Source organism: Rhabdochromatium marinum, assembly GCF_016583795.1.
In the GTDB taxonomy this organism is placed as follows: Bacteria; Pseudomonadota; Gammaproteobacteria; order Chromatiales; family Chromatiaceae; genus Rhabdochromatium; species Rhabdochromatium marinum.
In genome coordinates this window covers 1-56,549 of the sequence record NZ_NRRS01000003.1, presented here as the reverse complement: position 1 = coordinate 56,549, position 56,549 = coordinate 1, and the positions used below count along the sequence as shown (strand labels likewise).

Annotated in this window: 53 protein-coding genes (1 of these 53 running past the window's edge); 29 read left to right on the top strand and 24 right to left on the bottom strand. The window is 60.7% G+C overall.

Going from position 1 to position 56,549, the window contains the following annotated elements; all coding sequences use genetic code 11:
• Positions 1-893 carry the 3' portion of a permease-like cell division protein FtsX gene (ftsX, locus tag CKO36_RS01770; RefSeq protein WP_200279700.1) on the top strand. It extends 79 nt beyond the left edge of the window, so the window shows 893 of its 972 coding nt (coding positions 80-972); its start codon lies off the left edge, out of view; its stop codon occupies positions 891-893.
• A gap of 1 nt (position 894) precedes the next feature.
• Here the strand turns inward: ftsX and CKO36_RS01765 are convergent, their stop codons facing one another.
• The 5 genes from CKO36_RS01765 to CKO36_RS01745 all read right to left on the bottom strand — a co-directional run bounded on the left by CKO36_RS01765 (position 895) and on the right by CKO36_RS01745 (position 6,738).
• The gene (locus CKO36_RS01765) at positions 895-1,248 is read right to left on the bottom strand and encodes an FmdB family zinc ribbon protein (protein WP_200279697.1); all 354 of its coding nucleotides are present in this window, start codon (positions 1,246-1,248) and stop codon (positions 895-897) included.
• Positions 1,249-1,383: 135 nt separating this feature from the next.
• Complete coding sequence (locus CKO36_RS01760; protein WP_200279694.1) at positions 1,384-2,016, bottom strand: SPOR domain-containing protein; 633 nt, start codon at positions 2,014-2,016, stop codon at positions 1,384-1,386.
• Positions 2,017-2,066: 50 nt separating this feature from the next.
• Positions 2,067-3,875, bottom strand: a complete 1,809-nt coding sequence (argS, locus tag CKO36_RS01755) for an arginine--tRNA ligase (RefSeq protein WP_200279691.1) — start codon at positions 3,873-3,875, stop codon at positions 2,067-2,069.
• A 117-nt stretch (positions 3,876-3,992) separates the two neighbouring features.
• Entirely contained in the window at positions 3,993-5,303 is a 1,311-nt protein-coding gene (gene argA / locus CKO36_RS01750) for an amino-acid N-acetyltransferase (protein WP_200279688.1), read from the bottom strand.
• An 82-nt stretch (positions 5,304-5,385) separates the two neighbouring features.
• Positions 5,386-6,738 (bottom strand): sigma-54-dependent transcriptional regulator, encoded by a 1,353-nt coding sequence (locus CKO36_RS01745; RefSeq protein WP_200279684.1) that lies wholly within the window; start codon positions 6,736-6,738, stop codon positions 5,386-5,388.
• An 81-nt stretch (positions 6,739-6,819) separates the two neighbouring features.
• On the opposite strand from CKO36_RS01745, the gene CKO36_RS01740 reads away from it, so the two are divergent.
• From CKO36_RS01740 to CKO36_RS01650, 19 genes are all read left to right on the top strand, one after another.
• Entirely contained in the window at positions 6,820-9,696 is a 2,877-nt protein-coding gene (locus tag CKO36_RS01740; RefSeq protein ID WP_200279681.1) for a UvrD-helicase domain-containing protein, read from the top strand.
• Positions 9,697-9,759: 63 nt separating this feature from the next.
• Positions 9,760-10,641 (top strand): carbon-nitrogen hydrolase, encoded by an 882-nt coding sequence (locus CKO36_RS01735; protein ID WP_200279852.1) that lies wholly within the window; start codon positions 9,760-9,762, stop codon positions 10,639-10,641.
• 124 nt (positions 10,642-10,765) lie between these two features.
• Positions 10,766-11,866, top strand: coding sequence for an anthranilate phosphoribosyltransferase (locus CKO36_RS01730; protein ID WP_200279678.1), 1,101 nt, complete (start codon positions 10,766-10,768; stop codon positions 11,864-11,866).
• A 19-nt stretch (positions 11,867-11,885) separates the two neighbouring features.
• Positions 11,886-12,230 (top strand): Rieske (2Fe-2S) protein, encoded by a 345-nt coding sequence (locus CKO36_RS01725; RefSeq protein WP_200279675.1) that lies wholly within the window; start codon positions 11,886-11,888, stop codon positions 12,228-12,230.
• The gene (ccmA, locus tag CKO36_RS01720; RefSeq protein ID WP_200279673.1) at positions 12,208-12,894 is read left to right on the top strand and encodes a cytochrome c biogenesis heme-transporting ATPase CcmA; all 687 of its coding nucleotides are present in this window, start codon (positions 12,208-12,210) and stop codon (positions 12,892-12,894) included. Before CKO36_RS01725 ends, ccmA begins: the two co-directional genes overlap by 23 nt.
• A gap of 13 nt (positions 12,895-12,907) precedes the next feature.
• Positions 12,908-13,579 (top strand): heme exporter protein CcmB, encoded by a 672-nt coding sequence (ccmB, locus tag CKO36_RS01715; protein ID WP_200279670.1) that lies wholly within the window; start codon positions 12,908-12,910, stop codon positions 13,577-13,579.
• 8 nt (positions 13,580-13,587) lie between these two features.
• On the top strand, positions 13,588-13,779 hold the full coding sequence (locus tag CKO36_RS01710; protein WP_200279667.1) for a hypothetical protein: 192 nt from the start codon (positions 13,588-13,590) through the stop codon (positions 13,777-13,779).
• On the top strand, positions 13,776-14,534 hold the full coding sequence (gene ccsA, locus CKO36_RS01705; RefSeq protein ID WP_200279664.1) for a cytochrome c biogenesis protein CcsA: 759 nt from the start codon (positions 13,776-13,778) through the stop codon (positions 14,532-14,534). Before CKO36_RS01710 ends, ccsA begins: the two co-directional genes overlap by 4 nt.
• A complete protein-coding gene (ccmD, locus tag CKO36_RS01700) occupies positions 14,531-14,722 on the top strand; it encodes a heme exporter protein CcmD (RefSeq protein ID WP_200279661.1) in 192 nt (63 codons plus the stop codon). The genes ccsA and ccmD overlap by 4 nt, the downstream gene beginning before the upstream one ends.
• Positions 14,719-15,171: a cytochrome c maturation protein CcmE gene (ccmE, locus tag CKO36_RS01695; RefSeq protein ID WP_200279658.1), complete on the top strand. Its 453-nt coding sequence runs from the start codon at positions 14,719-14,721 to the stop codon at positions 15,169-15,171. Before ccmD ends, ccmE begins: the two co-directional genes overlap by 4 nt.
• Positions 15,168-17,168, top strand: coding sequence for a heme lyase CcmF/NrfE family subunit (locus CKO36_RS01690; protein WP_200279655.1), 2,001 nt, complete (start codon positions 15,168-15,170; stop codon positions 17,166-17,168). The genes ccmE and CKO36_RS01690 overlap by 4 nt, the downstream gene beginning before the upstream one ends.
• A gap of 279 nt (positions 17,169-17,447) precedes the next feature.
• On the top strand, positions 17,448-18,794 hold the full coding sequence (gene iscB / locus CKO36_RS01685; protein ID WP_200279652.1) for an RNA-guided endonuclease IscB: 1,347 nt from the start codon (positions 17,448-17,450) through the stop codon (positions 18,792-18,794).
• Positions 18,795-18,872: 78 nt separating this feature from the next.
• Entirely contained in the window at positions 18,873-19,460 is a 588-nt protein-coding gene (locus CKO36_RS01680; protein ID WP_200279650.1) for a DsbE family thiol:disulfide interchange protein, read from the top strand.
• Position 19,461: 1 nt separating this feature from the next.
• Entirely contained in the window at positions 19,462-19,983 is a 522-nt protein-coding gene (locus tag CKO36_RS01675; RefSeq protein ID WP_420826304.1) for a cytochrome c-type biogenesis protein, read from the top strand.
• Positions 19,980-21,296 carry a c-type cytochrome biogenesis protein CcmI gene (ccmI, locus tag CKO36_RS01670; protein WP_200279647.1) on the top strand — a complete coding sequence of 439 codons (1,317 nt, stop codon included), beginning with the start codon at positions 19,980-19,982 and terminating at the stop codon, positions 21,294-21,296. Before CKO36_RS01675 ends, ccmI begins: the two co-directional genes overlap by 4 nt.
• A gap of 3 nt (positions 21,297-21,299) precedes the next feature.
• Positions 21,300-22,493: a hypothetical protein gene (locus CKO36_RS01665; protein WP_200279644.1), complete on the top strand. Its 1,194-nt coding sequence runs from the start codon at positions 21,300-21,302 to the stop codon at positions 22,491-22,493.
• A gap of 32 nt (positions 22,494-22,525) precedes the next feature.
• A complete protein-coding gene (locus CKO36_RS01660) occupies positions 22,526-23,869 on the top strand; it encodes an APC family permease (RefSeq protein WP_200279641.1) in 1,344 nt (447 codons plus the stop codon).
• Positions 23,832-25,091, top strand: coding sequence for a serine hydrolase (locus tag CKO36_RS01655; protein WP_200279638.1), 1,260 nt, complete (start codon positions 23,832-23,834; stop codon positions 25,089-25,091). The genes CKO36_RS01660 and CKO36_RS01655 overlap by 38 nt, the downstream gene beginning before the upstream one ends.
• A gap of 106 nt (positions 25,092-25,197) precedes the next feature.
• On the top strand, positions 25,198-26,100 hold the full coding sequence (locus CKO36_RS01650) for a recombination-associated protein RdgC (RefSeq protein ID WP_200279635.1): 903 nt from the start codon (positions 25,198-25,200) through the stop codon (positions 26,098-26,100).
• 81 nt (positions 26,101-26,181) lie between these two features.
• Here CKO36_RS01650 and CKO36_RS01645 read toward each other — a convergent pair whose 3' ends face one another.
• The 10 genes from CKO36_RS01645 to CKO36_RS01600 all read right to left on the bottom strand — a co-directional run bounded on the left by CKO36_RS01645 (position 26,182) and on the right by CKO36_RS01600 (position 35,209).
• Entirely contained in the window at positions 26,182-27,948 is a 1,767-nt protein-coding gene (locus CKO36_RS01645; RefSeq protein ID WP_200279632.1) for a complex I subunit 5 family protein, read from the bottom strand.
• A 73-nt stretch (positions 27,949-28,021) separates the two neighbouring features.
• On the bottom strand, positions 28,022-29,791 hold the full coding sequence (locus tag CKO36_RS01640; RefSeq protein ID WP_200279630.1) for a complex I subunit 5 family protein: 1,770 nt from the start codon (positions 29,789-29,791) through the stop codon (positions 28,022-28,024).
• Complete coding sequence (locus CKO36_RS01635; RefSeq protein WP_200279627.1) at positions 29,791-31,293, bottom strand: proton-conducting transporter transmembrane domain-containing protein; 1,503 nt, start codon at positions 31,291-31,293, stop codon at positions 29,791-29,793. The genes CKO36_RS01640 and CKO36_RS01635 overlap by 1 nt, the downstream gene beginning before the upstream one ends.
• Positions 31,290-32,753 carry a complex I subunit 5 family protein gene (locus CKO36_RS01630; protein WP_200279624.1) on the bottom strand — a complete coding sequence of 488 codons (1,464 nt, stop codon included), beginning with the start codon at positions 32,751-32,753 and terminating at the stop codon, positions 31,290-31,292. Before CKO36_RS01630 ends, CKO36_RS01635 begins: the two co-directional genes overlap by 4 nt.
• On the bottom strand, positions 32,746-33,024 hold the full coding sequence (locus CKO36_RS01625; protein WP_200279621.1) for a cation:proton antiporter subunit C: 279 nt from the start codon (positions 33,022-33,024) through the stop codon (positions 32,746-32,748). The genes CKO36_RS01630 and CKO36_RS01625 overlap by 8 nt, the downstream gene beginning before the upstream one ends.
• A 2-nt stretch (positions 33,025-33,026) precedes the next feature.
• Positions 33,027-33,752 carry an MnhB domain-containing protein gene (locus tag CKO36_RS01620; RefSeq protein WP_242469326.1) on the bottom strand — a complete coding sequence of 242 codons (726 nt, stop codon included), beginning with the start codon at positions 33,750-33,752 and terminating at the stop codon, positions 33,027-33,029.
• Positions 33,753-33,760: 8 nt separating this feature from the next.
• On the bottom strand, positions 33,761-34,063 hold the full coding sequence (locus CKO36_RS01615) for a Na(+)/H(+) antiporter subunit B (RefSeq protein ID WP_200279615.1): 303 nt from the start codon (positions 34,061-34,063) through the stop codon (positions 33,761-33,763).
• Positions 34,060-34,359, bottom strand: coding sequence for a monovalent cation/H(+) antiporter subunit G (locus tag CKO36_RS01610; RefSeq protein WP_200279612.1), 300 nt, complete (start codon positions 34,357-34,359; stop codon positions 34,060-34,062). The genes CKO36_RS01615 and CKO36_RS01610 overlap by 4 nt, the downstream gene beginning before the upstream one ends.
• Positions 34,356-34,676 carry an MrpF/PhaF family protein gene (locus tag CKO36_RS01605; protein ID WP_338053401.1) on the bottom strand — a complete coding sequence of 107 codons (321 nt, stop codon included), beginning with the start codon at positions 34,674-34,676 and terminating at the stop codon, positions 34,356-34,358. Before CKO36_RS01605 ends, CKO36_RS01610 begins: the two co-directional genes overlap by 4 nt.
• 8 nt (positions 34,677-34,684) lie before the next feature.
• On the bottom strand, positions 34,685-35,209 hold the full coding sequence (locus tag CKO36_RS01600; protein WP_200279609.1) for a Na+/H+ antiporter subunit E: 525 nt from the start codon (positions 35,207-35,209) through the stop codon (positions 34,685-34,687).
• Positions 35,210-35,501: 292 nt separating this feature from the next.
• On the opposite strand from CKO36_RS01600, the gene CKO36_RS01595 reads away from it, so the two are divergent.
• Positions 35,502-36,500 carry a DUF2333 family protein gene (locus CKO36_RS01595; RefSeq protein WP_338053400.1) on the top strand — a complete coding sequence of 333 codons (999 nt, stop codon included), beginning with the start codon at positions 35,502-35,504 and terminating at the stop codon, positions 36,498-36,500.
• 30 nt (positions 36,501-36,530) lie between these two features.
• Here CKO36_RS01595 and CKO36_RS01590 read toward each other — a convergent pair whose 3' ends face one another.
• Positions 36,531-37,439 carry a PfkB family carbohydrate kinase gene (locus CKO36_RS01590; protein ID WP_200279606.1) on the bottom strand — a complete coding sequence of 303 codons (909 nt, stop codon included), beginning with the start codon at positions 37,437-37,439 and terminating at the stop codon, positions 36,531-36,533.
• Positions 37,429-38,973: a formylglycine-generating enzyme family protein gene (locus CKO36_RS01585; protein ID WP_242469325.1), complete on the bottom strand. Its 1,545-nt coding sequence runs from the start codon at positions 38,971-38,973 to the stop codon at positions 37,429-37,431. Before CKO36_RS01585 ends, CKO36_RS01590 begins: the two co-directional genes overlap by 11 nt.
• A gap of 135 nt (positions 38,974-39,108) precedes the next feature.
• Between CKO36_RS01585 and CKO36_RS01580 the strand changes: the two genes are divergently transcribed.
• Both CKO36_RS01580 and CKO36_RS01575 read left to right on the top strand, forming a co-directional pair.
• Positions 39,109-40,032, top strand: coding sequence for a DUF6776 family protein (locus tag CKO36_RS01580; protein WP_200279603.1), 924 nt, complete (start codon positions 39,109-39,111; stop codon positions 40,030-40,032).
• A 99-nt stretch (positions 40,033-40,131) separates the two neighbouring features.
• The gene (locus CKO36_RS01575) at positions 40,132-40,695 is read left to right on the top strand and encodes a bactofilin family protein (protein ID WP_200279600.1); all 564 of its coding nucleotides are present in this window, start codon (positions 40,132-40,134) and stop codon (positions 40,693-40,695) included.
• Positions 40,696-40,758: 63 nt separating this feature from the next.
• On the opposite strand, the gene rpiA is transcribed toward CKO36_RS01575, so the two are convergent.
• Positions 40,759-41,415 carry a ribose-5-phosphate isomerase RpiA gene (gene rpiA / locus CKO36_RS01570; protein ID WP_200279597.1) on the bottom strand — a complete coding sequence of 219 codons (657 nt, stop codon included), beginning with the start codon at positions 41,413-41,415 and terminating at the stop codon, positions 40,759-40,761.
• A 137-nt stretch (positions 41,416-41,552) separates the two neighbouring features.
• Between rpiA and ilvA the strand changes: the two genes are divergently transcribed.
• Positions 41,553-43,097, top strand: a complete 1,545-nt coding sequence (ilvA, locus tag CKO36_RS01565) for a threonine ammonia-lyase, biosynthetic (RefSeq protein WP_200279594.1) — start codon at positions 41,553-41,555, stop codon at positions 43,095-43,097.
• A 14-nt stretch (positions 43,098-43,111) separates the two neighbouring features.
• Here the strand turns inward: ilvA and CKO36_RS01560 are convergent, their stop codons facing one another.
• Together CKO36_RS01560 and lipA are read right to left on the bottom strand one after the other, a co-directional pair.
• Positions 43,112-43,735 (bottom strand): BMC domain-containing protein, encoded by a 624-nt coding sequence (locus CKO36_RS01560; protein WP_200279591.1) that lies wholly within the window; start codon positions 43,733-43,735, stop codon positions 43,112-43,114.
• A gap of 38 nt (positions 43,736-43,773) precedes the next feature.
• The gene (lipA, locus tag CKO36_RS01555; RefSeq protein ID WP_200279588.1) at positions 43,774-44,778 is read right to left on the bottom strand and encodes a lipoyl synthase; all 1,005 of its coding nucleotides are present in this window, start codon (positions 44,776-44,778) and stop codon (positions 43,774-43,776) included.
• Between the two features lie 276 nt (positions 44,779-45,054).
• Between lipA and CKO36_RS01550 the strand changes: the two genes are divergently transcribed.
• Both CKO36_RS01550 and CKO36_RS01545 read left to right on the top strand, forming a co-directional pair.
• The gene (locus CKO36_RS01550; RefSeq protein WP_200279586.1) at positions 45,055-45,672 is read left to right on the top strand and encodes a hypothetical protein; all 618 of its coding nucleotides are present in this window, start codon (positions 45,055-45,057) and stop codon (positions 45,670-45,672) included.
• A 67-nt stretch (positions 45,673-45,739) separates the two neighbouring features.
• Complete coding sequence (locus tag CKO36_RS01545) at positions 45,740-46,651, top strand: alpha/beta fold hydrolase (RefSeq protein WP_200279583.1); 912 nt, start codon at positions 45,740-45,742, stop codon at positions 46,649-46,651.
• Between the two features lie 27 nt (positions 46,652-46,678).
• Here the strand turns inward: CKO36_RS01545 and CKO36_RS01540 are convergent, their stop codons facing one another.
• Both CKO36_RS01540 and CKO36_RS01535 read right to left on the bottom strand, forming a co-directional pair.
• On the bottom strand, positions 46,679-47,569 hold the full coding sequence (locus CKO36_RS01540) for a flagellar motor protein MotB (RefSeq protein WP_200279580.1): 891 nt from the start codon (positions 47,567-47,569) through the stop codon (positions 46,679-46,681).
• Between the two features lie 7 nt (positions 47,570-47,576).
• The gene (locus CKO36_RS01535) at positions 47,577-48,341 is read right to left on the bottom strand and encodes a MotA/TolQ/ExbB proton channel family protein (RefSeq protein WP_200279577.1); all 765 of its coding nucleotides are present in this window, start codon (positions 48,339-48,341) and stop codon (positions 47,577-47,579) included.
• Positions 48,342-48,575: 234 nt separating this feature from the next.
• Here CKO36_RS01535 and amt point away from each other — a divergent pair, with 234 nt between their 5' ends.
• From amt to CKO36_RS01520, 3 genes are all read left to right on the top strand, one after another.
• Positions 48,576-51,608 (top strand): ammonium transporter, encoded by a 3,033-nt coding sequence (amt, locus tag CKO36_RS01530; RefSeq protein WP_242469324.1) that lies wholly within the window; start codon positions 48,576-48,578, stop codon positions 51,606-51,608.
• Between the two features lie 178 nt (positions 51,609-51,786).
• Positions 51,787-55,155, top strand: a complete 3,369-nt coding sequence (locus CKO36_RS01525; protein WP_200279571.1) for a sensor histidine kinase — start codon at positions 51,787-51,789, stop codon at positions 55,153-55,155.
• Positions 55,156-55,290: 135 nt separating this feature from the next.
• Entirely contained in the window at positions 55,291-55,674 is a 384-nt protein-coding gene (locus CKO36_RS01520) for a hypothetical protein (protein WP_200279568.1), read from the top strand.
• A 28-nt stretch (positions 55,675-55,702) separates the two neighbouring features.
• On the opposite strand, the gene CKO36_RS01515 is transcribed toward CKO36_RS01520, so the two are convergent.
• Together CKO36_RS01515 and CKO36_RS01510 are read right to left on the bottom strand one after the other, a co-directional pair.
• A complete protein-coding gene (locus CKO36_RS01515) occupies positions 55,703-56,149 on the bottom strand; it encodes a BLUF domain-containing protein (protein WP_200279564.1) in 447 nt (148 codons plus the stop codon).
• 81 nt (positions 56,150-56,230) lie between these two features.
• Positions 56,231-56,549 (bottom strand): ISAzo13-like element transposase-related protein (locus CKO36_RS01510; RefSeq protein WP_420826303.1); only part of this gene is annotated, 319 nt, incomplete at its 5' end.

Below are 56,549 nucleotides of genomic sequence, written 5' to 3'. Positions count from 1 at the left end.
GCGACAGCGCGCTGCTGACGCTGCAAAGATTGAGCAAGGCACCGCTGGCGGCGGCGATGACGGTGGCGGCCATGGCGGTAGCGCTCCTGTTGCCGGCCTCGCTCTATGTGCTTACTGACAATCTCAAGGCACTGGGCGGCTACTGGGAGGGGTCGGCGGCGATCTCGGTGTTTTTGCAACCGGGCATTGAGGAAACCACGGCGGCAGATCTCGCCACGCAATGGCAGGCCCGCAGCGACATTACCCGCGCGCAGGTGGTGTCGCGCGCCCAAGGGCTGAAAGAGTTTCGCGAGTACAGCGGTCTGGGGGTGGCGCTGGATCAGCTCACTGAAAATCCGTTGCCGGTGGTTATCGCGGTCAATCCGGCGCCGCAAATTATCAGCGAGACGCAGCTCACCCACCTGATCACCGGGCTGGAACAGATTACCGAGGTAGATTTCACCCGCCTGGATACCGAGTGGGCGCGGCGGCTGCAAGCGCTGGTGAAGCTGCTTGAACGGGCGCTTTGGCTGCTGAGCTTGGCGCTGGCTGCCGGAGTGCTGCTGGTGGTGGGCAATACCATTCGCCTGGAGATTGAAAACCAGCGCGATGAAATCGAAGTGATGCATCTGGTTGGCGCCACCACTGGCTTTATTCGCCGGCCCTTTTTATACAGTGGCGCCTGGTATGGTCTGCTCAGCGGTGTGGCCGCCTGGGCCATGGTGTGGCTGGCGGTGGTGCTGATGCAGATTCCGGCTGATCGTCTGGCGGAAAGCTATCAGAGTGTTTTCCATGTCCGCGCGCTTGGTCCGCTGGCCTCGGTGCTGCTGATCGGCGGTGGGGCCGCGCTGGGTATCCTGGGAAGTTGGATCGCAGTGGAGCATCATCTTGGCACGATGCGGGCCAGGCGCTGACTCAGGCCGCTTTGTGACCAGACTTGGGTTTGGCCGGGCTGGTGGATGACTCCTTGGCGGCGGGCTTGGTGTCGGATTTTGCTGCGGCCTTGCCGTCACCGCCGGAGGATTTTTCCCCGGAGGCGGAGCTGTCACCCGACTTGTCACCGGATTCGTGTACGTTCTTGCGGCGGTCTTGTTTGAAATCCGTCTCGTACCAGCCCGAGCCTTTCAGGCGGAAGGCAGCGGCGGAGATCTTCTTCTTTAGCGCGCTGGCGCCACATTCCGTACAGTCAGTCAGCGGGGCGTCGCTGATTTTCTGCAAGGCGTCCATCTCATGGCCGCAGGCTGTGCACTGGTATTCGTAAATGGGCATGGTTGCGTAATCCTCGATTGTAACGCGGTTTTTAACCTGCGCTATATGGGGGCTTCCCTGTTGGGCGCAAGTGGAAATCAGACAGCGGGTGACATGGACGGCGAGTCGGAGGTGCGCCACAGCGCTGGAGCCGGTTCAAGGCGGTCCGACTTTAATCGCCATGCTGCTCACCCCCTGGGATTGCAGCTTGCGGCCCAGAGCACCGGCGGCGGCTTTATCCAGGGTAGTGGTTCTGAGCCGATAGGTATCGGCACCGCCGACCTGGGCCTTAACAATGTTGACGCTCAGTCCCAACAATCCCAGCTCGGCCCGGCGACGCTCGGCGTCGGCGAGATTGCGGAAGGAACCTAGCTGAAGTTGATAGTTGTCAGCTGCGGTTGCGGCGGTTGCTGGCTCAGCGGTGGGCTTCTCAGGTTCGGGCTTAGGCTTAGCCGCAGGCGCGGCTTCAGCGGCGGGCTGAGATGGTTCCGGTTCAGGCTTAGGCTTGGGGGGCGGCACGGGGGCTGGGCGCGGCGCGGATTCATCAATCGGCACCAGGACTTCTTCCTGCGGCAGGCTGTCGTAGAAATCAAATACTGGCTTGGGCACCGGCGGCTTGGCGGTCTGCGCGGCACTCGGCTGCGGTGGCCGGCGCGTTTCGTTCATCCAGGCGAGCCCAACCGCGAAGGCACCAACCAGGGAGCCAACCAGAAACCAAAACGCGCCGGTGCTTTGCGGGCGATCACGCTTGCGCAAGGGTGGGCTGTTTCTTGAAGCGGTTCTTACCATGGCGGCCAATGTCCTGAGCTGGTGCCCGATCAGTTGTCGATGGGTTGGATCTACATGGTTTCAGGCGCCGATACACCGATTAGCCCGAAGCCATTGCGCAACACCTGACGGACCGCCAGAATGAGCGCGCCGCGCGCTTCGCGCAGGTTGTAATCCTCGACGATGAACGGATGCGCATTGTAATAGGCATGAAACTCGGTGGCGAGTTCACGCAAATACTGGGTAAGCTGATGCGGCTCGGACTCCAGTGCGGCGCTGAGCAACACCTCGGGATAGCGTGACAGGGTGCGCAGCAGACTTTGTTCGTGCGCCTCGCGCAGGCATCCCAGCGACTCGGCACTCGCCGTACCTTCAATGGGGCAGCCCTTCTCGGCAGCCTGGCGCAACACGCTGCAAATGCGCGCGTGTGCATATTGCACATAATACACCGGGTTATCGTTGCTCTGGCGCTTGGCCAGGTCGAGATCGAAGTCCAGATGCTGTTCGCAGCGGCGCATGATATAGAAAAACCGTGCCGCGTCCGTGCCAACTTCCTTGCGTAACTGCCGCAGGGTGACAAACTCACCCGAGCGGGTGGACATCTGCACCTTGTGCCCGCCGCGATAGAGGATGGCGAACTGCACCAGTAGCACCTCCAGCCGCGCCGGATCATCGCCCAGCGCCTGCAGGGCGGCCCGCACCCGTGGCACATAACCATGGTGGTCGGCGCCCCAGATATCAAACACCCGGCTGAAGCCGCGCTCCAGCTTGTCGGCATGATACGCAATATCTGAGGCAAAATAGGTGCTCTGACCATTCTCGCGCACCAGCACCCGGTCTTTGCTGTCGCCAAAGGCGCTGGAGCGAAACCAGAGTGCCCCGTCACGCTCATAGACATGCCCGCTGGCGCGCAGCCGCTCAATCGCCCGGGTCACGGCGCCGCTCGCGGCTAGGGTGCGTTCGGAATACCACTCCTGATAGTTCACGCCAAACTGGGCCAGATCGTCGCGGATGTCATCAAGAATGCTGTTCAGCCCCAACTCGAACACCAGCCGATAGCGATTGTCGCCCAGCAGTTGCTGAGCACGCGCGATCAGGGCATCGATATGCGCTTCTTTGTCGCCCTGGGGGGCGTCTGGTAGCGGCTCGCCGGCCTCGTTGAGATCATCCGGGCCGGGGGCATCCTCGGGGATATCTGCCAAGACTGTGCTGGCGTCCTGATGATAGGCGTCGCCGTGCTCGCGGTGCAGCGCGGCGGCAATATCCCAGACATAGTCGCCACGATAACCATTGGCCGGAAAGCGCAGTGTCTCGCCACAGAGTTCCAGATAGCGCAGCCACACCGAGGCGGCCAAAATATCCATCTGCCGGCCAGCATCGTTGACATAGTATTCGCGATGCACCTGGTAGCCGACCGCTTCGAGCAAGTTGGCCACTACGGCGCCATAGGCGGCACCGCGTCCATGGCCCACATGCAGGGGGCCGGTCGGATTGGCTGAGACGAACTCGACCTGGACCCGCTCGCCCTGACCCTGATCGCTGCGGCCATAGTCAGGGCCTGCGGTCAGAATTGCAGGGATCAGGCGCCGATAAGCGTCCTCGGCCAGAAAAAAATTAATAAATCCCGGGCCAGCGACTTCCACCCGCGCCACCAGCGGCGACTCAGGCAGATGCTGGAGCAGGCGCGCGGCTAGGTCACGCGGTTGGCAGCGCGCGACCTTGGCCAGCACCAGGGCTGCGTTGGTGGCAAAGTCACCATGGGCCGGATCACGGCCGCGATCAATTTGCACGCGAGTCTGGCTGATGGCCGGGTCGAGCCCGTCTTGTGCGGCGAGTGCGGTCCAGGCGGTCTGGACCAGCGCGAAGAGTTCTTGCTTCATGCGGTTGGGCGAATGCTTGGCGCGGAGGTTGGTGCAAACCAACTAGGATAACGGAAAGGTCGAAGCTGCGGCTACCAGGAGCGGTTGTGCGCTGGCACGTCCGCCCCGGTGCTGCCGCTAAAGGCTCAGCGGCTTAATATACAGTTGCGAATTGCGTTCGACCTGGTAGTTGGCCCGCTTGGTGGCGGGCAGCCGGCTCAGCGCGGCGGGTTCAAAGCCGCGCTCGCGAAACCAGTGCGCGGTCTGGGTGGTCAGCACAAACAAATGCTGCAAACCACGCTCACGGGCCAGATCTTCAATATGTGCGAGCATGCGATCTCCGCGGCCACTGCCTCGGTAATCCGGATGCACGGCAACACAGGCCAGCTCCCCCAGACCTTCCTCTGGATAAGCGAAGAGCGCCGCGCAAGACAAAATGGTGCCATCGCGTTCGGTGACTTGAAAATGCTCGATATCGCTTTCCAGCCGCTCGCGCGAGCGGCGCACCAGCAGGCCTTGCTGCTCCAGGGGGATGAGCAGTTCCTGAATGCTGGCTACATCGGCTAGGCGAGCCTGACGCCGCTCATCAAAGGGTTCACTGGAGATCAGGGTACCACTGCCGTCACGCGTGAACAGTTCGCGCAACAGGGCGCCGTCCTGCATTCGCTCGATGAGATGCACACGCCGAATACCACGGCGGCAGGCTTCGGTACTGGCGCGCAGAACGGCGGCGGTTTCTTCTGACAACGCCTGCTCACTGGCCAGTAGCTGATCAACCTCGGCGAGCAGCAGCTGGGCGCCCAGGCGCGTCTCCGGATCACCGGGTTCGAGCAGAAAAATCAGCTTGTCGGCATTGAGTGCCACCGCTGTGGAGCAGGCGACATCCGCAGCGCTCAGATTGAAGACCTCACCGGTGGGGGAATAGCCCAGTGGGGGAATCAGCGCTACCGCCTTGGCATCCAGGCGCTGGCGCAGCGCGGCGCGATCAATGCGCCGCACCGCGCCGGTGTGCTGATAATCAATGCCATTCAGCACCCCAAGCGGGCGCGCCGTGACAAAGTTGCCAGAGGCGACGGGAATGCGCACCCCGGCCATGGGCGAATTGGCCAGCCCCAGCGATAACAGCGCCTCGATCTCCACCCGCGCCACGCCAGCGGCCTCCTTGACACAGGCCAGCGCCGTTTCGTCGGTGATGCGCAAGCCCTTTACATAGCGCATCTCAGCCCCCTGGCGAGCCAGACGCTGTTCAATCTGCGGACGCGCGCCATGCACCAGCACCAGGCGGATGCCAAGTCCATGCAGCAAAGCAAAATCATGCACCAAATGCGGAAAATCGGCATCAGCCAGGGCTTCACCGCCAAAACAGATTACAAAGGTGCGGTCACGATGCGCATGCACATAGGGCGTGCATTGACGGAACCAGGTAACAAAGGGTTCTTTAGTTTTCATTCAGAAGTTGTGTGAAAGAAACGACATGATAGTTGCCGTATACATATCGCACCCATAATAAACGCTTGTAAGCCATCCAAGGCTAAGCGGGGGAATGGGTTGAGGCGAGACGCAGGCGCAGGCTGCGCACGGAGATGCCGAGCTGTTGCGCGGCGGCTTTTGGATCCTCGCCGGCCTGCTGCATAGCTTCAAGCAGTACCTGCTTTTCGATCGCCTCAAGTCGCTCGAAGTGGAATTCTGGAGTCGTGCTCACTGTTTGCGTGAGCGGTCCATTGGGCAGGCGCAGATCGGCCGCGTTTAGCACCGAGGACTCACACAGGGCGCTGGCGCGTTCAAGGATGTTCTCCAGTTCGCGCACATTACCGGGAAACTCATAGGCGCAGAGCGCGGCCATGGCGGCGTCATCCAGGCTGGTGGCTGGGCTGCCGGAAGCGGCGGCAATGCGTGGCAGTAAATGCTCGACCAGTATCGGGATGTCGCTGCTGCGCTCGCGCAGGGGTGGCAGGTGCAGGTCAATGACGTTGATGCGATAGAAGAGATCCTGGCGGAAGGCGCCGCGCGCGACTGCGTCGGCCAGATCAACATGACTGGCGCTGATGATGCGCACATCCACCGGCACTTCCTGGGAGGCGCCAACCGGGCGCACGCTTTTTTCCTGGATGGCGCGCAGCAGTTTCACTTGCATGGGCAGCGGCAGGTCGGCGATTTCATCAAGAAACAAAGTGCCACCCTGAGCGGACTGAAACAGGCCTGGTTTGTCAGTAGTGGCGCCGGTGAAGCTGCCCTTGCGATGGCCGAAGAGTTCGCTTTCAACCAGCTCGCTGGGGATGGCGCCGCAGTTGACCGGTACAAAGGGCTGTTCGGCGCGCGGGCCGAGCTGGTGGATCAGGCTGGCAGCCAGCTCCTTGCCGGTGCCGCTCTCACCGCTGATAAAGACCGGCGCCTGATTACGTGCCAGCTTGGCGATTAGGGTGCGCAGTTCGAGAATTTGCGGTGACTGGCCGATAAGGCGGGCCTGGGGATCGGTGCTGCTGTCCGAGGGGCCAAGGCCCCGTCCGTGCGCGCGCAGAGCTGCAGCTGTCAGTTCGCGCAAAACGCGCAAATCCAGTGGCTTGGAAACAAAGTCGAAGGCGCCGGCCTTCATGGCGGCGACGGCTGACTCCATGTTGCCATAGGCCGTCACCATGGCAATCGGCATATCGGGGCAGTGAAGGTTGGCATAACGCACCAACTCCGTCCCATCACCATCGGGCAAGCGCATGTCCGTCAGGCAAAAGTCGAAACTGGCCGTTGTCAGTGCCTGGCGCGCGGCCTTCAGGGTGCCGACGCAATGCGCCTCAATCCCCATGCGCACGAGGGTGATACTGAGCAGGTCGAGAATATCCGGCTCGTCATCGACAAGTAGCGCGCGGGACTGGCTTTCCGACGGTTTCAATGCTCTGAACCCATGTTGTTCGGTATGCGAAACGCTCTATTATAAAGGCAATGCTGTGCCAAATAAGGATCGATTGCTGATATGCACTTCCGTTTGCTCACGTACCGCGATCTGGATACCCGTAAGATTCCAGGTTACGATAAACTTGTTGGCTATCTGAGCGTCGGCGATTTTAGTTCCGCCGAGGTCAAAAAGATTGGCGATAACCTGTTTCGTGCGCGTCTTGACAAGGCCAATCGTCTGCTGTTTGCCCTGCATCGGCATGAGGGCGAGCGCTGCATCCTGGTGCTTGAATATATCGCCGCGCATGCCTATGAGAAATCGCGCTTTCTTAATCGCGGTGCGGTCATTGATGAGAGCAAGATTCCGGATATCGAGACCGGCGCTGTCTCCGAGGTGGTTGCGGAGGCGCCGGAACTCGCCTATCTGAACCCGGAGCTGCCGCGTTTTCATCTGCTTGATAAGGTGCTGAGCTTCGATCAGGATCAGGAGGCGGTGTATCGTCAGCCGCCGCCGCTGATTGTGATCGGCTCGGCCGGCAGCGGCAAGACGGCGCTGACGCTGGAGAAGCTCAAGGATGCCCCTGGTGAGGTGCTCTATGTGACGCGTTCGCCCTTTTTGGTACAGAACGCGCGCGAGCTTTACTACTCAAACGGCTACGAGAACGAGGCTCAGGAAGTCGATTTCCTGTCCTTCCGTGAGTATCTGGAAACCATCCGGGTACCGGAGGGTCGCGAAATGACGCCGCATGCCTTTGCCGCCTGGGCCGGGCGCCAGAAGCTGTCGCGTGAGCTGCGCGATACTCATCGGCTGTTTGAGGAATTTCAGGGCGCGCTGACCGGCACCGATGAGACGCAGCCCTATCTGGATCGGGACAGTTACCTGAGTCTTGGTGTGCGCCAATCCATCTACGCACCTGAGTTGCGGGCCGCTGTTTATGATCTGTTTGAGAAGTATCTGCGCCTGCTGAAGGACGAGGGCTGGTTCGACGCCAATTTGGTCAGCCATGACTGGCTTGAGGTGGTGACGCCGCGCTATGACTTTGTTGTTATTGATGAAGTGCAGGATCTCACGGCGGTGCAGCTGTTGCTGATTCTGCGCGTGCTGCGCGATCCCACCGGCTTTTTGCTCTGTGGTGACTCCAATCAGATTGTCCATCCAAATTTCTTCTCCTGGGCTAAGGTCAAGAGCCTGTTTTGGCGCGAGCGCGCCGAGGCGGCGAGCGGCTCGACTGAGCTGATTCGTATCCTGAACGCCAATTTTCGTAACTCGCCGCAGATTACTGAGATGGCCAATCGCCTGCTGCACATTAAGCAGGCGCGTTTTGGCTCGGTGGATCGCGAGAGCAACTATCTGGTGGAAAGTCGCGGTCCCAAACGGGGCAAGGTCGGACTGCTGGCTGACAGCGAGGCCATTAAGCGTGACCTCGACCGGCGCACTTCCACCTCGGCGCGTTTCGCCATTCTGGTGCTGCATCCCGATCAGAAGGCCGAGGTGCGCAAGCATTTCCGTACCCCGCTGGTGTTTTCGATTCATGAGGCCAAGGGGCTCGAATACGAGCATGTCCTGCTGTACAACTTCCTGTCCGGGGAGGAAAAACGCTACCGCGATATTGCCGGCGATCTGGTGCCTGAGGATTTGCAGGGCGAGCTGCGCTATGCGCGCGGGCGCGACAAGAGCGACAAGTCGCTGGAGATCTATAAGTTTTATATCAACGCGCTCTATGTGGCTGTGACCCGCGCGGTGCGCAATCTGTATCTGCTGGAGAGCAACCCGCAACAGTCTCTGCTGGAATTGCTCGGGCTGACCGAGGTGCATCAGGATGTCAACGATGTCGAGGAGCAGCGTTCGACCCTGGATGACTGGCGGCGCGAAGCCCATAAGCTGGAAATGCAGGGCAAGGAAGACCAAGCCGCCGAGATTCGCGAGCAGATCCTCAAGCAGCGCCAGGTGCCCTGGACGGTGTTGCAGGGCGAGGTGCTCAACGAGTTGGAGCACGAGGCGCTCGACAAAGGCGAGAAGAAAGCGCGCATTACGCTGATGGAATACGCGCTGGTTTATCGTGACCAGCGCTGGCTGGAAGCCTTGGCCAAGGCGGGCTTCAATGCTGCCAAGCAGCCCGAGAAGGCCAGGGGATTGCTGGAGAAAAAATATTACCAGGCCTATGGTTTCAAGCACACCGATGGGGTGCTGCGCGAAGTTGACCGCTATGGGGTGGATTTCCGCAATCTCTTTGCCCAGACGCCGCTGATGATTGCCAGCCGCGAGGGCCATGCCGAGCTGATCACCGCGCTTCTGGAACGTGATGCCGACACCGGCCTGGTCGATGCCAATGGCTTGAATGCCTTTCAAATCAGCCTGGAGCGCGCCTGCATCGACCAGCGCTACGCGCGTCAGAAGCTGCCGGCGGTGTTCGAGCACCTGGCCCCGCCGAGCCTGGATATTCAGATCGATGGGCGGCTGATTAAGCTGGATCGCAAGATCATGGAATACACCATGCTCTGTATTGCCATGGTGCTCTTCTACCAGCGTCTGGGGCAGAATTGGACGTATCGCCATGCTCTGCTGGCGGCAGTGGATTTCGAGGCGATTCTGGCCCACTTCCCCGACAGCATCATTCCCGAGCGGCGCAAAAAGCGCCAATATCTGTCCTCCATTCTGTCGAAGAATGAGGTCGCTCGCGAGGGGCCGGGCAATCGCAAGCTGTTTGTGCGCGTGCGCCGGGGGCATTACCTGCTCAACCCCTACTTGTCTCTGCGCGTCGAAGGCCGCTGGATCCCGATCTATCAGCTGCTTGCTCCGGAGCGCCTGGCGCCCGATCCCATCGATAGCTCCGATTGGCAATTCAATCTCGAATACGGATTGCATCACCACCTCAAAAGTCGCATCGAACGCCTGCGTGCTGTGCTGCACCAGGCGCCGGATGCCATCGCCGCTGAGTTGGGTAAAGGGCTATGATTGGCGAGGTCATGACATTTTGAGGAGGGACAATTGAGCGTTCAACAGCGGGCCGCGCGACGGCTGAAGGTCGCGTTGGTCCAGGAACAGCATCAGGGGGATGGGGCGGCCAATCAGGCGCGGATTCTCCAGCATCTTGAGGCGGCGGCCGCTGCGGGTTGCCAGCTGGTACTCTTGCAGGAACTGCATCAGGGGCCGTATTTCTGCCAGCAGGAGTGTGCAGCGGAGTTTGATCGTGCGGAGTCCATCCCGGGTCCAACCACCGAGGGGCTGGCCCGGGCGGCGCATCAGCATGGGCTGGTGATTGTCGGCTCGCTGTTTGAGCGCCGCGCCGCCGGTCTGTATCACAACACGGCGGTGGTGCTGGATGCCGACGGGCGCTTGGCCGGCTGCTATCGTAAGATGCACATTCCGGATGATCCCGGTTATTACGAAAAGTATTATTTTACTCCCGGCGATCTGGGCTTCAGGCCGGTGGAGACGGTGGTCGGACGCCTGGGAGTGCTGGTGTGCTGGGATCAATGGTTCCCCGAGGCAGCGCGGCTGATGGCGCTGGCCGGCGCCGAGCTGCTGCTGTATCCCACCGCCATTGGCTGGGATCCGGCTGATACGCCGCAGGAGCAGGCACACCAACGTGAGGCCTGGATAACGGTGCAGCGCGGCCATGCAATTGCCAATGGGTTGCCGCTGCTGGCCTGTAATCGGGTCGGCTTCGAGGCCGAGGCCAGCGCACCGGGAGGCGGCAGCCAGTTCTGGGGCTCGTCTTTTGTGTGTGGCCCTCAGGGCGAATTGCTGGCCCAGGCGCCGCAGGATGCACCCGCGCTGCTGATGGCGGAGATCGACCTGGACCGGAGCGAAGACGTGCGCCGCAGCTGGCCCTTTCTGCGCGATCGGCGTATCGACGCCTATGGCGATCTTGGGCGCCGCTTTTGCGACTCAGCTTGAAGGGCGCGCTTTGAACCCGGACAATCCGCACCGATAATCAGGCACGGGTGCCTAGCCCGCCGCATAGCGGCGCAGTGGGCGCCCTTACTTACACAACCGGCGACAGCAGGCAGGATCATCACCGATGAACGATACTCAGAAAATCATGCGCTCCATCATTCAGCGCATTGCCACCGGCCCGGAATTGTCCAAAAGCATTTCGCTGGAAGAGGCTCGCACTGGCATGCGGGCGATTTTTGAAGGCGAGATCGACCCGGTGCAGGCCGGGCTCTTTTTGATTGGCCTGCGCCTGAAGCGCGAGACGGATGATGAAATGCGCGGGGTGTTGGAGGCGATTCGCAATGTGACCAACAGCGCCGTTGCCGATGTGGATGAAGTGGTGGATATTGCTGATCCCTATGACGGCTACAACCGCTGCTTGCCGGCCGCACCCTTTTTGCCGGCGGTGCTGGCGGAATGCGGCGTGCCGGCGGTTAATCATGGTGTCGATGCCGTTGGCCCCAAATTCGGTGTGACGGCCCGGCATGTGCTGGAAGCCTCCGGCATTACCGTGGATCTGTCGCCCGAGGACGCGGCGCGGCGCCTGTCGGATCCGGCGCTCGGTTGGGCCTATGTCGATCAGCGCGCCTGCGCACCCAAGCTGCACGCCTTAGTGGACTTGCGCGCCACCATCGTCAAGCGTCAGGTGCTGACCACCACCGAGGTAATGGCCCAGCCGATCCAGGGCCGGCGCAAGACGCATCTGGTCACCGGCTATGTGCACAAGCCCTATCCGCGCATTTATGCGTTGCTGGCCCGGCATGCCGACTTCGATTCCGCGCTCATGGTACGCGGGGTTGAGGGTGGGGTGATTCCGTCCCTGCGTCAGCCGGGTGTGTGCTTCAATTATCATCAGATGGGCGAGGAGCAATCGTTCGATATTGATCCCAGCGCGCTGGGTATCGAGCAGATTGCGCGCGCCGTGCCGCTGCCGGACGATTTGCCAACCGCAAATCGGCCTGGAGATGACATCGCCATTGCCGTGGATGTGCGTGCCACCGCGCAGGCAGCGGCTGAGGCTGGGCGCCGTGCGCTGGAGGGCGAAACCGGGCCGACCTATGACAGCTTGGTGTTCGCGGGTGCTCTGGTGCTTTGGCATCTGGGGCGCGAGAAGAGCTTGCCGGCGGCGGCAGATCGCGTGCGTGCGGCGCTGGACTCGGGCGAGGCGGCGGCGCGGCTGCGCTGATGTGCAGGAGGATACACTGATGCAAGCTCCTTATCTGGCCGTGGCCAATGCCGAGGATCTCAAACCTGGTGAATTTCTGAAAGTGGCCGCCGACGGTCGTGCCTTTGTCATTGCCCAGGTGGGCGAGGACGTCTACGCAGTGGAAGATCTGTGCAGCCACGAGGACTATCCGCTCTCTTACGGCTGTCTGGATGGCGAACGCATTAAGTGCTCGCTGCACGGCAGTCGCTTTAGCCTAAAAACCGGCGCGCCCGAGGATGAACCGGCGGATCAACCCATTGCCACCTTTGCGGTGGCGATCGAAGATGAGCAGATCTGGCTGGATCCCAGCCGGGCGACCAATGCCCAGCCTGGAAATGCCTAGCGTGGCACCGGAGGCGGCCAGGCTGGAGGTGTCCGCGCTGAGTTGTCGGCGCGGTGATCGGCGTCTGTTTAGCGCGCTTGATTTGCAGCTCGCCCCCGGGCAGCTGCTGCATTTGCGCGGTTCCAACGGCAGTGGCAAGACCACCTTGCTGCGCGCGCTGTGCGGCTTGCTGCGCCCGGAGTCGGGACAGATTCGCTGGCGCGGTGCAACCATTGAGCAGTTGGCTGAGGACTATTATCGCGATTTGCTCTACCTGGGACATCTCAACGGCATCAAGGGTGACCTGACTGGAATGGAGAACCTGCGCATCGCTGCGCGTCTGGCCGGGCATCCATGCAACAGCGCTGACATTCGCACGGCGCTGGAGCGCATTGGATTGGGTGGCTTCGCGGATTTGCCCTGCCGCATGCTGTCCCAAGGCCAGAAAAAGCGCGTGGCCCTGGCGCGCCTGCTGCTCAGCCAGGCGCCCTTGTGGATTCTTGATGAACCCTTCACGGCGCTGGATGTCGATGCAGTCGCCTGGCTGGAAGAACTGATTGGCACCCATGTTGAGGCCGGTGGTCTGGTGGTGTTGACCACCCATCAGGCTCTGACCCTGGCCGTCGGTCAGTCCTGGCAGTTGAATCTGGATGCTGCCTCTCCACAGATGGCAACAGTCTGCTGACATCCGATTCCTTATGCTAAAAACCTTTATCTCGATTTTGGCTCGCGACCTGACGCTCGCGTTGCGCCGACGCACCGATGTGTTGACGGTGCTGTTTTTCTTTTTGATTGTCGTGAGTCTGTTTCCGCTTGGCGTTGGCAGTGAGCAGGCGCTGCTGCGTGAGCTTGGCCCCGGAGTGGTGTGGGTGGCGGCGCTGTTGGCCTCCATGCTGGCGTTGGAGCGGCTGTTTGCGGCGGATTTTGAAGACGGCACCCTGGAGCAGATGCTGCTGACGCCTCAGCCACTCGGCTTGCTGGTGCTGGCCAAGGTGATTGCCCACTGGCTGCTGACCGGGTTGCCGTTGGTGGTGATTGCGCCCCTGATTGCGTTGCAATATCAACTCGGGGATGGCCAGATGTTGATGATGATGGCATCCTTGCTGCTTGGCACCCCAACCCTGGGGCTAATCGGCGCCATTGGCGCGGCGCTGACCTTGGGGCTGCGCGGTGGTGGGATTCTGCTGTCGCTGCTGATTTTGCCGCTCTATATTCCGATCCTGATCTACGGCGAGGGCGCCGTCACCGTCAGTGCCATTGCGCTGGCTGACAGCGAGCCCTACCTGATGCTGCTGGGAGCCTTGTTAATGATGGCGCTGATTTTGGGGCCTTGGGCTGCGGCGGCGGCTTTGCGCATTTCAATGGATTGAAGTATCCCATGCAATGGCAAGAGGTTTGCAAACATCCCAGCCTGCAAAATTTGCCGTTCACAATTGCGGCAGGTGTGCGCGAAGTCTGGATTTGCAGCGAATCAGGGGAGATGGAGTTTTTCCAGACGGATGGACAAGCACAGGCTTCCGAGCTGGTACCAGGGTTTCCGCACCGGATTGATTTAATGGAATCTTCATGAGCATTAACTGGTTCAAATTTGCCTCTCCCGCTGCCTTTTATCCCATTGCCGGCCGCATGATTCCCTGGTTTGCCGGTATTGCCATCGTATTGGTGCTCGGCTCGCTGCTGTGGGGCTTTTTCGGCACGGCGGCTCAGCTCGGCGGCAGTAATCCGCAGAAGGAGTATTACCGCATCATTTACATCCATGTCGCTGGTGCCTGGATGTCGATGTGGCTTTATCTGGTGCTGGCCGGCTGGTCGGCGATCGGGCTGGTGTTCAATACTCGCCTGAGTTTTATGATGGCCAAGGCGGTAGCGCCAACCGGGGCAATCTTTACCGTTATTGCGCTCTGGACTGGGGCTTTTTGGGGGCGGCCCAGCTGGGGAACCTATTGGGATTGGGACCCGCGTCTGACTTCGGAGCTGATTCTGTTCTTCCTCTATATTGGCTATATCGCCCTGCATTCGGCCATTGATGATACCCGCCGCGCGGATCGCGCCGCTGCATTACTGGCCATGGTGGGCTTGGTGATGTTGCCGGTGATCTACTGGTCGATTAACTGTCCCGATCCCACTCAATGTGCGGCCTTGCATCAGCGTTCCGATCCCGGCTCGATTCATGCGAGCATTCTGTGGCCTATGTTGGGCGTGACCCTGGGCTTTTGGAGTTATGCCTTCGCAGCGACTTTCGTGCGCCTGCGTGGCATCATTCTGCTGCGGGAGGCGGACAGTGCCTGGGTCAGGGAATTGTTGCAGGGGGATTCTGGGCGATGAAAGAGTTTCTGCATCAGGGCGGCTACGCCTTTTTTGTCTGGGGTGCCTATGGCGTGACCTTCGGGCTGCTGGCGGCGGAAGTGGTTGCGCTGATGGTCAATCAGCGAACCATTCTTGCGCGTGTGGGTCGATGGGTGCGCGGGCCGACGCAAGGCTCAGCGAAAACAGCATCACGAGGTAACGAATGAAGGCCAGACAAAAACGTATTCTTTTCGTTGTAGCCGCAGTGATCGGGGTCAGCCTGGCCGCTGGCATGGCGATCAGCGCGCTGCGCGGTAATATCTCCTATTTCTTCAGCCCGTCGCAGGTGATGGCCAATGAACATCCCAGCGATGCGGTGTTTCGCGTTGGCGGTTTGGTGGTGAAAGACAGTCTGCAACGCCAGCCGGATGGGCTGACGCTGACCTTCGATGTCACCGACAATGCCGCTACCGTGCCGGTCAGTTACACGGGTATTCTGCCCGACCTGTTCAGTGAGGGGCAGGGCGTGGTGGCCAAGGGCCGCATGGGACCGGATGGCGTTTTCATGGCCGAGGAGGTGCTGGCTAAGCATGATGAATCCTATATGCCGCCGGAAGTCGCCGACAGTTTGCAACAATCCCATGTCGATGGCGTGGTTGAGATGGTGACTCAATGATTCCTGAACTCGGTCATTTCGCGCTCATCATTGCGCTCTGCATCGCACTGGTCCAGGCCACCGTTCCCTTGATGGGGTCGTTCAACGGCAATCGTCCGTGGATGGAACTGGCCCGTCCGCTGGCCTATGGACAGTTAACCTTCATCGCTTTTTCCTTCGCCTGTCTAGTACAGGCCTTTGTGGTCAGCGATTTCTCGGTTGCCTATGTAGCGGTGAATTCCAATTCCCTGCTGCCGACCATGTATAAAATCTCGGCGGTTTGGGGCGCACACGAGGGCTCGCTGCTGCTGTGGGTGCTGATGATGGCCGGCTGGGGCGCAGCGGTGGCGCTCTATAGCAAGAATTTGCCATTGGCAATGATTGCGCGGGTGATCTCGGTGCAGGGCATGGTCACGATCGGCTTTCTGCTGTTCACCCTGCTGACTTCCAATCCCTTCGACCGCCTGTTTCCGGTGCCGCCGGAGGGCCGTGATCTGAATCCGCTGTTGCAGGACCCCGGCTTGGCGATTCATCCACCCATGCTTTATATGGGCTATGTCGGCTTCTCGGTGGCCTTTGCTTTCGCTATTGCCGCCTTGATCGGTGGCAAACTGGATGCGGCCTGGGCGCGCTGGTCGCGGCCCTGGACCACGGTGGCGTGGATTTTCCTCACCATCGGCATCGCGCTGGGCTCCTGGTGGGCTTACTACGAACTGGGTTGGGGTGGCTGGTGGTTCTGGGATCCGGTCGAAAATGCTTCCCTGATGCCTTGGCTGATCGGCACCGCACTGTTGCATTCGCTGGCGGTAACGGAAAAACGCGCCGCCTTTAAGAGCTGGACGGTGTTGCTGGCGATCGCGGCCTTTTCGCTGAGTTTGCTCGGCACCTTCCTGGTGCGCTCCGGGGTGCTGACCTCGGTCCATGCTTTTGCCACTGACCCGACGCGCGGCGCCTTTATTTTGCTGTTTCTGTGTCTGGTCATTGGCGGCTCTCTGGCGCTCTATGCCTGGCGGGCGCCGAGTGTTTCCTCCGGCGGGCACTTTGATTTGCTGTCGCGAGAGAGTTCGCTGCTGATGAACAATCTGCTGTTCTCGGCCTTTACCATCCTGGTGCTCTTTGGCACCCTGGCGCCGCTGATCTACGAGGCCTTCGGCTGGGGCAAAATTTCGGTGGGCTTCCCCTGGTTTAACAAGATGTTTGTCGCCCTGTCGCCCTTTATGGTGCTCTTGCTTGGCATTGGCCCGCTGGTGCGCTGGAAGCATGATGCGGTGCTCAGGCTGCTGGGTAAGCTGTGGCCGGCGCTGCTGCTGACCATTGGTGTTGCGGTGTGGGTGGCACAGGCTGAGTTTGCCGCCAGTCACCTGTGGGTGACGGTGGGGATTACGCTGGCGGCCTGGCTGCTGTTGTCGCATCTGACCGTGCTGTTCGAGCGTCTGAAAAACCGCCCGGGTGGTGTTGTCGGGGGGCTTAAGTCCATAGGTGACGATGTGCGCGGTGGCGGGCGCGGCTTTTACGGTATGCTGCTGGCCCATCTGGGGGTTGCCGTACTGATCATCGGCATCACCATGGTCTCCACCTTTGATGTTGAGCACGATGTGCGCATGTCACCCGGTGATTCCTATGAACTCGCCGGCTATCGCTTTGAGTTCCTGGGGGCAACAGCGGTCGATGGGCCGAACTACAACGCTGATCGCGGGCACTTCCTGGTCTATCGCGGCGAGGACACGGTGGCAGAGCTGTTTCCCGAGAAGCGTGCCTATATGGGCGGTGGCATGCCTATGACCGAGGCGGCTATTGATGCCGGCTTCCTGCGCGATATCTATGTCTCCCTGGGCGAGCATGTCGGCGATGGCGACTGGGCTTTGCGTCTGTACTACAAGCCCTATGTGCGCTGGATCTGGCTCGGGGCCATCTTTATGGCCATCGGTGGCCTGCTGGCGGTGACCGATCCGCGCTATCGTGCCGCCCGCGTTACCGCACCAATGCCGGACTTGGCCGGATCCGCCGTCAAGGCCTGAATACGATCGTCAACTACCCCGCCCTGAAGGGCGGAGCTTGTGAAGACAAGCTGGGTTGACCAGGGAAAGCGGTGAAAACCCGCTGCGTTTGCAACAGGTCGTTGAGACCCACTCCGGAATGCTTCCTCAGTTCCGGACACTGGAAGATCAGGATCATGCGGGTGAAAGGTAAAGCGCCGAAGGTTCTGATCGCCGCGCAAGCGGGAGCCGGTTGCAGACTGTCCCGAGGGGAGCAAGCCGCGAGGCTCCGTCACTAGGCCCGTAAGGGCAGGAATTGAAATGGCTGTCTTTGTTCTCGACAAACAGAAAAACCCGCTGATGCCGTGCATGGAGAAACGCGCTCGGCTGTTGCTCCAGCGTGGGCGGGCGGTGGTGGTGCGGCTGCATCCGTTCACCATCCGGCTCAAGGATCGCATTGGTGGTGAAACTCAGCCGTTGCGCCTGTCGCTCGATCCGGGGAGTAAAACGACCGGAATCGCCGTGGTGCGCGAGGTCGAGCGCATCGACCCCGACACGGGGGAGGTACGCCGTGAGGCGCAGGTGCTGTGGCTGGCCGAACTGACCCACCGTGGTGCCCAGATCCGTGAGCGATTGACCGCTCGCCGCGCCTTTCGTCGCCGTCGGCGCACAGCGAATCTGCGCTATCGCGCCCCGCGCTTTCATAATCGCACCAGACCCAATGGCTGGCTCGCCCCGAGTCTGCGCCATCGATTGGACACCACGCTGAGCTGGGTGAATCGTCTCCAGCGTCTCGCACCCATCACCCACCTCAGCCAAGAGCTGGTGCGCTTCGACACTCAGGCACTCCAGAACCCTGAAATCAGCGGTGTTGAGTATCAGCAGGGCGAACTCGCGGGCTATGAGGTACGCGAATACCTGCTGGAGAAATGGCATCGCACCTGCGCCTATTGCGGCGCACAGCAGGTTCCGCTGGAGATCGAGCACATCCAGCCCAGGAGCCGGGGCGGATCGGATCGAGTCTCCAATCTCACACTCGCCTGCCGCTCCTGCAATCAGCACAAGGGGAATCAGCCGATTGAGGCGTTTCTGAAACATCAACCCGAGCGATTGCGCCGTATTCAGGCACAGGCCCAAGCCCCGCTACGCGATGCCGCAGCGGTCAATGCCACCCGCTGGGCGCTGTTTAAACAGCTCAAGGCCACCGGCTTACCCGTGACCACGGGGTCAGGCGGCCAGACCAAGTACAACCGTCAGCGCCTCGGTATTCCCAAGACCCATGCGCTTGATGCCGCCTGTGTCGGTCAACTCACCGCGCTCCATGGCTGGAACATCCCGACGCTTGCCATCAAGGCCACCGGGCGCGGCTGTTACCAGCGTACCCGCCTGAATCGCTTCGGCTTTCCACGCGGTTATTTGATGCGTGAGAAGCGCGTTAAAGGATTCCAGACCGGAGATCGGGTCATCGCTGAGGTGCTAAAGGGCAAGAAAACCGGAACCCATCTCGGGCGCGTGGCCGTGCGTGCCTCAGGGCGCTTCAATCTCCAGACCGCAACGGGTCTGGTCCAAGGGATTTCACACCGCCATTGCCGAGTGCTGCAACGCGCCGATGGCTATGGCTATGCATTCACTCCAACCCAAACGGAGGCCGCGAGACCGGTGGGTTAACCGCGCGACGCGCGGTGCGCTCTACCTCCCCGCCCTGAAGGGCGGGGTTTCTCGCGCAAGACTGATGACAACATCCTCATGACAGAAGCAAGCAAGAAAACATCTCCTCCGTGGCGCTTTCTGGTGCCACTGTTCCTGTTCGGCGCGCTGGCCGGTCTGCTGCTGTACGGTCTCGGGCAGGATCCGCGCGAAGTGCCCTCACCACTGATTGGCAAGGCCGCACCGGAATTCGAGTTGCCCGATCTGCTCGATCCGTCCCGCACCCTTTCCAAGGCTGATTTGCTGGGGCAGGTGTCCCTGGTCAATGTCTGGGCCTCCTGGTGCAGCGCCTGTCGTGCCGAGCATGGCATGCTGATGGAAATCTCTCGGCGCTCGGATGTGCAGTTGCTGGGCCTGAACTGGAAGGACGGGCAGGCTGAAGCCCGGCAGGTCATCCGCATGAGCGGCAATCCCTACCGGATGATCGGCTTCGACCCCGACAACAATGCCGGCATCGACTGGGGAGTCTATGGCGCCCCCGAAACCTTTGTCGTCGATCGCCAGGGCATTATTCGCTACAAGCAGATTGGCCCCATTGATCCACAGGTCTGGCAACAAACGCTGGCGCCCATGATCGCGAAGCTGCAAAGCGAACCTTCCAGCCTGCCAACCCAACCGGAGCGCTGAGATGTCACTGCGAATTCACTCATGGCTCAAATTCCCACCGCTGGTTGCACTCGTGCTGCTGTTGATGATGATGACAGTGACGACGGCCAGTGCCTTTACGCTGGAAGAATTTTACTTCGACAGTCCGGCGCAGGAAGAAGCCTTCCGTGATTTGATCAGCAAATTGCGCTGTCTGGTGTGTCAGAACGAATCCCTGGAAGGCTCCCAGGCCGAGTTGGCGCAAGATCTGCGCGAGGAAGTCTACGGCATGATGCGCGATGGTCAGTCGCGCGAAGAAATCCTGGCCTTCCTGACGGATCGTTATGGGGACTTCGTGCTTTATGATCCACCGCTGAAACCCTCCACCTATGTGCTCTGGTTTGGACCCTTCGTTCTGATCGGCATCGCCGCCTTTTTTATGGTGCGCTCGCTGATACACAGCCGTGCCGATCAGCCCACCACGCTTTCAGCGGCCGAACAACAGCGCCTGCAACACTTGCTGGATGCGCAAGCGCACGCCGACCATGAGGATAAGCCCGTATGACCTTGTTCTGGACCCTGGCCGGCGCACTGATGCTGTTGGCATTTTTTGTGGTGCTCGTGCCGCTGCTGCGGCGCCGCCCGGCGTCGGCGAGCCTGCCGGGCGTCAGTCAGGATGCGGTGAATCTGAGCCTGTTTCGCCAACAAATGGCCGAGCTGGATACTGATCTGGCCAATGGCAAAATCGATTCCGCCCAGCATCAGAGTGCCAAGCTGGAGCTGGAGCGCGAGCTGCTGCACGACATTGACGATGCCGGTGCCGCGGCGGCTGAGCATGCCACCCGGGGACGCTGGCTGCTTCCGCTGCTGGCACTGGCGGTTCCGGCGCTGGCGCTGGCCTTTTATCAGGCCACGGGGACGCCGCAGATCATTCCCCGCTTGGCCGCTAGTGCCACTCAGGCGCCCGTGCATGGCAGCACCGGTGAAATGCCGCCGCTCGATGTGCTGGCCGAGCGCTTGGCGGCGCGCATGGAGCAAAACCCCGAGGATATTGAAGGCTGGATGATGCTGGGCCGCACCTACTTCGCCATGGGACAGCCGGCCCCGGCCCTGAAAGCCTTGCAGCAGGCCTATGCGCTGGCGCCGGATAATCTGGATGTCAAACTGACCTATGCCGAGGCCCTGGCGGCCAATAACGACAACCAGCTCGAAGGCCAGCCGGCGGCGCTGATCAGCGAAGTGCTCGCTGCCGATCCCGATCACATCAACGCGCGCTGGCTCAACGGCATGCTGTCCTTTCAGCGCGGGCAATACACCGCTGCCATCCAGTCCTGGCAACGGGTGCTGGAGCAAATCGATCCGGCCAGCAGCGATGCTGAGGATCTGCGCGGTTTGATCGCCGAAGCCCGTCAGCGCGGTGGTCTGGCTGATGAGGCGCCTGCAACTGTTGCCGCTGTACCAACGTCGGCAGCAGCGCCTAAGGCGGACAAGCCTGCGGCGGCGACGCCAGCCCCGGCGGCCGCTGCCCCGGGACAGATCGAAGTCAACGTCGCGGTCGCGCCTGAGTTCGCGGAATCGATTGATCCGAGCACTGCGGTCTTTATTTATGCCAAAGCGGCGGCTGGTCCACCCATGCCCCTGGCAGCGCAGCGCGTCACCCTCGGCGATTTGCCTATGACGGTGACTCTGGATGACAGCCTGGCCATCAACCCGGCACTCAAGCTCTCCAGCTTTCCGACTGTTATTGTCGGCGCGCGCATTTCTGCCAGTGGTCAGGCGATGCCCATGCCTGGGGATCCGCAGGGTGAAACCGGACCGCTCAACACCGAGCGCGCGTCAGCGCCCATTCAGGTTCTGATTGATCAACGCCGGCCCTGAGCCATGAAGCCGCGCTTGTTCCCGTCAGCCTGGAGGCTGCATCTGAGGCTAGGATGGCTGCTCTGTGCGCTGCTGCCAGTCCAGCTGCTTGCCGCTGCGGATGACGTTGACGCCGCCGCGCGCTATCTCGCCGGCATGCCGCTGCCAGCCGGTTCGGCCTATCAGGTACTCACCGATGCGCACTGGCAAGGCTATCGACAACAACTCGATAGCACCTGGCAGGCATTGGAACAGCAGCGCTTTCAGCCGATGCGCCAGTGGCAGGCCGAGGTGCTGGTGCCCCGCATCAACCCCGGCTTGCCACTGTTTTATCCCTTTGGCGGGCCGGATCTGGTGCATGCGCTTATGCTCTATCCGCAGAGCCATGACTTTGTGCTCTTCGGGCTGGAGCCGCCCGGTTCGTTGGAGCTGAATCCACAGCTGCCCGCGTCCGCGCGTCACCGCCTGCTCAATTCTGTGAACTGGGCTCTGCGTGATATTTATCAGCGCAGCTATTTCATCACCGGGCGGATGTCGAGCGATTTGAACCGGGAGGAGCTTGATGGGGTGCTGCCGCTGTTGCTGGTGTTTCTGGCGCGCAGTGGCTATGAGGTGTTGAGCTTTGAGGAAGGTGAGCTGACCCCAAGTGGTCGGTTTCTGTCTGCAAGTACTGAAGCGGCCGGCCAAGATGCGCCCGATGAGGCTGCGGTGGCAGGCTGCCCCAGGATTCCCAGCGTGCAGGTGCGCTTCCGTGCTTCGAATAACGCCAGCGAACGGCAGCTGACCTATGTCCAGCTTGATGTCTCCGATGCGAGTCTGGGCGCTTGCAAGGCTCTGGAAACCTATGTTGAGCGTTTGGCACCTGTGAATACCTTTGTCAAATCAGCCTCCTACCTGATGCACTATGGGACCTTCAGTCGCATTCGGTCACTCACTCTGGCGGTGAGCGCATCGCTGTTTCAGGACGATACCGGCATTCCCTATCGGGATCTGGACCAGGCTGATTGGGATGTGCTGTTGTTCGGTCGTTACACCAAACCGATTCGGGATTTCGATGGCGTTTTCCAGCCCGACCTGAATCAAGCCTATCGCCGTGCTGCGGATTCAATTCGTGCTGCGGATTCAATTGATGAGCTGCCGTTTAGCATGGGATACCATTGGTGGACTAATGCGCAGAATCACCTGCTGGCCACCCGGATTGATCGGGCCGACCACTGATTCCCTGCTTAGCGACTACGAAACCATCGGCTATGTCAGCAAAACCTGCCATCGGAGTCCCGGTCGCTGCCGCCATTGTGGTGGCCAACATGATCGGTACCGGAGTTTTTACCAGCTTGGGCTATCAGGTGATGGATATTGAGTCGCCACTGGCAGTGTTGGCGCTCTGGGTTGTTGGTGGGTTGGCGGCCTTCTGCGGTGCCTTAGTGTATGCCGAGCTGGGGGCGCGGATGCCGCGCTCTGGCGGTGAGTATCATCTTCTGTCGAATATTTATCACCCGGTGATTGGCTTTCTGGCCGGTTTTATTTCCATCGCGGTCGGTTTTGCCGCACCGGTGGCCGCAGCCGCCATTGCCATGTCCAGCTACCTGACTTCGGTTGTCGGATTGGAGGGCGCAGGGCCGTGGCGGCCAGGGATTGCGCTGGCCGCTGTGCTGGCGGTGACGCTGATTCATCTGTTTCCGCTGCGCACCATCAGCTTGTTTCAGGTGTTGGTTACGGCGCTCAAGGTGATGCTGATTCTGCTGTTTATCTTGTTCGGCTTTGCGTTTGCCGCACCCCAGCCGATTTCGTTCAGCTATTCGCCGCAGGTGCTGCACGAGATGCTGTCCAGTGAGTTTGCCGTGTCACTGGTGTATGTCATGTATGCCTATTCGGGCTGGAATGCCGCCATCTATATCGTCTCAGAGATTCGCCAGCCGCAGCGCAACCTGCCAATCGCCTTAATCGGTGGCACGGCGGTGGTGATGCTGCTCTATACCCTGTTGAATGCAGTATTTCTCTACAGTGCACCAATTGAGGAGTTGGCCGGGCAAACCGAAGTGGGTTATATCGCCGCACGGCATATCTTTGGTGAGACGGCCGGCGTGGCCATGAGCCTGCTGATCGCCTTCGGGCTGATTTCCACCATCAGCGCCATGACCTGGGCCGGGCCGCGGGTGTTGCAGACCATGGGCGAGGACTATGCGATCTTTGCGCGCTTTCGGCGCACCAACCGCAACGGCATCCCGCATCTGGCCTTGTTGTTTCAGCTCGCCATTGTGAGCTACCTGATCCTGTCTTCCACCTTTGAGGCCATCCTGATCTACATCGGCTTTACGCTATCGTTGTCGGTCTTTTTGACTGTGACCGGGCTCTTTGTGGTGCGCGCGCGGGATCGCGAGCGGCCGACACATTATTTGACTTGGGGCTATCCCTGGACACCGCTGCTGTTTCTGCTGATTACTGGCTGGATGCTGGTGTTTCTGCTGAAAGAGAAACCGGTCGAGTCGCTGGTGGGTCTGGCCACCGTATTGAGCGGGCTGCTGCTGTATGGCTGGAATCGCTGGATGCTGTCGCGTGCAGGGCAAACAGTTGCGGCGGCTGTGGTTGACTGAACCAACGCCCGGCTGGCACCCGCTGCTCTGGTTGGCTCTGGTTGGTCTGTTTATGCCCTTGATGCTGGGCTGTTCACTGGCTCCGGCCGCATCGGACGTGGAAGGAGACTCCGCCACTCTGGTGCGGATACTGCGTGCTGACCCACAGCTCGCACCCTATCTGGAGGCGGCGGATCGCTACCGGATGCAGGTGCTCTACACCCAGATTGACCGTGTCGCCGGACAGCCGCGTCTGACCACCCACAGCTTGCGCCAGGATGCCGATTTCTACTATCCGGCCAGCCTGGTGAAGTTACCCGTCGCGATCTTTGCTCTCGAGCGGCTCAAGGCGTTGGGCTTGAACCGTACGGATCGCTTCGAAATCAGTCCCGCCAATGCTTGCAGCCGCTACCCGCCACAGGCGTGCCAGACGGTGCAAGCGTGCATTGAGCAGATGTTTGTTTTCAGTAACAACACTGCCTACAATCGCCTGTTTGAGTTCCTGGGCCGCGATGCGATCAATGCGCGTCTGCATGCACTGGGCTATCCGGGCGCGATTCAGGGGCGTTTCAAATCCGGCTGTAGCGGCGAGTCGGGGCGCACCACGGGGGCGATTCGCTTCTACGATGCGACCGGTGCGCTGCGCTATCAGCAGCCGCCGCAGCGCAGCCGCAGTGCAGATCCGCCGTCGCGCGACGACCGGCGGGTGGGGCGGCAGACCCGCACGGCGCTGGGGCTGATGGATGAACCGATGGATTTCTCGGCCAAGAGCTATCTGCCGCTTGGGGCGCTGCATCGCATGCTCATTGCGCTGGTGCTGCCAGAGACGCTACCTAAGTCGCAGCGCTTTGATCTCAACGCGTCTGAGCGCGCCTTCCTGCTCAACACCATGGCGCTGCGGCCGCGGGATGTCGGCGGCCCGCAAGCGGACAGCTTTCGCAAATATCTGCTTATTGGTGGCGATGCGCGCATGCCGGAGTCGGTCGAAATTATCAATAAGGTGGGGCTTTCCTACGGGTTTGTCTCGGATGTGGCTTATATCACCGCTGCTGTGCCTGATTGCGCTGCGGAGGTCGCCTTCTTTTTATCGGCGACTTTGTATGTGAATCGCAATCAGGTGATGAATGATGCTCAGTACGAGTACGACACCCAAGGGTATCCCTTTATGAAGGCGCTGGGCCAGGCGATCTATCGCCATGAGCTGGCCCGTCAGGGGGCGCAATGCCCGACAACGGGTCACTAGCCCCCGAGCGAGCGGGTGGCGGCCGGCCGGGTGTTTGCATCCCGGCGCCAGCGGTGGATAATGCCACGCTTTTCGCCATCCTTCACTGGATTTTATTGGAGTCAATGTGTTCAAGAATGCCAAGGTCTTTCAACTCGAAGGCGGCTTTCCGTTCGATCAGATGCAATTACATGAGCGTCTGGGCGAGCGCATGTTCCGGCCCTGCGGGCCATTGGAAACCTCAACCCTGGGCTGGGCTTCGCCCTTGGGGCCCAATGCTGAGAGTCTGGCGCATCTGGTCGGTGGCTGTCTGCTGATTGCCGCGCGGCGCCAGGAGCGTCTGTTGCCGGCCTCGGTGGTCACTGAAGCGGTGGCCGAGCGCGTCGCCGAGATTGAGCAGAATGAGGCGCGCGATGTCGGGCGCCGCGAGCGCAGCCAGCTGCGCGAGGACATGCTCACTGAAATGCTCCCGCGTGCCTTCACCCGTTCGCGACTGCTGCGCGCCTACATCGACCCGGCAGCCGGCTGGCTGGTGGTGGATGCCTCCAGTGACAAGGTGGCCGAAGACCTGGTCAGCCTGCTGCGCGAGACGCTCGGTTCCCTGCCAGCCAAGCCGTTGCGTGCCACCACCGCCGTTGATGAGCGCATGACGACCTGGGTCGCCACCGACACGCCGCCGGATGGGTTTGAAATCGAGGATCAGTGCGAGATGCGTGACCCCGGCGACAGTCGTGGTGTGGTGCGGTGCCGGGGGCAGGATCTGACCAGCCCGGAGATCAAGGCGCATCTGGACACTGGTAAGCGGGTCGTTGCACTCAGCCTGACCTGGCAGGAACGCCTGTCACTGGTGCTGAGCGAAGACCTGTCGATTAAGCGTCTGCGCTTCAGCGACGAACTGATTGACGAAGCCGTCACAAACGATGACGACGAGCAGGCGCGCTTTGATGCCGGATTCATCATTATGTCTGGCGAATTACGTACCCTGCTGGCCGCCCTGCGTGCTGAATTTGCGCCGGTTGAGAGTCCTTAGCGGCTGTACGCCCCTTGGGGGCTGGGCTGTTCGCGGCCATTTGGCGACTCTTCCTGCTTCAATGCGCCGGCCCTATCACTCCTAATCCAACTGGCCTGCAAGCAGAAACAACAGCAAGGCGGCGCCAAGGCTTAGCCAGAGTGCCCCGACGACTGGCCAGGTGAGCGGCTCATGGATTGCCGTTGCCGGTGTTCGGGCTGTTTTGGTGTGGTGGGACGGCGGCGTTGCGCGCTGTGCGCTGAGTCGCGTTTGGAGCTGTCGCCAGACATTGGCTGGATTATCGGCTCGACGCATGTGCAGCAGGCGCAGGCGGTGCGTCGCCAGGCTAAACGCCGCCAGCAGATCGCCCGGCGGAATCCGCCCCACGGCAGCAAGCAGCGGGTTGAGCCCCAGGCGGGTCAGCCAGATTACAGCCGCTGCCAGCGCGACACCGGCCATCATGCCGGGTGCATCACCAAGCCAGGCACTGGGGCGATACAAGACCAGCGGCAACAATAGGATGACTCCAGTGAGCAGGCTCCAGGCGATGACTGGTCCGCGTTGGTGGCTGTTTGCAGAGGCGGTTGCTGGTGTGACTGGGGACTTGAGCTGCCAACTGAGCCATAGCAGCCGTGCCATCAGCAGCACGGTTGCCACATTGGCCAGAATAAGCACTGGCCCCAGCCAGTTCCAGGTCGCAGGCAGCTCGGTGAGCAGCGGCTTGGTGACATATTTCGCCACGGCGCCTGAGGTGAGCGGTGCTGCGACCATCGCCAGGGCCAGGCAGGCCAAGCCGGCCAGAATCAGCGGTTGCCAGCCTTGCCCGGCCTGTTTGCGCAGCCCGACGCCAAGAAAGAGTCCGCCTTTCACCAGGCCATGATGGGCGACATACAGCACCAACGCCGGTACTCCGACCGGCGCCAACTCGGGTTCCAGTAGCAAGACACCGAGCAATAGCAGCAGAAATCCCATTTTGCTGATGCTTGAATAGGCCAGGATGACTTTGAGATCGCGTTGGGTCAGCCCGACAATCAACGCAAACAGCAATGTCAGCACCCCCATCAGTACCAGGGCGCTTCCCCAATGCGGCCACGCGACCGCGCCTACGGGCAGGAAACGCAGCCAGCCCAGCAGTGCGACCTTGATCATGGCACCACTCAAGACCGCACTGGCCGCCACCGGAGCGGCCGGGTGGGCCAGTGGTAGCCACAGATGCAAGGGGAAGATGCCGGCTTTTACCGCCAGGCCGAGCAGCACCAAGGCGATGGTCAGATCATCGAGTTGCGTGAGCTGGTGCGCGCTGGGCTGCATGCTGCCGGTTTGCACTGCGATCATGGTCAGGCCCGCGAACAGCACCACCTCGCCCAGCAGCGCCATGATCAGATAGACCCGGCCGGCTTGCAGAGCTTCTGGCGTGCCCTCATGCACCACTAAGGCATAGGAGGCCAGCCCCATCATGGCAAAGCCGACATAGAAGCTGATCAGATCCAGCCCTAGGATCAGCCAAAAATGGCCTGCCATGGCGAGCAGAAACAGCGCATTGAAGCGCCCGGTCTGCCAGCAGTCGGTCTTTGCTCCGCTGGGTGCGGGTCGGTGCATGCTAGCTGCGAATACGCCGGCCACCAGCCAGAGCAGGGCGGTAAACAGCAAATACAGTCGGGCGGTTGCATCCAGCCCCAGGGTGGTGCCCAGGATCAGCCAGGGCAAGTCGAGTTGCAGACCCGTGGGCGCTAGCACGGCGGTGAGCAGGGCAGGCAGTGCTCCAGGGGGCGGCAGCCACCACAGCCGGGGCTGCGGTGCCAAGACGGCAAGCAGCAGTGGCCAAACCCAGGCCAGCAGCAGCCAGGCGCTGCTTAAGTCGCTGAGCATGGCGCGGCTGTTTGCGGTTGTGGGAGTGCGGGCAGTGGCAGCCGGGGCTGGAGTTGGAGGAATAAGACCTGCATCAGCGAGCTCCGGCGAGCAACAGGAGCAACAGGAGCATGCCCAGCCCCAGCCAGAGTGCTCCGGCAACTGGCCAGCCGCGTAATTTCAATTCCAGGGCGGTTTCGGATGCCGAAGTCGGATCTGTGCTCCGGGTACTTTCGGTACTTCGGGTGCTGCGCTGGCCAGGCTGGAAGCGGCCGGCTTGGGTGCGCAGTCTCTGTGCACTGCGTTCCAATGGCCCCAGGATGTCGCCGGGGGCGATGCGTCCGATCAGGGTGGCCAATGGATTCCGGCCACGCTTGCTGAGGATCAGCACCAGGGCGCATAGTGCGAGTGCCAGCAGCAGATTGGCACTGTTGGTGGGCCAGAAGGAGGCCGGAGCGAAGAGCCAGGGGAGGGCGGCAATGAGTGCGAGGAGCAGGCCCCAAGCGAGGAACGGGGCGAGCAGATTAAGTTCAAAGTGCGCGCTGGATTCAGTGGGATGCGCTGCTGTGCCTTCCCATCCTGCCTTAGACGCTGGAAACCGGAGCAGCCATAGAAAGCGGGCCATGAGCAGGATGGTGGTTAGAGTCATGAGCCAGAGCAGCGGGGAGAGCCAGTGCCAGGGAGCGGCTTGCAGCAGTGGTTTGCTGAGATATTTGGCGGCAGCGCCGCTGGTGAGGGGAGCGGCGGCCAGGGCCAGGGCCAAAAAGATCAGGCCGGCCAGCAACAGTTGTTGTGTGCGGCGTTGGTGCGTGTTCTGTTCGTAGAGGCCGAGCCCGAGAAAGAGGCCAGCCTTGGTCAGCGCATGATGCGTGGCGTAGAACAGCATGGCGGTGATGCCGGCGCCGAGGAGATCCGGCTGGCCCAGCATCAGGCCGGTTAAGAGCAGTAAAAAGCCCATTTTGCTGATGCTTGAATAGGCCAGGACTGCCTTGGGGTCGCGCTGTATGAGTCCAATCAATAACGCATAGAAGGCGCTGAGCAGGCCGATGATGCTCAGAGCCAACGCCCAGTGCGGCCAAGTGACGGCGCCAAGTGGCAACCAGCGCAGCCAGCCGAGGACAGCGACCTTGATCATGGCGCTGCTGAGCACGGCAGTGGCTGGGATGGGCGCTGCGGTATAGGTTACGGGCAGCCACAGATGCAGGGGCACAATGGCGGCTTTCACCCCCAGACCTAGCAGGATCAGCGCCAGGCTAGGCCCGCCAGCCGCAGCCAGCAGGCTGGGATCCGGGGTCAGGGTGCCACTGTGTGCGGCCAGGCTGACCAGGCCGGCAAAGAGTGCCACTTCGCCGGCCACCGTCAGGGCCAGATACAATCGCCCGGCACGCCGTGCCGCCGGGTCGCCATAAGCCAGAATCAGTCCATAAGCGGCCAGCCCCATGATGGCAAAGCCGACGTAGAAGCTGACCAGATCCACTCCCACCAGGGCCCAGAATTGTCCGCTCATGGCCAGCAAAAAGAGTGCATTAAAACGCCGCTGGGCAAAGTGGTTTGATCCGGATGGCGAACCTATCGGCTCCCTGTACATCAATGTGGCGACAAAGATTCCGGCAATCAGCCACAGCAGGGCGCTGAACAGCACAAAGACTCGCCCGATGCTGTCTAATTCCAGCTCAGTACCCAGCAGCAGCCAGGGTAGGCTGAGCTGGGTTCCGACCGGCAGCAGCGCGGCGCTGACCAGCGCGGGCAGTGCGCCCAGTGCCGGCAGCCAGCGCCATTGCGTGCGCATGGCCAGCGCCATCAGCAGCAGTGGCCAGAGCCACAGTGCCAGCAGCAGCCAGGCCTGGGGTGCGGCATGTTCCATCACGGATACTCACGCCGCGCAATCAGGGTCGTCCACTCCAGCGGACTGAAGGGCGCCGCCGCGAAAAGCCCGGCCAGCAGACAGAGCGCCGCAGTGATCAGGGGTGGCCACAGCAGAGTGGCATGGGTTTCCAAGCGTCGGCGCGGGATGTCCTCATGCGGCCAATGTGGCGGCGGTTCGCGGAACCAGGCGCGGAACAGGATGGGCAGGAAATAGGCCGCATTTAGCAGCGTGCTGGCCCCCAGCACCAGCAGTACCCAGGGCATGTCGGCCTTGATCGCGCCCAGGCCCAGATACCATTTGCTGATAAAGCCGGCGATGGGCGGAATGCCAATCATGCCCAGGGCGCCGACGCTGAAAGCCAGCGTGGTCCAGGGCATGCGCCGACCGATACCGTCCATCTCGCTGACCTTGTGCACGCCCAGGGTCTCGGCATAATTGCCGGCGCACAAAAACAGCGTGATCTTCATAATACCCTGATGCACCAGATGCACCATGCCGCCAATGGTCGCCACCGGCCCGAAAATTGAGGCACCAAGGGCGATATAGGACACCTGACTCACGGTGGAATAAGCCAGGCGCTTTTTCAGTCCATCCTGGCTGAGCGCCATGATGGAGCCGTAGAGGATGGTCACCGAGGCCAGCACACCAAGCAGCGTCAGCAGTCCCAGCGCATGGGCGAATTCCACGCCATAGATGTCATAGACCAGCCGCACGATCCCAAAGGCGCCGGCCTTGACTACCGCCACCGCGTGCAGCAGCGCGCTGACCGGCGCCGGTGCCACCATGGAGCGCGGTAGCCAGCCATGCAGGGGCACCAATGCCGCCTTCACCCCCAGCCCGGCAAGCAGCAGCACAAAGATGATGATGAACTGGCCATGCAGCGCCTCGGGCTGTTCGGCCAGCAGTCCGCCCTGGGTGAAATCGACCGGGCCGATCAGGGTTTGTAACCAGACAGCCCCGATCATCAACACCGCGCCGCCGGTCATGGTGTAAGCCAGATAGGCGCGCGCGCCAGCGGTGGCATCCGGCGTGCCGCGATGCGACACCAGCGGATAGGTGGCCAGGGTGAGAATTTCGTAGAACACCACGAAGGTGAATAGATTGCCGGCCAGGGCAATGCCGATAGTGGCGGTCACGCACAGGCTGAAAAAGCCAAAAAAGCGGCTGCGATTGGGCGAGTGCTCCAGATAACCGATGGCATAAACGGTGGTAACCAGCCACAGCACCGATGACAGGGTGACGAAGAGCACCGAGAGCGCATCGGCCTGCAACACCAGACTAAGCCCCGGCGCCAGCACCAGCTCCGCATCATAGCTGTGGTCGTGATAGACCCCCCATACCAGCATTCCAACCAGCACCAGCTTGACCAGTGCGCCGGTCATGTTCAGCAGGCCGCGCAGCCAGTGGCTGTCCTCGGCCACCATAAAGATCGCCAACCCCGGCAGCAGCGAGCTGAGCAGGATCGCTACCGGCAGCAGGCTGTCAAGGGTCTCCATCATCCCAGACCTCCGCTCGTGCCCAGCAAATGCCACAGCGGCGCCGTCGCCACCCCCAGCACCCCGGTGGCCATGGCCGCCAGCAGCAGTGCCGGTCCCTCGGCCCGGGCCTGGGTAAAGAAGTGCCGTGGCGTTGGCTCCAGCCCGAAGGCGCGGGTCATGAGTCGGAACACATAGGCCACTGCCAGCAGGGTGCCAGCCAGCAGCACCAGCACCCACCACCACTGCCCGTTGGCCATGGCGCCGCCGAGTAGCAACCATTTGGCGACGAAACTGCCACTCGGCGGCAGACCGATCAGCGCCGTGCCGGCCAGCGCCAGGGTGAGGGTGGTGGCCGGTAGTTGCTGCAAGGTGGTGCCCAGCTCGGCGATGCGGTCATGCCCGGCCTGTTGCTGCACAAAGCCCGCCGCCAGAAACAGGCCCGACTTGGCGAAGCCGTGCGCCAGAGCCATAAGTGTCACAGCGGCGAACAGATTCGAGCGCGTCTCCCCGGCTGGCAGCCCCTGCAGGATGGGAAAGAACAGAAACAGATAGCCCAGCTGGGCCACCGTCGAATAGGCGGCCAGCAATTTCAGCCGCTCAGCGCGCAACGCTTGCCAGGAGCCCCAGAGCACTGCACCGGCGCCCAGCAACCCGAGCAGATTAGCCGCGCCCTGGGTGGTCAGGGGCGCGAACACCTCCAGCCACAGACGCAGAATCAGATAAAAAGCCGCCTTGACCACCAGGGCCGAGAGCGCGGCGCTCACCGGCGCCGGTGCGCTGCCATGCGCGGGTGGCAGCCAGAAATGCAGCGGAAAGAGCGCTGCTTTCAGTGCCAGCCCCATCACCATGAGTCCCAGCGCGGTGGCTCCGAGCAGCCCGGATGCAGCAGCATCCCCACGGGCCAGTTGCGCCGCCAGTTGGGCAAAATCCAGGGTGCTGAAGCCGCTGTAAATCAGCGCCACCCCGAGCAGATAGGTCATGGAGCCGAGCAATCCGACCAGCAGATAGCGCAGATTGGCTTCCAGGGCGGTCCGCTGTCCGCCGAGCGCACCCAGCGCGGCGGCGCTGAGTCCCAGCAGTTCCAGATTCACATAGAGATTGAACAGATCAGCCGCCAGAAAGAGCCCGTTTAGAGAGGTCAGCAGTAGCAACCACAGTGGCCAGAAGTGGCGTGCGCGTGCCGGATCACGAAAATAGTCACCAGCATAGACACTGATTGCCAGGCTTACCAAGGCCGTCATAGCCAGCATGGCGGCGCTGAGTCCGTCAGCAACGAACCCGATCCCCAGCGGCGGTGCCCAGTCGCCCAGCGCCAGCTGCAGCTCATCATGCTGCCAGACGCCAAGAGTCAGCAGGGCGATATTTAGCGTGTTCAGCATGACACTGAACAGGCCGATGCGCGCGGCGTGCGCCGGCAGCGCCGTGACCAGCAAGGCGCCTGCGAGCGGCACCACCAGGGCCAGTACCAGGCTGTCAGTCATCGCCATCTCCGCGCAACGCGCGGCCAAAAGACAAGGCCAGCGCGGTGGCACTCACCGCCACCACGATGCCGGTCAGCACCAGTGCATGGGGAACCGGATCGGCGGGTTCGCCATGGTGCTCAGCGGTGGCAATTAGCAGATGGAACACGCCGCTGCCCATGATATTCAGCGCAATAAGTTTGCGAATCAGCAGCCGATGCAGCAACAGTGACCAGATGCCGAGCACAAACAAAATGAAGCCAGCACTGGCATACAGCAACTCAGCATCCATGGTTAAGCCTTCCTGTCAGGCGCTTGCATTCTGTGCATTCCTGGTGTCGCTGTTGTCTGGCTGGGTGGTGGTTGGCCACCCACGTAGGCGGCAGTGAGCAGGGTGGCAATGGTGAGAGTCGCGAAGGTCTCAATCAGCAGAATCAGCCAGCCAGCCCAGGCCAGCGGGTAGTCCAGAAAACCGCGACCGGCGACCAGGGTCGCCAAACCAACCAGAGCAAAGATGCCGATGCCCGCAATCGCCAGCCAGCGCTGTGCCGACTCATTGGGCAGGCTGGCGCGCGGATCGCCCCCCAGGCGCTGAATAACACCGGCGGCGGCCAGCAGGGCGCCGGCCTGAAAGGCACCACCGGGCGCCTTGGCGCCAATCCAGAGCAGATAACCGCCGCTGAGGATTAACAGCGGAACCACCCAGGCCGCCAGACCGGCAAACACTGCGCCGGCCTGCTGGTAGCCGGGGGTGGCGGGACCCAGGGACCAGATGCCCAGCATGGCGGTGAGCAGAACGCTGAGTTCCAGTAGGGTGTCGAGGGCACGATAATTCAGCAACACAGCGGTGACTGGATTGGTCACCCCGCTGCGCGGCAGTTCAGCCTGCGCCAGCGCGGTCAGGCCGGCGCCGGGCGCAGTCGCTGCATGGGTGAAATAGACCCATTGCAGCAGACCGGCCAGCAGAATCAGCAGGACCACCACCAAGAGAGCGGCGGAGCGCTGTGGCTTTGGCTCCAACGAATTCCTCATACCGGCGGAGTCCGTTCAGGGGGCGTTGGCGCCCTGGCCTTGGCTTGGGAGCTGGCGCGGGCACGGCGTGCGGCTGACAGAATCAGCGCCCCTCCCAGACCGGCACCAATCGCCGCCTCGGCCAGTGCCACGTCAGGAGCACCCAGACGCGCCCACACCAAGGACAGCCATAAGCCAAAGGCAATGAACAAAATGGCCGCGCGGCGCGGGTCGCGACTGCTCAGGGTCGCGACTGCCAAGCCCAGCAGGGTCAAAAGCATGAGCACATCAAAAATGAGCAACGCCAGCGTCGCGGTCATGACGGATCCTCGCCATCATCATGCAGGGCTCGTTTGGCAATCAGGTGCGCGCCGGTGGCACCGCTCAGCAAGACCAGCAACCAGATCAGCACTAATTCCAGCGCATGCCAGAGACTTGGAGCCAGGGGCAGCAGGCCCAGCATCACCAGACCCAGGCCAAGATTATCGGCCTTGGTCAGCGCATGCAGTCGCGAAAACAGGTCCGGCAGCCGCAACAACCCCAGAGTACCAGCGGCAAAAAAGATTAAACCGCAAATAATCAGGGTGACAGATATCAGCATCAGTGCCAGGTTCATGCGGCTTGCTCGTGATCCGCTGCCGTGCTGACCGTGTTGCCTGCGGTGGGCGGTGCGGCCTCCGACGCCGCCGGGGCATGGCGGCGCTTTCTGGTAATGGCAAACACTGCGACGGCGGCCAGCAGGCTGAACACCAGTCCCACGTCATTTAGCGCCGGCATCTCCAGGGCGGCCGCCAGCAACAGCAGCACGCCAATCCCCGAGGTGCCTAGCAATTGCAGCGCCAGCAAGCGATCGGCTGGCGTGGGTCCGCGCAGTGCGCGGACCAGTCCGATGCCCATGGTGGCGAGCAACAGACTGGCGCACGTGAGCAGCATCTGACTCATCATCTTGACAGTTGTCCGCTTCCGAGTGGCTCGCAGAACAGGCGCGCGACCTGGTGCTCCAGTTGCATCAGCTCCTGGTCATTCTCCCCGTGGGTGTCGAGCGCATGAATCACGAGGTGATCCGGTTCGGTAAAATCTGCACTCAGGGTACCGGGCAGCAGGCTGACCAAGTCGAGAAAAAAAATGCGGGCGCCAGGGTGGCGCAGCGCGGTGCGATACGTCAAAAAACCGGGTGCGATAGCCAGTGGCCGCGCCAGAATGCGCCGGGTGACATCAATGCCACCACGCACCGAGGCGAGCAGAAAAAAGGCGACAAAGGCCGGCAGATGTTGCACACAAAAGCCTGGGCGTCGGTGTTCCGCTGTCTGATGAGCCGTGGCCAGGCGCACACTGGCCCAGGTGGCGAAGGCGACGCTCGGGACGCCGATCAGCCAGGATTGCAGGTCGGCGCGGGTTAAAACGACCCAGAGTGCGGCGAAAAATACCACACGAATCAGTACCCGACTGGATGCAATCCTGAACATGACCCGACTCTTGGCGACGGTTTTGCCGCGCTGTTTTAACTTTTCGTTTGGCACCCTTGATTGTCACCACTGACCGGCACCATGGTACGAGCTGCCACTGTCCAAGTGCTCGCGGGGCGCAGTGTAACAAAGCTCGGCACTGCACGCCCGAGGAGCAATCCGCCACCAGCGCGGCCTGTTTCCAGGTAGAATCGAGGTTATCATTCAGCGCTATAGCAGCCGCCGGCTCTCTGGATGAGCCGGATCGGACTGGCAAGCTCAAATTTTCATCACTAACCATGAGGTGTTCATTGTGACAAAAGAAAGTTCTTCCGCCGATCGCAACTGGCCGATCGGCAAAGTGGCCGGCGTGCTGGTGCTACTGCTCATCGTCGTGATCGGCGGTCTCGGGGCCTACTGGTCGTGGCAGCCGGAATGGTTCGAGATCACCGATCTGGAGATGACCAATCCCGATATCGATACCAAGGAAGCCTTGAAGACGCCAGGTGTTGCAACGGTGTCAACGACCATCAAACTGGCCGAGACTTTACTGGATAAACCTGGTGGCTATCTGAGCAACGACCTGATGCCCCCCGGTGTGTTGATGGATAACATGCCGAGCTGGGAATACGGCGTGCTTCAGGAAGTGCGTGATTCAGCGCGGGCGCTGCGCAATGAATTCAGCCGCTCGCAGACGCAGTCGGTCGAAAGCGACCTGGTCAAAACCGCTGATGTGAAGTTCAGTTTCGATGCGCATTCCTACATGCTGCCTTCGACCGAGGGCGAATACCGTGCCGGTATCAAAACGCTGCAACGCTTTCGTGCCGCGCTGATTGCGGGCAATGACCAGACCGCGCGCTTCTTTGTGCGCGCCGACAATCTGCGCGCCTATCTGCAGGTGGTGGAAAAACGCCTGGGCAGCTATGCTCAGCGTTTGAGCGCCAGCGTGGGGGATGCCGAACTAGTGGCGGCCTTTGTCGATCCAACTCAGGCTCAAGTCCTGGAAAAAACCTCCTGGTATGAGATCGACAACAACTTCTACGAAGCTCGCGGCTACGCCTGGGCGCTGCTGCACATGATGCAGGCCATTTCACATGACTTTGCTGAGGTGCTGGAAGGCAAGAATGCCCATGTGTCACTTGAGCAGATCATTCGCGATCTGCACGGTGCGACGCTGCGCAAAATGAGTCCGGTGGTGCTGAATGGCCATGGCTACGGGCTGCTGGCCAACCACTCGCTGGTGCTGGCGTCCTATCTGTCACGCGCCAATGCGGCGGTGATTGATCTGCGCGTGCTGATGGAGAGAGGCTGAGTCAGATAGGTGTAAAAGCGCAGCGGCGGGTCAGATCAGCCCGGCACCCGCTGCGGCATCGATCAGCCCCTCAAGCCCGCTGCGCCCGCATTTGTAACCCGCCACGCGATTGGCGCGTGCCATGGCCTCGGCCGGTACCGCGCCGCGCAGCAGTGCATCAATCAACACGGCATTAAAGACATCGCCGGCGGCCAGGGTGTCGTGCAGCTGCTCAGGGGGCGCGGCGGGGGCAAACCAGCGTTTGCCCGCTTGGTCGATGCCATAAGCCCCCTCCGCACCCCAGGGAGCTATGCACAGCGCCGCGCCGCTGCGGCTTTGCTGCGCGGCCAGATAGTCCCAGGGCGGCGCGTCATCGCCAATCTGCTGGCGTACCAGGGCGCGTGAAAATAGCAGCAGCCTGACCGGCTGCAACAACAGCTCCAGCTCGGGGCGGGACTTTTCGATTTCCACCGAGATGGGTCGCTGCGGATGCGCGTGGCGTGCTCGCTCGATCATGGCGGCGGTCTCGACCGGATGGCGCCCCTCGAAATGCACCCAATGATAGGGTTCGAGCGGCACGGCGGCAAAATCGGCGGCGGTCAGCTCCGGCAACTTGCGGTGATGCACGATGGTGCGGCTCGCAGTTGCTTCGCTGAGTGTAATGTAAGACACCGGCGTGGCGGAATGTGCGCAGCGCACCGCCGTGGCGGTGCCAATGCCGCACGCGGCCAGGTCGCGCAGAATCCGCTGCGCGTCGTTGTCATCGGCATAGCAGCCGGCCCAATCGCAGTGCCGGCCCAGCTGGCTTAGAACCGCCAGGGTGTTGGTGACATTGCCACCACGCGCGATCCGTTGCCCAGTGGCACGCAACTCCTCATCTTCACGCGGATAGCGAGGCACCCGGTTGATGATGTCCAAGGTCGCGATGCCAACACCGAGCAGACGCGCTTCAGTTGTCATCGCTGGGGTAGAGGTCGCGGGCAATCCGAAAGCCGAGCATGTCGATGCGGCTGTCGCTGGTGAAGTGGTTGCGTGCATGGCTGCGCATAGCGCTGGCCGGGGAGTTGAAACTCCCGCCCCGTGCCACCCGCAGCTCGCAGCCGGGTTTGGTGCGCGCCGCGCCATCGCTGGCGGCTTTCTTGTAGTTTTGGTGGTAGCAGTCCTGCGTCCACTCGTAGACATTCCCAGCGGTGTCGTACAGACCGAAGGCATTGGGCGGGAAGCTGCCGACCGGCGCGGTGGAGAGCTTGTCCCAGCGGGTGCCGCAATTCACGCAGAGCGCGCGGCTCGACGGCGAGCCGATTCCCCACCAGTAGGATGAGGTTGTGCCGCCGCGCGCGGCGTATTCCCATTCCGCTTCAGTGGGCAGGCGATAGGGCTTGCCGGTTTGCTCGCTCAGCCAAGCGGCGTAGTCCTGGGCTTCCTGCCAGGTGACATCGATCACCGGGCGTGAGCCGCGACCCCAGCCGTAGTCTTGCGGTCGCCGCGCACCGGTGGCGCGGACATAGCGGTCGTAATCGGCAAAGGTGACCTCCTTGGCGCCAATCATGAAGGCATCAAGGCTGACTTTATGCACTGGGCGCGCGTCACTGTCGGGCGGGCCGACCGGGTTGCCCATCATGAATTCGCTTGCTTTCAGCGCAATCAGTTCTGGAGCCTGGGCGTTTTCGTTGAGAAAATCATCGACATGAGTGCCGGACACCGGCTCGGCGGGAACCTGTAGATCCTCGTTGTCCGGTGTCGCGGCGGGGGGCGTGTCAAGCGTCGTTGCTGGAATGGGGGCTTGAGCAGCCGGGGATATGGCAGCGGTCTGCTCTGGTTCCGGGGCCGGTTGTGTGCCAGCGGCATTCGTTGCGGTCTCATCCGGCGCCGGTGTGGAGGCGGGGTTGGCTTGGCCTTCCACGGCTGGCGAGTCTTGGGACGCGGCGGCTGACTCCGGTGTCTGTGCCAGCAGCTCGGTGACAGTGGAGGCCCCCGGAGCCTGGCTGGCCAGCATCAGAATGCCGGTTAACCACAGACCCGCGACCGCACTGGCCGCCAGCCCGATGCCACTGAGCAGGCCGGTGGTGAAACCGAGCGCGCCGCCGTGTCGGCGCTCTGACCCGCTTGAGGTTTTTTTGTTATCCTCATCAATTTGCGCATTGGCGATCGGGTTTGCGTCATCATCGGATGCACCTATTGGCTCTGCGGCGCCGGGCGCGAGGCTGTTTGTGCCGGCAATTTGCGAGGATTGCTCATTGCTGTGTTTTTTCGCCCGGTCGAGTTCGCGCCGCAGCGCGTCGATATCCTGGTAGCGATCCTCAAGGCGGTCCTCCAGGCGCCGGCATTCGTTGGTCAGCTCCTCGACGATGCGCTCCTGCTCGCGTAATGCGAGGCGCAGCCCCTCATTTTCTTGCTGAATGGCAAGATCGGCCGCGACAGCACTGATGTCACGCTGTGGCGGCTTGGCGCTGCCGCCCGACGACGGCTTGGATTGGGATGATGGCTCGGACATGAGTCCCCTCGCACGCTAGCAAGTTGTGGTGGCTCGAAAAACGCGCGCTGGCACAAAAACGGCTGCGCTCGATTACAAAGGCGTCTATCCTACACCGCCATTTTCAACTGAGTTGGAGAACTGATGCGAGCAGGCATGCGACAGGTCAAAGCGCGTCGAATCCGCAAACCTCACATTATCGATTCTCGCCCCCTCGGACAGTTGAGCCTGGCACTGCTGTTGGTGGCCTTGGCGCTTGGCGGCTGGGGTTATCTGACACTCGAAATTAGTCGTGCAAAACAAAGTCTGTCGCATCCGGTATGGCCCACGTTGAAACAGCTCGGCCTTGGTCAACTTGGCCATGATCAGTCTGATCCTGAGCCATCCGCGCCAGCGGCGTCCGTTGTGAATCCGTCCGCTACCAGCGTCTCCGACACTGAGCCGCCGGAGGCGGATGCCCCGGATGAGGTGTGGAGTGTGGCAACTTTGCTGGGCGTGAACCCGCCAAAAGCCGCTGATTTTGAGCAGCTGGAGCAGCGCCGGGCGGAGCTTAAAGATGAGATTGCCGTTCTTGAAGAGCGGTTACAAAGGTTAACCACTGATCGCCAAACGGAAACCAAGGGCGTGCAGCATGCGCAGGATCAAATTCGCCAGCTGCAAACCGAAAATGCCACCCTGCGCTCGCAGATCGCCTTTCTTAATCAGCTGTTTGGTGGTGATGATGGCCCGATTGAGATCAGTGATCTGGCGCTTGCGCGCGAAGGCAATGAGCGGATGCGCTACTGGTTTAAGGTCTCGCGTACCGATCCCAACGGGGAAATGTTCAGAGGCATCGTTAAAATTCAACTGCGCGGTCAGATGCAGGGCGAGGAACGCTACTTCGATCTCTCTGAGTTAACGGATAATGCGCTCGAAGGGCATCGACTCGGTTTCCGCTACTTTCAGGAAATTGACGGCACGCTCAGCTTGCCGCCCGGCCTCGAACCCGAGGAGTTGCTGGTCGTTGTGATCCCCGATGATCAAGCCATCGGTGGTGCGCGACGACAATTTGAGTGGCGGATCGATCAGGACCCGGAGTAGTCATCCATGCAGACTTCACCATCCTTAGCTGAGCCGCATTACAGGTTTTTTCATCAGGCCAGGACCACGACCCAACATCGGAACCAGGAGAATCTTGCCATGTCACGCATTCGCAGAGTGAAGCCGCCCAAGGTCGTTACTGTTATCGGTCAGGGGACCGTGATTGAGGGTCAAGTTCGCTTCTCCGGCGCGCTCCATCTGGACGGGAAGGTCAAGGGGGAAGTTACCGCTGATCCAGACACCAATGCGGCCCTGATTATCAGCGAACAGGGCGCTGTTGAAGGCAATGTGCGCGTTGAACAATTGATCACTGATGGCAGCATTGTCGGGGACGTGCATGCCACGGGACGGGCTGAACTGGGTGCCCATGCGCGCATCACCGGCACTCTGTATTACCCGTTACTGGAAATGGCCATGGGCGCCGAAGTGAACGGCAAGCTGGTGCATTGCGAGTTGGCTGAACTCCAGCGCTTAAGCTACGACGGGCGCTTTATTGAAGAAAGCTTGACCCTGACAGAACCCAGTAGTACCAAGTCCAGCGTCGAGCTCGCGGCTGACAAGGCCGCAGAGGGCGCCGATAGCGATAAAAACGCGACAGGCAGCCGACTGCGGCGCGGGCGGGGCAAGCCCGCACCGGAAGAAGAGTCCAGCGAAGCCCAGTGAGTCCTTGGCGAGCCCTTCTTTAGGTGACCAGGGCATCAATGACTCTGTATGGGATCGTTCGGCTTAGGGTTCGTAGATTTTAGCCCCGCTTGCCGAGCCCAGGATCAGCATGTCGGCGCCGCGCAGGGCGAACAGGCCCACAGTGACCACGCCGGCGATATTGTTGATTTGCTGCTCCAGCCCGGCTGGATCCTGAATCTCCAGCCCCTGGACATCCAGGATGAGGTTGCCATTGTCGGTGACAAAGTGCTCGCGCCACACCGGCGTGCCGCCGAGCTTGACCAGTTCGCGTGCCACATAGCTGCGCGCCATCGGGATCACTTCAACCGGCAAGGGGAAGGCGCCCAGTACATCAACGCGCTTGCTGTCATCGGCAATGCAGACGAAGGTCTCGCTGGCGGCGGCCACGATTTTTTCCCGTGTCAGCGCGCCACCGCCGCCCTTGATCAGTTGCAGGCGTCCATTGGCCTCATCGGCACCATCGACATAGAGCGACAGCTGGCCGGCGCTGTTCAGGTCAACGACCTGAATGCCATGGTGTTTCAGGCGTTCGCTGGACGCCTCTGAGCTGGAGACTGCGCCTTCAAAACGGCCTTTGACCTCAGCCAAACAGTCGATGAAGTGATTCACCGTTGAGCCGGTGCCCACTCCAATAATGCCGCCCTGCACATAGGCCAGTGCCGCCTCGGCGGCTTGTTTTTTCAGTTCATCCTGCGTCATTGCATTCAAACTCCCTAGGGTAAAATCCTCGTTAAGCGTATGATCATGGCGGCTCGGCAATCGCCTGCCCAGCAAGGCAGTCAGCCAGTCAGAGCCGCTGGTGTTCAACGCAGATCATAACAGAGCCACTTCTACGCATGCCGCAACGCTATATCGAACGCATCCTGAAAGCCCGCGTCTATGAGGTCGCGGTCGAAACTCCGCTGACACCGGCGCCCCTGCTCTCGCGACGGCTGGCCAATCAGGTGTTTCTTAAACGCGAAGACTTGCAGCCGGTGTTTTCCTTCAAGCTGCGCGGGGCTTATAACAAGCTGCGACATCTTGCACCCGAAGTGCTCGCGCGCGGAGTCATTGCCGCCTCGGCGGGCAACCACGCGCAGGGCGTATCGCTGGGCGCTGCGCGCCTTGGTATTGAGGCTACCATTGTAATGCCGCGCACCACGCCGCCGATCAAGGTGCAGGCAGTGCGCAATCTTGGCGGGCGGGCGCTGCTACATGGCGACTCCTACGACGAGGCTTGCGCCCATGCCTTGGCACTGGCCGAGGAACGTGGCCTGAGCTTCATTCACCCCTTCAATGACCCCGATGTGATCGCCGGCCAGGGTACCATCGGCATGGAATTGCTGCGCCAGCATCCGGATCCGCCCAGCGCCATCTTTGTGCCAGTGGGGGGTGGCGGGCTGATCGCCGGCATCGCCGCCTATGTCAAATACCTGCGCCCCGAGGTACAGATCATCGGTGTCGAGCCGGCCGAGGCGCCGACGCTGCATCAGGCGCTCGCGGCCGGTGAGCCGATTGATTTGCCGGAGGTGGGTCTGTTCGCCGACGGTGTCGCGGTGCGTCGCATTGGCGCCGAGACTTTTCGGGTGGCGCGTGACTGTGTCGATGAGGTGGTGCTGGTCGATACCGATGAGATCTGCGCCGCCATCAAGGACATCTATGACGACACCCGTGGCATTGCCGAGCCTGCCGGTGCGCTGGCGGTCGCCGGACTTAAGCGCTATGTGGAACTCTATGGCGGGCGCGATGAGCATCTGATTGCCATCGAAAGTGGCGCCAATATCAATTTCGACCGTCTGCGTCATGTGGCTGAGCGTGCTGAATTGGGTGAGCGCCGCGAGGCACTGTTCGCAGTCGGTATTCCCGAGCGTCCTGGTAGTTTCCTGGCATTCTGCAAAGCGATCGGTAAGCGGCAGATTACCGAGTTCAATTATCGCTACAGTGATGCGACTCAGGCACAGGTGTTTGTGGGCATTGAATTGGGCGGTGGTGCGCAGGAGCGGCGTGCAATGGCCGAGCGACTGGAGCACAAGGGCTTCAGTGTGCTGGACATGAGCGAGAATGAAACCGCAAAGCTGCATATTCGCTTCATGGTCGGCGGCCATGCGTCGGGGCTAGCCCATGAACGTCTGGTGCGCTTTGAGTTCCCCGAGCGGCCCGGCGCCTTGCTAAATTTCCTCTCCAGTCTGGGACGGCGCTGGAACATTAGCCTGTTCCATTATCGCAATCATGGCGCCGCTTACGGGCGGGTGCTGATGGGGATTCAGGTGCCCGCTGCCGAAGCGGCTGACTTCGAGCATAACCTGCATGCTTTGGGCTATCCTTTCTGGGATGAAACCGGCAATCCAGCCTGCCGGCTGTTTGCCAGCAGTGGTACGAACGGGGACGTCGCCGGGGAATAGCGCCCGCTAAACAGCTAACGCATTACCCCGCTCAGGCTCTCTACTGCGTGCACGGCGGCTTCGGCGGCAGTATCGGCGTCGGCCTCGCGCCCGGCCATGGTCAGACGACCGAAGGCTCCCACAGCGCGCGCATCAACCAGGGTCACATTGGCGGCTTTTTCGGCTTCGTTGGCGGCATAGACGATATAACCGGCCGGCTCGGTTTCCAGAATAAACAGGCTCTGGCCGGGCAGAATCATCGAGCCGCGGCGGTTCTGACGGTTGAGCAGCACGGCATGATCGGGGGTGACGGCGCGAATGATTTCAGTCCAGGCCACCTGGCATTTTTGCCGTTCATCCTCGCGCACCCCCAGGCGATTGAGCACGGTGCGCCCGGCTTCGAGCACATCACTCTGGTCGCGCTGGTGAATCACCATGGTGCCATAGGCGCGTTCCACCACCTGCTGACTGAGATGCACTCGCGTTGATTTGAGCGCAATATCCGTTAGCCGATGAATCGCCATGCCCGGTGAGACCTCGAGCCACAAGCAGGCATCCCCCGGCACCGGCAGAAAGCCCTGGGATACGCTGCCCATGTAGGCGGCCAGCTGCGGCTGCAATGAGTCGATGAAAACGTAGGTTTTGAGTTCAATCGCCATACTTTAGGTCAGCCATGCTGTGATCTGTACTGTTCGGGTCAGGTGGCGGTGCTTGATGTGGCCGGCTGGTGGGTGCTGAACACCTGCGCTTGCCGATCGGCCTGATAGGAGGAGCGCACCATGGCGCCCGAGGCGACGCTGGCGAAGCCCATGGCTTCCGCCTCGCTCTGAAGCTCGGCGAAGGCGGCTGGTGTCCAGTACTCGCGCACCGGCAGATGCTCAGCGCTGGGCTGGAGGTACTGGCCGATGGTTAGCATGTCACAGCCCTGCGCGCGCAAATCCTCCAGCACAGCCAGTACTTCGGCGCGGGTTTCGCCAAGTCCCAGCATGAGTCCGGATTTGGTTGGTACCTGTGGGTGGCGCGCCTTGAACGCGCGCAACAGCTGGAGCGAACCGGAGTAATCCGCCCCGGGGCGGGCCTGGGCATAGAGTCTGGGCACGGTTTCGAGGTTATGATTGAAGACATCCGGCAAGCCGTCACCGGCGAAGGCCTCCAGCGCGATGGCCTCACGACCGCGAAAGTCCGGCACCAGCACTTCCAGCTGAATCTTTGGCCTGCGTGCGCGAATGGCGCGCAGGCAGTCAGCGAAATGCCCGGCGCCGCCATCGCGCAGATCATCGCGATTCACTGAGGTAATAACCACATAGCGCAGCTCCATGGTTGCGATGGCCTCGGCCAGACGTGCGGGCTCCTCGGCATCCGGCGGTTGCGGGCGGCCATGCGCTACATCACAGAAGGGACAGCGGCGGGTGCAGAGATCGCCTAGAATCATGAAGGTGGCGGTGCCATGAGTAAAGCACTCACCCAGATTCGGGCACTGGGCCTCTTCGCAAACACTGGCCAGCGCCGAGTCTCTCAGCAGACGGCGGATGCGGGCTACGCCTGGGCCCAGCGGTGCCTTGGCGCGAATCCACTCCGGTTTGCGGAGCAGCGGGGACTCCGGATCCAGCTGTACCGTTACGCGCGCGAGTTTATCCTGCCCACGCTGGTGTGTGTTCGGGTTCAGACGCGAGGGCGGTGATAGGGGGTCGGCAGCAGACATAGATGGCAGACTCCGGGAATAGCCGATGATGAAACGGACGCCAGATCAAGGCCTGTAATCGCCAGGCACAAAACCAGATAGTTTAGCATGTTTCTACAGGCCACTTGCGCCACATCAATTTCGAGTCGCCCGAAATCATTCGGAATCGCCTGGAATCACTTTGCCGCGCGCGCTCATTGTTCGATAATGAGCCGGTTAGCGTTCGCGACATGAACGTTCAGGGTTCCGGCAATCCCGGAAGACAACACATTCTTCACTCGAGAGTAAGCAGACGCCTTGACGATTGAATCCGCTTGGTTTGCTGAAAATTGCCCACAACCGGTCTTGCTGCCTGGGTCGGTATCGGCGCTCGACATTGCCCGCTGGTATGCGCATGATCTGGCCAATTTTTTGCTGACACCTTCTTACTGCGATACCCTGCGTACCTATCTTCCGGTGTGGCGCCTGCCATTGCCGGAACGCTGGTTTTTCCTGCCGCATTCCATCGAGGACATGGCAATGCACTGTTATCGCTCAGCTATTCGCGAGGCGCTGGAGCGCGGTCGCGGGAGTGCTGGTGGACATGAGATTGCGCAGGTGCTGGAAGAATGGGCGGCGGCCCCGGTGTTCAAGCATCCGCAGCTCGATGGCCTACAGGCCAGTCTGCTGCTTGATCGCACCCTGGAGCTGCGCGTGCCCGATATATTTGATGACGACCCTACGGCGGCGGTGCGCGAGCAATATCGTGTCATCGGCGGTAAGGCGCATCAGCGGCGTATGCCGCCCGACTCGGTGAGTGGCTGCTGGGCCAAGGAACCGGTCTGGGTGCTCTGGCATTGGGACCCGCGCGGAGAAGATATTGTCAATGCCTTTTTACGCCATGAAGGCGCCCAACCCAATGATGACGCCCAATAATGACGCAGAGTAAGCCCGCCAAGTTGGCGGTTGCCAGGCTGCGCGCAACCTGCCACGGAGAAGTCCAATGACATCCCCTGCTCCCTCATCGCTCGCTCCCGGCGCCACAGCGGGCTTGCCCCTCGCGCTGGATGCGTCTTGTGAACATCTTAGCTGTAAGCATCGCCCGAGCCTAGCCTATTATGCCGACTCGCACAGGGCTGGGCGTCCGCTGGTGCTGATTCACAGTATCAATGCCGCGCCGAGCAGCTTTGAGGTCAAGCCGCTGTTTGAGCATTATCGCCACCAGCGCCCAGTGTTCAGCCTGGATCTGCCCGGTTTTGGCCAGGCCGGTCGTGGACGCGCCGACTATTCCCCGCAGCACTATGCCAACACCATTAAGCAGTTTCTTGATCAGGTACCGGAGGCTCCGGTTGATCTGCTGGCATTGTCACTGAGCAGCGAGTTCGCTGTGCGCGCGACGCTGGAACAGCCCCACAGTGTCCATTCTTTGGTGCTTATCTCCCCAACCGGTTTCAGTCAGCGCCAGCCGCCCGCGCCGGCCCTGAGCCGGCGGATTTATCCGCTGCTCGACGGCCCGCCTTGGAGCCAGCCGATGTTCGATCTGGTCGCTTCCAGACGTAGTATCCATTACTACCTGAACAAATCCTTCATGCAGCAGGCCCCCCAGGAGATGCTCGACTACGCCTATGCGACCGCGCATCAACCCGGCGCACGCCATGCACCGCTGAGCTTTCTGTCCGGCAAGCTGTTCACGCCTCAGGCGATGACCAACCTCTACGGGCGGCTGACTAACCATCCGGCGCTGGTGCTGGCGGATCGTGATCCCTATGTGCGCTTTGATCAACTGGACGACTTCGTGGCCAGCCATGCCAACTGGCAACGTGCCCGCACGGTTCCCAACATGGGGCTGCCACATTGGGAGGATGTAACTGCGACTACTAAGACGCTGGACGCGTTCTGGCAGTCGCTCGACTGATCGGCCGACTTACACCGGGTGAAGCTGTTATGGAACCGGTGCCGCAGGTGCTGCTGCGGGCGCCGGAGGTGGCAAGGCGCTTTCAAAGGGAATGTCGATGGTGTCGCCGGAAATATCCCGCCCGGCGGCATTTTTCTTGTCGCGTGCGATGATGATTTCGACCCGCCGATTCTGTGTGCGTCCGTCAAAGGTGTCGTTGGTGGCGACCGGCCGAGTATCGGCATAGGCACGAATCTGCATGCGTTCAGCCAGTTCGGGGTGGTTTTCGCTGATGTAGTGCACCACGGCGGCGGAACGCGCGGCCGATAGCACCCAGTTGGATGGAAACTGTAAGGTGTTAATCGGCATGTCATCGGTGTGGCCGGCGACGATCAGGTTGCCGGTGGTGGTGGCGAGTGCATCGCCGATCTTGTCGAGAATCTCGAAAAAGGAATCCTGAAAGCGGGCGCTGCCGGAGGGAAAGGAGCCCTTTTCGCGAATACGAATCAGGATTTCCTCACCGACCACCTCAATGGAAATCAGCCCTTGCTCAATCTCACTTTCCAGCGCGGCGGCAATTTGCATGGCCTCGGCTTCGAGTTCCCGGCGTTCGCGGCTGGAATCAAGTTTCGAGCGGGTTTCATCCGTGGTCTGTTGGCGCAGCTCCTGGGCCAGGGTTGGCGTGGGTTTGCCGGGGCTGAAGTCAGGCGTGATCACCGTGGTGCCCATCGGGATGGCCTGCACATCCACTTCGCGCTGTACACCAAAGGCCATTTTCATTGAGCCGGCGATCTGCTTGTACTTATGGATATCCATCTCCGAGAACGACAGCAACAGCACAAAAAACACCAGCAGTAACGCCATGAGATCGGCGAAGGTGGACATCCAGGGCGGTGCACCCTTGGGTGGACATTTGACCGGTTTTGCTGCAACGCCCATCAGTAGATTACTCCTCGTCGTCTTCCAGGCTGCGCTGGGTGCTCGGCAGGTAAGTGAGCAGAATTTGCTCCATCACCCGTGGATTGATGCCGGACTGAATAGCGGCGATTGACTCCTGGACCAATTCCTGCGTCAAGCGTTCCTCTTCGCTGACCGCCTTGAGCTTTTCCGAGAGTGGGATCGCAATGCCATTGGCGATAATGGAGCCATAGAGTGTGGTGAGCAGGGCGACCGCCATGGCCGGGCCGATGGCCTTGGGGTCGTCCATGTTCGAGAGCATCTGTACCAGGCCAATCAGAGTGCCGATCATGCCCATGGCGGGGGAATAGTCGCCGATGGACTTCCACATGGCGATGCCTTTGTCATGGCGCTCGTTGGTCAGGGCAATTTCCTTGGACAGTACGCGTTCGACGGTTTCGGGCGGGTGGCCGTCGATACAGAGATTAATGCCTTTTTCCAGAAACGGATTGCTGAAGGTCTGATCCTCTAGTGCTAGAATGCCCTCCTTGCGTGCCACGGTGGCGAGTTGGACAGCTTCTTCGATCAATTCGCGCGGCGAGGGTGAGGAGTGGATGATCGCCTTGACCCCGATTTTGAAGGATCGCATGAAGTCCGCGAAGGAAATCTGCACCAGGGTGGCCCCGAAGGTTCCCCCGACAACAATCAGGATGGACGGAATATTGATAAATATGCCGATGTCGCCACCCACAAGGATAGCGCCAGTGATCACAATCAGGACGAAAACGATACCGACAATGGTTGCAAAATCCATGAAGGAAAACCCCATCCTCAAGAAATAAATTTGCGAAGGAAGCTGCGCGTATTCTACGCAAAAATCAGCATGGTGGCGCGAGTGTGCGTCACGCGGCGCGGCGCGCCAGACACCGGGCTGCCCGCCACCCTCGACCTTGGGTTTATAATGCGTGCTTTAGCAACTTGGCACTGACTTCAATTACGCGCTCATTCACTCAATATGCCACCTTCGCCCAACTTCGCTCCATTGGACATGGCTTGGGTCCTGCTGTGTGCCTTTCTGGTGTTTTTGATGCAGGGAGGCTTTCTGTGCCTGGAATCCGGTCTGGTGCGGACGAAAAACAGCATCAATGTGGCCGTCAAGAACCTCATGGATCTGTGCCTGTCGGTATTGGTGTACTGGCTCTGTGGCTATGCGTTCATGTTCGGTTCCAGTGCAGCCGGTTTGGTGGGGCGTGACGGCTTTCTGTTCGATGGGGCCGGTTCACCCTGGCTGATGAGCTTTTTCTTTTTTCAGGCCATGTTTTGCAGCACGGCGGCCACCATTGTCTCGGGCGCCGTGGCCGAGCGGATGCGCTTTCTCGCCTATGCCGTCACCGCCATTCTGCTCTCGGCGCTGATCTACCCGATCGCCGGGCACTGGGCCTGGGGGGGTGCTGCCAGTGGTGCGCCTACGGGTTGGCTTGGACAACTGGGCTTCATCGACTTTGCCGGTTCCACCGTGGTGCATTCCATTGGTGGCTGGACGGCCCTGGTCGCTGTGCTGCTGCTGGGGCCCCGTTCGGGACGTTTCAGTCACAGCGGCAGCCGCTCTATCTCCGGCGGCAATTTGTCGCTTTCATCTCTGGGCGTGATTTTGCTGTGGTTCGGCTGGTTTGGCTTCAACGGCGGCAGCACCTTAGCCATCAACAAGGAAGTGCCGCTGATTCTGTTCAACACCTTCCTGTCCGGTGCCGCCGGAGGTGTCGGCGGCCTGTTTTACAGCTATGCTCGACGCGGCTATCCGGTGGTGACGGATCTGCAAAATGGTGTCATTGCCGGGCTGGTTGGCATCACCGCCTCCTGTCATTTGCAAACGCCGGTGTTCGCTGCGCTCATTGGGCTGATTGCCGGCCTGCTGGCCACCTGGGGGACGGGCTGGCTGGAACGGCGCCGCATCGACGATGCGGTGGGCGCCATTCCAGCCCATCTGTTTGCCGGCATCTGGGGGACTCTGGCCGTAGCGCTCTTTGCCCCGACCGAGGCCTTCGAGCTCGCGGGTGGGCGTCTACAACAACTCGGTGTGCAGGCGCTGGGCATTCTCAGTATCGGAGCCTATAGCTTTGGCTTCAGTCTGATAGCGCTCTGGGGTATGAACCGCTTCTATCCGCTGCGTGTCACACCCGAGGAGGAACGTGTCGGCCTGAATGTCGCCGAGCATGGCGCCAGCACCGAACTTCTGGATCTACTCGGTGAAATGGAACAGCAGCGTCGGCGCGGCGATTTCTCGCAGCCGGTGAGCTGCGAACCCCATACCGAGGTTGGGCAGATTGCGCGTCAGTACAACCATGTGCTGTCACGGGTGAACGGTGAAATTCATCGCCGCGAGGAATTGCTCAATGACCTCACGGCCAGCGAAACTCGCAAGAGCGCGATTCTCGATGCGGTACTCGACTGCATCATCACCATCAACGATCAAGGTCGGGTGCTGGAATTTAATCCCGCCGCCGAACGCACCTTTGGCTGTTCGCGGCGTATGGCTATTGGCTGCGCCCTCAGCGAAATCGCCATTCCACCCGATCAGCGTGAAGCCTTTAACGCGGCGCTGCAATCGGCCTTTAGCGGCGAGGGGCGTTTCACGTTCGACCGGCGCATTCAGACTCAACTGACGCGTGGCGCTGATGGGGAGACTTTTCCCGTTGAGCTGAGTATTACCCGGGTGCGCGGTGGCCCCCGGCTCGAATACAACTTTCATATTCGCGACATTACCCGTCAGCACGAGGTCCAGCGCCGCCTGCACCAGCTGGCGCATTTCGATATCCTCACTGGCCTAGCCAACCGCAGTCATTTTCGCCAGCAGCTCGATTATTTTCTGCTGACTCAGTCAGCGGCTCGTGTGGCCGTGCTCTTTTTGGATCTCGACCGCTTTAAGCAAGTCAATGACAGCCTGGGGCATGATGTGGGCGATCAGCTCCTGCGCAGCGTTGCCGAGCGGTTGCGTGACATGACCCGCGAACAGGACATTGTCTCGCGCTGGGGCGGGGATGAGTTTGTCATCGCGCTGCTTGGGATTAACAGTGAACAGGATGTCACGCACAAGGGTGCGGAGATTATCGCCCGCCTGGCGGATGCTCATCCGCTTGATGGCCACTCGGTTCGCGCCCCCGCCAGCATCGGGATTGCCATGTATCCGCAGGCGGGCGAAACGGCCGATCTGCTCATCCGCAACGCCGATCTTGCGCTCTACGAGGCGAAGGACGCCGGGCGCAATAACTTTCAGTTTTTCACCTCAGCTCTGGCGCGTCAGCATGCCGAGCGCTTTGATCGCGAAAACGATCTGCGCGAGGCGCTAGCGCGCGGTGAATTTCTGCTGTTCTATCAGCCCCAGTTTGATCTGATCAGCGGTGAGTTGATCGGCACCGAGGCGCTGCTGCGCTGGAAGCACAGTGCCAAGGGGGTGATCCACCCTAGCGTGTTTATTCCGATTCTTGAAGACAGTGGCCTGATTGTCACCGTTGGCGAATGGGTGTTACGCACGGCCTGTCGGCAGCAGGCGCGCTGGCTAGCAGCGGGGCTGCCAATCCCGCGCGTCGCGATCAATGTGTCCGGTAAGCAGTTTTTGAAGCCGGAATTTGCCGAATTGGTGGCGCGGGTGATGCGCGAGGAAGGTTTGCCAGCAGCAGGGTTGGAGCTGGAGATCACCGAAACCGTGCTGGCGTCCAACAACCAGATGTGCGTTGATGTGCTGCATCAACTCAAGGCGATGGGCATTCGTATCGCCATTGATGACTTTGGCACCGGGTATTCATCGCTCAGTTATCTCAAACGCTTTCCGATTGATTTAATCAAGCTCGATCGCTCCTTTGTCAGCGAATGCGATCTCAACAGCGAAGATGCTGCCATTTGCACGGCCATTATTTCGCTGGCGCGCAGCCTGCGACTCGATACCCTGGCCGAAGGGATCGAACGAACCGAGCAGATGACCTTTCTGCGTACGCAGGGTTGCAACCACTATCAGGGCTTTATCGCCGCGCCGCCACTGCCCGCCGAGGAGCTGGTTGATTTTGCACGAAAGCAAGCGCTTTAGTGCGAATTGATTGCCGCTGTGCACCATAAGCTGTAACATTTCCCGGACATTCATCTGTGATGTCAGTGTCCCGCCCAATTACTCATGGCCTGATGCTGAACACCCGGTTGGCTTCAGACCCGCAACCTTAAAAATTGGCGCTGCCAATGCTCACTACTGATCAGATCAGGCTGGATTCATGAAGCCGCTGCGCCGCCGCGAGGCCCGTGAGCTGATCATTCCGATCCTGGCTTGCGTCGGCTTATTGATGGTTTCCGCCATTCTGGCGGCTTGGCGTATTGGTGTACAGGAAACCGAGCTGCGGGAAAAGTTCCTGATCGAAACCACTGCGCTGGCACAGAGTCTGTCACTGCATGCGCCGGAACAGCTCGAACACGCGGCAGGCGGGCGTCGCGCAACGCAATCCTCGCCGCTGAGTCGCCATTTGGAGCGTTTTGCCCGCTTCGCCGGTTACCGTGACATCTGGATTCTGGTGGCGCATGAGGGCGAGAGCTCTTCCGGTTTCACTCGGGCCGACCTGGAGGCCGACGCTGAGAATGGCCAGGATATTGAGCCGCTGCCCGAGGTAGCGCGGGTGTTGGCAACCGGGCAGGCCTCCATCACCACACCCTATCGCCGTCATGGGATCCAGGTGATCTCGGCGCTGGCTGTGATTCCAACCGCGTCGGCTGCCACTGACACCAAGTGCTTGGTTGGAGTCGAGCTGGCTCAGGGGCAATGGCGCACGGCGGTGTGGGGCAGTGCCACGCTGCCGCTGGTGCTGGGTGGCCTGCTGACACTCACCTTTGCCGTTTCCATCCTGGTTGTGTATCGTCACGATGTCAGTCGCCACCAGGCACCGACACACCTGCGCTACTTGGAGCCTGTGCTCGCCGCCCTGACGGGGGCTGTGCTCAGTATTGCCACCACGGCCATTGCTTACCAATTAGAGCAGCATTTTGAATCCGACCGTCTCGAATGGCTTGGTTCGCAGCTGAGCTTCGATTTGACGGCGACCCTGCGCGAGGTGACGCAGGAGGAGCACGAGCGTTCCGCCACTTCCGCTACGCAGGAAACAGCGCCGGTCATGGCGGCGGTTATCGATCTGTTTGAGCTCAAGAACTCTCAATACAGCCATCTGAAAATGTCGCTTGATGTTGATATTTTTCTGTTGGATGAGCAGAAGGGTGCGCGTTTGCTCGATCCCGTCACCCAGGCGGTCGTTGAAGCAACCCCCATCGTCCGTTCTCTGTCGACCACCGCCTGGATGCAGATGTTGTTGCCGGTGTTTCTCGGCGAGCAGGCCCTGGCGGTGCGGCTTCGCGCAGGCAGCAAAACTACGCTGGGGCCGCCGCTGCAAGCGGCTGTGGCCACGGCGATTATTGGGTGTATACTCACTGCGGTTGCAACCGCGCTGGTTATCTGGCTGCGCGGCCGGCTCGCGGGGGCCGAGCGCCTGCTGAGTCAGCGTAACGCTGATTTACAGCGACGCGAGGCGAACTTCACGGCAATCACCAGTTCCATGCGTGATGCCATCATTATGATGGATGATGATGCAAAAATTGTGTACTGGAATCCGGCGGCCACTACGTTGTTTGGTTACACGGAAGCCCAGGCTATGGGCGAGGATTTGCACCAGTTGCTCGTTGGCTTGGATGCTGCGTTAACTTACCATAATAAAAACCCGCAAGCCTATCCCTTCAATCATAGTCCGGTGCTTGGTCAACTAGTTGAAGTCAATGCCCGGCACAAGGATGGTTCGCAGGTGCCGCTGGAGCTGTCGCTGTCGTTCGCACATCTTGATGAAACGCAGCATGTCGTTGGTGTGTTGCGCGACATCAGCGCGCGTAAGCGCAGCCAGGAGCGTTTGGTCAAGCTCAACGACTGCCTGGCGCATCTCGGCTCGGATTATCGCGAGAATATTGATCGCATCACTTCCGTGTGCGGAGAAATTCTCAATGCCGATGTTGCACTTTATAACCGGCTTGATGACAACCAGCTTGTCGCGCTGGGACGCTGGAATGCCCCGCCGGACTTTCCAGTGCGTGACATTCCCGAAGGTCACATCTGCTATGACTTGATTGTGGGTAATGATGAGCGTGTCAGGCGTTGCGGCAACCAGGATTCATCTAATTCCATCAACGCACAGAGTCGGGAGGCCTTTTATCTCGGGGACCTGTCGCTGACACCCTATCTGGAGTACGACGCGGCGGTGCGTAAGTACGATCTGAATGCCTATTTTGGGCATGTGGTGCGCTGCGGCCATGAAGCGGTTGGTTCGCTATGTGTTGTATTTAAGCGCCAGCGTCGTCCCAGCGATGAGGAAAAACGCCTGTTGGGGATTCTGGCTGCCGCACTGACCACCGAGGAAAACCGCCACCTGGCCACCCGGGAGCTGGAACTGAGTGAAAAGCGGATGTCGTTGGCCATGCGCGGCACGGGCATCGGTATCTGGGAATACGAGCCCGAGACCCGTCACTTGCGTCTTGATGTGGCCATGCATGGTTTGCTCAGTTTGCAACCCTTACAGGCGACTCGGCTCATTGATGACTGGATACTGCGGCTATTGCCCGAGGATATGCCCAGGATGCAAGGCGCGTTGGCGCAGGCGCTGGCAAATAACGCCGAGCTTGACCAGGAGCTGCGCCTCCAGCGGGGCCTTAATGAACTGGGCTATTTGCGCGTCATCGGCAGTGTGCACCAGGATCCCAATCGCGACAGCCGCCATGTGATTGGGGTCTGCTACGACATCACCCGTCGCAAGGAAAGCGAGGCGCGGCTGCTTCAGGCACGGGATCTTGCCGAGCAGGCCAGTCGTACCAAGACGCAATTTTTGTCTCAGGTCAGCCACGAGCTGCGCACCCCCATGAACGCAGTGCTTGGATTCGCGCAGCTGCTCGATGGTGATCCGGATTTGAGTGACGATCAGCACGACAGTGTCCAGGAAATTCTCACGTCCGGGCACCATCTGCTGAAGCTGATCGACGAGGTGCTGGATCTGGCGCAGATTGAATCCGGCGAGACGGATCTGCACGTGCAGCAGATTATGCTGGCGCCAGCGCTTGAGGAAGCCCTGACACTGATCCGCCCCTTGGCCAGCAAGCACGAACTCAGCATTGGGTTTAGCAGCCCGGTCGAGCTGGCGGTTGCCGCCGACCCTTTCCGGTTTAAGCAAGTGTTGATCAATCTGCTCTCAAACGCGGTTAAGTACAACCGCCCTGGTGGTACGGTCGAGCTAGAGGCGGCGGCGGTTGCCGGCACGCCGGAGGAGGACGAATGGGTGCGTATCAGCATCCGTGACACCGGCACCGGTATTCCGGCTGAGCAGCTGAGCGACCTGTTTGAACCCTTTAGACGCCTGCCGGATGCTCAGTTAAGCGGAGTCGAAGGCTCAGGTATTGGACTGGCGGTAGTGAAGCGCCTGGTGGCCCTGATGGGGGGAGACATTGGCGTGGAGAGTGTGCATGGCCAAGGCAGCTGTTTTTGGTTTGAGCTGCCGCGCCAGCCGGCAACCGAGGCAACGGCGCCCTTGTTGCGGCCAGAATCGGCCACGCCTCTGTTACTGTAGCGCCAGGCTTGCTGTAGTGCCGGATACTGGCCATCACGTCCAACCCATGTCTCAACCAGGACTCGTCTCATGATGCAAAGATCCATGTTCACCGTCATAGCATTCGTTGCCGGGTGCACGCGCCGGAGCGCGCGAGTGCGGTTACTCCCGGCGCTGATCATCACCAGCTTGCTGCTGAGCGCTTGCCCCGAGGATCCCCTGGGGCCGGATAACCGCATGGCGCTGATTGCTTTCGGGCATTGTAATTACTCGCAGGCGCTGCGTTTGACCGACCTGGCTATTGCCGGCGGCGATCAGCACCACATCCAGCGTGCCTGGATGTTGAAAGTAGCCATTTTGCGTGATCAGGGTAAGCCGGCTGCTGCCGAGGCGCTGTATCCTGAACTGGAAACGGCCTGGCAAGCGGCCAAAAAAAGCGCACTGAAGGCCAGTCGCCGTGAGCGCGACATCGACATTCTCATCGACATTGCGCGCAACGAACGGCGTGCCAATGGCCTGGCGACTGACTGTCGTCCTTAGCCGCTGGTTGCGAATGCCGCATCCGGGCTTAGGCCTGTTGTAATGGTTTCGACCAGTGCTCGCTGTTGGGTAGGTGGCCGCGCAAGGCTCGAAACAGGCTGATCGCACTTTCGCCGCTTAATTGGTATGGGTTGAATTCTTCATCGATGGAGAACAGGCGAATAATTTTGCGCACATCGCTGGTCCAGGGTACATAGGCCGTGTCCCAATCGCCAAAATCGCGCTGGGCTATGGCTTCGTAAGCCAGCAGCACCGGGTGGCAATGACGCTCGTCGCGCATGATGCGGTGGTAGGTTTCGTTAACCGCGTTGCGCGATCCTTCCAGGCATTGCAGGAAAAAGGTACCGTTGAACAAGAGCATGCCAGAGATTGATGCTTTGGCATTGTTTCTGCGCGAGACGGAGAGGATATCACTGATCGCATCCTTGTTGGCGCCAGAAAGTTCGCTACAATAAATGACCCGTGTAAGATACATAGCCGTTCCTGAACAAAAGTGGTGTAATGCGGACGCGGTATGTCAGGGAACAACCCTGAGTCTCCAGATATTAAGGGATTGTCACAAAATAAGTGTTCCATTTTGTGCTGGTGAAATAGTGTAATTCCAGTCGCCATGGAAGTCGTGTCGCTTGATGTTGACGGCAGCCAACTCAGCGGCAGTGACTTTTTGGCCGAGAGGATAGGTAGTGGAATCTAATTCTGCATGAACGCGTAATCCTGTGTTCGTCGTCGTGGCTGCGATGAGATTGACGATGACCTCATGACTGACAAGCGGTTTGCCTCGCCAGTTTTGGGTGATAAACGAGAACAAGCGATGCTCGATTTTGTTCCATTTGCTGGTTCCTGGTGGAAAATGGCAGACGGTTATTGGTAAGCCA

What these genes read in the sequence shown, in the direction of transcription:
- iscB (WP_200279652.1), top strand. Translation starts at nt 17,448, where the DNA reads ATGGCTGTCTTTGTTCTCGACAAACAGAAAAACCCGCTGATGCCGTGC.
- CKO36_RS01590 (WP_200279606.1), bottom strand. Translation starts at nt 37,439, where the DNA reads ATGACAACTGAAGCGCGTCTGCTCGGTGTTGGCATCGCGACCTTGGAC.
- CKO36_RS01540 (WP_200279580.1), bottom strand. Translation starts at nt 47,569, where the DNA reads ATGGGCGTTGCAGCAAAACCGGTCAAATGTCCACCCAAGGGTGCACCG.
- argA (WP_200279688.1), bottom strand. Translation starts at nt 5,303, where the DNA reads ATGAAAACTAAAGAACCCTTTGTTACCTGGTTCCGTCAATGCACGCCC.
- CKO36_RS01740 (WP_200279681.1), top strand. Translation starts at nt 6,820, where the DNA reads ATGCACTTCCGTTTGCTCACGTACCGCGATCTGGATACCCGTAAGATT.
- lipA (WP_200279588.1), bottom strand. Translation starts at nt 44,778, where the DNA reads ATGTCTGCTGCCGACCCCCTATCACCGCCCTCGCGTCTGAACCCGAAC.
- amt (WP_242469324.1), top strand. Translation starts at nt 48,576, where the DNA reads ATGGCTTGGGTCCTGCTGTGTGCCTTTCTGGTGTTTTTGATGCAGGGA.
- CKO36_RS01640 (WP_200279630.1), bottom strand. Translation starts at nt 29,791, where the DNA reads ATGGAACATGCCGCACCCCAGGCCTGGCTGCTGCTGGCACTGTGGCTC.
- CKO36_RS01580 (WP_200279603.1), top strand. Translation starts at nt 39,109, where the DNA reads ATGCGACAGGTCAAAGCGCGTCGAATCCGCAAACCTCACATTATCGAT.
- CKO36_RS01760 (WP_200279694.1), bottom strand. Translation starts at nt 2,016, where the DNA reads ATGGTAAGAACCGCTTCAAGAAACAGCCCACCCTTGCGCAAGCGTGAT.
- CKO36_RS01690 (WP_200279655.1), top strand. Translation starts at nt 15,168, where the DNA reads ATGATTCCTGAACTCGGTCATTTCGCGCTCATCATTGCGCTCTGCATC.
- CKO36_RS01525 (WP_200279571.1), top strand. Translation starts at nt 51,787, where the DNA reads ATGAAGCCGCTGCGCCGCCGCGAGGCCCGTGAGCTGATCATTCCGATC.
- argS (WP_200279691.1), bottom strand. Translation starts at nt 3,875, where the DNA reads ATGAAGCAAGAACTCTTCGCGCTGGTCCAGACCGCCTGGACCGCACTC.
- ccmD (WP_200279661.1), top strand. Translation starts at nt 14,531, where the DNA reads ATGAAAGAGTTTCTGCATCAGGGCGGCTACGCCTTTTTTGTCTGGGGT.
- CKO36_RS01545 (WP_200279583.1), top strand. Translation starts at nt 45,740, where the DNA reads ATGACATCCCCTGCTCCCTCATCGCTCGCTCCCGGCGCCACAGCGGGC.
- CKO36_RS01630 (WP_200279624.1), bottom strand. Translation starts at nt 32,753, where the DNA reads ATGACTGACAGCCTGGTACTGGCCCTGGTGGTGCCGCTCGCAGGCGCC.
- CKO36_RS01730 (WP_200279678.1), top strand. Translation starts at nt 10,766, where the DNA reads ATGAACGATACTCAGAAAATCATGCGCTCCATCATTCAGCGCATTGCC.
- CKO36_RS01585 (WP_242469325.1), bottom strand. Translation starts at nt 38,973, where the DNA reads ATGTCCGAGCCATCATCCCAATCCAAGCCGTCGTCGGGCGGCAGCGCC.
- ilvA (WP_200279594.1), top strand. Translation starts at nt 41,553, where the DNA reads ATGCCGCAACGCTATATCGAACGCATCCTGAAAGCCCGCGTCTATGAG.
- CKO36_RS01610 (WP_200279612.1), bottom strand. Translation starts at nt 34,359, where the DNA reads ATGAACCTGGCACTGATGCTGATATCTGTCACCCTGATTATTTGCGGT.
- CKO36_RS01660 (WP_200279641.1), top strand. Translation starts at nt 22,526, where the DNA reads ATGTCAGCAAAACCTGCCATCGGAGTCCCGGTCGCTGCCGCCATTGTG.
- CKO36_RS01635 (WP_200279627.1), bottom strand. Translation starts at nt 31,293, where the DNA reads ATGATGGAGACCCTTGACAGCCTGCTGCCGGTAGCGATCCTGCTCAGC.
- rpiA (WP_200279597.1), bottom strand. Translation starts at nt 41,415, where the DNA reads ATGACGCAGGATGAACTGAAAAAACAAGCCGCCGAGGCGGCACTGGCC.
- ccmI (WP_200279647.1), top strand. Translation starts at nt 19,980, where the DNA reads ATGACCTTGTTCTGGACCCTGGCCGGCGCACTGATGCTGTTGGCATTT.
- CKO36_RS01560 (WP_200279591.1), bottom strand. Translation starts at nt 43,735, where the DNA reads ATGGCGATTGAACTCAAAACCTACGTTTTCATCGACTCATTGCAGCCG.
- CKO36_RS01725 (WP_200279675.1), top strand. Translation starts at nt 11,886, where the DNA reads ATGCAAGCTCCTTATCTGGCCGTGGCCAATGCCGAGGATCTCAAACCT.
- ccmE (WP_200279658.1), top strand. Translation starts at nt 14,719, where the DNA reads ATGAAGGCCAGACAAAAACGTATTCTTTTCGTTGTAGCCGCAGTGATC.
- ccmB (WP_200279670.1), top strand. Translation starts at nt 12,908, where the DNA reads ATGCTAAAAACCTTTATCTCGATTTTGGCTCGCGACCTGACGCTCGCG.
- CKO36_RS01665 (WP_200279644.1), top strand. Translation starts at nt 21,300, where the DNA reads ATGAAGCCGCGCTTGTTCCCGTCAGCCTGGAGGCTGCATCTGAGGCTA.
- CKO36_RS01765 (WP_200279697.1), bottom strand. Translation starts at nt 1,248, where the DNA reads ATGCCCATTTACGAATACCAGTGCACAGCCTGCGGCCATGAGATGGAC.
- CKO36_RS01535 (WP_200279577.1), bottom strand. Translation starts at nt 48,341, where the DNA reads ATGGATTTTGCAACCATTGTCGGTATCGTTTTCGTCCTGATTGTGATC.
- CKO36_RS01605 (WP_338053401.1), bottom strand. Translation starts at nt 34,676, where the DNA reads ATGCTGCTCACGTGCGCCAGTCTGTTGCTCGCCACCATGGGCATCGGA.
- ccsA (WP_200279664.1), top strand. Translation starts at nt 13,776, where the DNA reads ATGAGCATTAACTGGTTCAAATTTGCCTCTCCCGCTGCCTTTTATCCC.
- CKO36_RS01710 (WP_200279667.1), top strand. Translation starts at nt 13,588, where the DNA reads ATGCAATGGCAAGAGGTTTGCAAACATCCCAGCCTGCAAAATTTGCCG.
- ccmA (WP_200279673.1), top strand. Translation starts at nt 12,208, where the DNA reads ATGCCCAGCCTGGAAATGCCTAGCGTGGCACCGGAGGCGGCCAGGCTG.
- CKO36_RS01615 (WP_200279615.1), bottom strand. Translation starts at nt 34,063, where the DNA reads ATGACCGCGACGCTGGCGTTGCTCATTTTTGATGTGCTCATGCTTTTG.
- CKO36_RS01600 (WP_200279609.1), bottom strand. Translation starts at nt 35,209, where the DNA reads ATGTTCAGGATTGCATCCAGTCGGGTACTGATTCGTGTGGTATTTTTC.
- CKO36_RS01675 (WP_420826304.1), top strand. Translation starts at nt 19,462, where the DNA reads ATGTCACTGCGAATTCACTCATGGCTCAAATTCCCACCGCTGGTTGCA.
- CKO36_RS01645 (WP_200279632.1), bottom strand. Translation starts at nt 27,948, where the DNA reads ATGCTCAGCGACTTAAGCAGCGCCTGGCTGCTGCTGGCCTGGGTTTGG.
- CKO36_RS01625 (WP_200279621.1), bottom strand. Translation starts at nt 33,024, where the DNA reads ATGGATGCTGAGTTGCTGTATGCCAGTGCTGGCTTCATTTTGTTTGTG.
- CKO36_RS01680 (WP_200279650.1), top strand. Translation starts at nt 18,873, where the DNA reads ATGACAGAAGCAAGCAAGAAAACATCTCCTCCGTGGCGCTTTCTGGTG.
- CKO36_RS01575 (WP_200279600.1), top strand. Translation starts at nt 40,132, where the DNA reads ATGTCACGCATTCGCAGAGTGAAGCCGCCCAAGGTCGTTACTGTTATC.
- CKO36_RS01515 (WP_200279564.1), bottom strand. Translation starts at nt 56,149, where the DNA reads ATGTATCTTACACGGGTCATTTATTGTAGCGAACTTTCTGGCGCCAAC.